This window comes from Pseudomonas sp. BR20 (assembly GCF_050780135.1).
Classification (GTDB): domain Bacteria; phylum Pseudomonadota; class Gammaproteobacteria; order Pseudomonadales; family Pseudomonadaceae; genus Aquipseudomonas.
Genome location: NZ_CP172012.1, coordinates 5,099,638 through 5,155,091, shown reverse-complemented (window position 1 = coordinate 5,155,091; position 55,454 = coordinate 5,099,638). Strand labels below are relative to the sequence as shown.

Below are 55,454 nucleotides of genomic sequence, written 5' to 3'. Positions count from 1 at the left end.
TGCTCTCTTGCCATGGCGTTTCACCATGGAGAGAAGTATGAAAGATATGAAACGCCGACGTATTCGACGTCGCACACCGCAGTACCTCCGGACCGTCCACGTTAGCTCTTACAGCCGTACTCGTTACGGGCAGAGGGAGAGCGTGTGTGAGCATTTCCGCAGTCCACCTTGGACGCAGTTGATGTTCGATTTCTAAACAGCGGCGGGGCGGGAAACTGCCCCGTTCTCTTGTTCCGACGACCTGGTCCTGGTCACGCTCCTGAGCCCGTCGGTCTAGCTTCCTGTACATAACCGTCAGAGCCCGCGTTACCAGCTAGCTCGTCTTTGGGCACCTCGCCGGTCGCTATCGCTGCTCCGCCCATGTCAAAGACGCCGTCCTTGCGGATGCCTGGCCGTTGTTGCTCTGCGGCGTGAATCCATAGCTACACTGAAATATCCAAGCTCAATGGAGGCCACCATGGACGCAATCTACGATGAGGAAAACGCCAACGCCTACCTTGAAGTGATGGAACGTCTGTGTCGTGAATACGGCGAAGCCTTGAGAGCGTATGACAGAGCCAAGGAAGCCGGAGACCCGGACGTAGCCTCCAAGCTGGAGCTGGTCGTGGCTGAAAAGTCCAGCGTCATGCAGGCCTACATGGAGCGCAACCAGAAGGGCACTGAGGCCGCCATGCACTGACGCGCAAGCTAAAAAGACAGGGGGCTGGGCACACGCCCCATTCCCCCGTCGATGATTACATTGCCTCGCTCACCATGGTCAGCTCATAAAGGTACTCGCCGTTGGCTCCACGGCAGGCCAGAGTGTCGGCTTCCTCGTTGCCCAGGTTACCGGTGTGCCCCTCGACCCAAACGAAAGTCACCTCCCGGTGCTCTATGAGCTGGTCGATCTGCTCCCAGAGGTCACGGTGCTCAACAGGCTTCTTCTTGCTGTTCTTCCAGCCCTTGGCCTTCCAGTTCGGCAGCCATTCGTTTGCCCCTTTGACCACTAGCTGGGAGTCGCTGTAGAGCGTGATAGGCATTGGCTTGTTGCACCGCTTCAGCGCCTCCAGGGCAGCCAGCAGTTCGGCCCTGTTGTTGGTCTGGGGCTGGTCACGGGGGACCGGAGCGGCAAGCTTCAGTGTCTTGCCTTCGGGACTGCTGATGTAAGCGCCCCAGCCAGCTTTGGCATTGGGTTTACCGTTGTTCGGGCAGGCGCCGTCGACGTAGGCAATGTACGTGGTCATGGATTGATGTCCTTTTAAAATGAAGTTGGGGATGACCGGGGGGAGGTCTTTTGTTAGTAGTGGGGGTTTTAAGCGGAGGGGATGGCAGCGGACTAAGGTGTGGGGCAGCCGTCTGATGCTTGGGACTGTCGTGCTTGGGCTGTGACGGAAAGCCGCTTGGCTGATTTGACTGCGCTGCGTGCTACCTCATACGGTAGGGCCAGTTGCCTGGCGGCTTTGGCAATCGACATGCCTAGGTTGCACAGTTCAACTACCTGTGTTCGTTGCTCCGGTGTGGCCTTGAAGATGCTGCGCCCCTGCTCTTTACGTAGTTCGTGGGCGTGCCTGACGTTCTCTGAGCGGGTGACCCACTCTAAGTTGCTGGCCGCGTTGTTACTTGGGTTGCCGTCCTTGTGGTTTACCTGGGGCTTTCCTTCTTGGTTGGGAGAGAAGGCGCGAGCCACCAGAATATGTAGTAGCTGTGACTTCTTTAGCGGTGCTCTACCAATATTGACGTAGCAGTAGCAGCCGCTGGCGGAAGACCCGTGCTTCAGTTCCTTGGGCTTCTTGCCCTTGAAGCTAATGACTCTGCCGTCATTTGTGATGGCGTAGCCCGGGAAGTCAGGCAAGGTGCGTGCAAGTACGCCCTGATAGATGAATTCGATGGAGGCTTCAGTTCCGTCGAGGACGAGTGAGTAGCTGATGGTGGTGTCGGTTATTGTTTTGAAACGGGTTGCGATAGAGGTCATTGGTTTGGGTGATTTGATGGCCGAATGGCCTTTGGGTGAATCCAGCGTGCACGCGGATGCAACGCCCAGACATTGCGTCCGTGGGGCGTTAGCGAGCTGCTGGGTTTAGGGTGCCGACCACCAGAGAGGTGCTGGCGTGGTGTTTATTGGGGAAGTGTGCTCAGTGCGGCTAAACCCCGATGGAGGCTTCTACGCAAGGGCGGCCGTGGTAGACGGCAGTAGCGAAGCTGCTGTCGGCTGCCCAACGAGGACGACCAACAAGTAAGCAAGGCTTTGAGGGTGGTGTTCGTAGTCAATCCCATAGAAAGAAAGACTGAGTTTTTACTTTGGTTGGAAACTAACCACCTTGTCCCCTTAGCTGGTCAGGATTGTTGGTCAGGCTCGATGGACCCAAACAGCAGCTGCGCTACTGCCCGGTTCACGCCTGCCCTCAGTTGTCTGCTTATATAATATCTGGCAGGAAATTGAGGTCCCGTAATACGCGGGCTACAGGCCAGTTCGACCGCCAAATTCGGCGGGACTAATGCCAAGCCAATCCGAGTACGCAGCATCACGGCCTTGGAGGTCGCCTCTCCAGGCGTACCAGGGATGAACCGTGATACGTGTTGGCCATTGGCGCCCTTGGGTCTTGCGCTTCACTACGTTCATGTTTTCCAAGTCTTTGAGCGCGCGTTCAACCGACCTCTGTGGTGTGTCCAAGGCCTGGGCCAAATCTTCAATGCGACCGAACCAGTAGTTTCTCCCAGACAAGTTCTGAGCAAGGTGGCTTAGCGTGCAAACGGCGGTTCCCGAAGCACCGGAAGCAAGCAGCTCAATGGCTTTTGTAGCACTGAAGTATTTGTTGTCTAGCCAGGTGTCGAACGTTGCCAATGCTTCACTCAGTTCCTCATTATCCCTCGCTTGGGTTGGGAACTTGGTGTCTAGGCCCACGTAAACATCAATCCGGCGTACAACTCTGTACCTGGGAAGCTTGCGGGTGGCGTGGATGATTTGACCTGTATTCGGGTCGGCAAAGTATGTGTGCTTACCGTCCGTCACCGCGATGGTCGGTCTGCCTGCCGTTGGTTTGAATTGCGACGCATAGTGTTGGTCGTCACTTTGCAGGGCAGCTTCAACATTCATGTTATTTGCGTCCATTCAGCGACTCCGCACAATGGGGTCGAGGGCCTTCCAGTAAGGAGCCTCCCAGTCTGGCTGGAGAAGGTCGAGCATGTCGGTGTCGGTCCACGTAAGGCCGCTGACCAGGGCCAGCTCCAGGGCTTCTGCAAGCCGTGTGTTGCGTCCTTTGCGCCGACTGATGGCGTTGGCAAGGTAGGTAAGGCGGGCAACGTGGTCCGCACGTAGGTGTAGATTGAGGCGCACAAGGCGCATGGGTTGTTTCATGGGATTGAAGTCCAGTGATAGAAAACGCCAAAGCCCCGCCGTGGTTTTCCAGGCAGGGTTGATGGTTCGCAGGAGGTAGGTTTGAAATGCCGCCGGACGGGATGCCGGTCTGGTTATACGAAGACTGGCAGTAATTCCCCTGGTGCTGTCTGAGGGGGATGACGGGTGCCTTTCTCAATGACTGGCACTAATTACCGTCTTTGTGGCTGAAGCCCAGCAGGAGCAAGGGTTTCAGGAGGACAGGAGGGTGTTGAATAAGGCCGGGAATTCCTCCTTGGACACTAGCGTGTTTCGGAGGGGGTTGCGCTGCAACTTGGCCGCGTGGATTGGGGCGCAACATGGCCGGCGGCGTTACAATGTCCGTAGGTTGCAAACACGGATCCCCGTTGTTTCCAGTAGGGCGATTGCTACCTAGCTGTGTCGGTGATTGGATAAGACTGTGACTGGCGGTAGTTGCCTACGTCGCCTTCATGCTTGTTCTGCAAGGTATTTGTAGAGCGTCGACTGACCTATATTGAGGCGGGCCGCTACAGCCGCTTTCGACATCCCCTTCTTGAGCAGGTCGCGGGCTGTTTCTATAACGGCTGGATCCAGTGCCTTGCGCCCTGTGTATTTTCCGTCGACCTTGGCTTTCTCTATTCCAATGCGCTGCCTCTCCAGCATCAACTCCCGTTCCATCTTCGCCATGCCTGCCATTATGGTGAAGACCATCTCCCCAGCTGGAGTTGTGATGTCGATGCCCAAGTTGTCGATTTTCAGCTTGACGTTACGCTTCTTCAATCCCTCAGCCAGAGCCAGCACTTCAGCGCTGTTACGTCCCAAGCGCGACACCTCCCGGACAACCAGTTCATCGCCCGTCTGGAGGTTAGCCAGCAGTTGCTGGAACTTGGGACGGTCGGTGGTCGTGCCAGTGAATCGTTCTTCTACAACTACGCCGTGAGGGTACAGCCCCTTCAGGAATTCGGCCTGGGCATCAGTGTCTTGTTCGTTGGTCGAGACGCGGGCGTAGAGGTAAGTAGTCATGGCTTGATATTCTATATGGGATCTAAGATGTTTTGAGAATATGCGATTCTATTACCGAAAACAACCCCAAATAGAGGGGCGTGCGGTTTCTCGCTGGGGGATGGCCTAAAAAGAGGTGGAGTCAAAACTAAGGCATGGCCCGGTAGCTTCCCTCTTGGTCCATACTACCGAGGCAAATACCATCAGGTTAAGGACGGCGATGAAGTTCGAACCAAGTGGCTCCATCGACGCAATGCACTGCCTTGCGATTAAGCATGAGTACCTCCGCTGCCGGGACATGTTCGAGGTGTTTCGAGATACGGCAACGGGTATCGTTCTGTCTGGGCATAGCCGTGAGGCGGCTTACCGTGCCTACAACGCTTACTCCGGCTTCATCCTGCACCTTTACGAGTTCCTCATCGCACTACACGCCAGAGACTACGGGGACACCGAAGTTGTCAGCTACAAAGCGGCGCGGGCAAGCGGTTATGAACGGGCGGATATTCTGGATGCACTGGTCAATGAGGACGCCGAGAGAGTCGTCCAGAACCGTATAGACCGGATAAACCGTGGTTCTGCCCCCAGTCACGAGAACGCCATCGACTACTACTACCGGCTTCTCCCCCTCCCAACCGACTTCGCCAAGACCTTTCGTAGGATGAGAAACAAAGTAGGTGGCCATGTCACATACGAACGCCTCGAAGAAATTGACCTGACGGCTTTCTACCAAGCCAACCATCCGTACTTGTACCTGCTCTACCGCGACCTGGGTGACTACTGGGGGCGTCACTGTGAGGAGATCCCCGACCTGGCCAACGTGACTGATTTCTTCAAAGCGGTCTTGGACTCAGAAACGCCTGAGGGGGCCAGGGGGGAATAAAACGTAGAGCACTTACAATGAAGTGTCTTCGGATTTTTCCCCTAGAAACAGCCCGGACCTTTGGGATGTTGATCCATAAATGAGTGTGCAACCACGAACCTCTAAGGCCGACTGGTCGTACTTCAACCGGTATAGTGGGTGTCATTGCGTGTAAGAGCGGCGACTGGGACAGGCGCAGAAGTCGAGGGTTGGGTACGGGGGGAAGGGGGTCAAGGCTTATTACTTACAAGGCCCTCGGATTTTTACCTCAAAATATTCCGGGCTTGAGAAGCCAATCGGGGCAGTGCAAGCTTCCAGTAGCCCACCGGTCAAAAACGACAAACTTAGTCCTAGCAACATGGTGGAAAAAGTGCCTTCATCATGCCCGGAAACCTATGAAAACCTTCATCGCTGCCGTTCTTATTGTCGCCTCGGCTACCGTGGGCGCAGCCAGTCTCGAAGACAAAGTCAAAGCGACAAAAACCGTCGAACACAAGTACCAGGAAGCTACCAAGGACATTACTGATAACGTGTTCATCAAGTACCGAGATAACCTCCAGATAGACACGCCTGAACTTGAAGTCGTATCCAGCAGCAGCAAAACGGTCGACATCCGAATTACATATACCTGGCGTGTTCCTGAGTCCGTCCTTGAGGAAATACAGGACACCCTAGGGAAGTACTTCTTGACGACTCTGTACGACTCGAAAATTACTGTTGGCACACACAATTGCAACGGTCACATCGGCAGTGACTATTGCGACATCAAAGACAACCTTCAGCGGTTCATAGAATCGAAGTCAGTAGGAACCGAAGTAACGCTCCTCGGTGTGAGAGACATCCTGACTTACAACGGTACGGGCACCCAATTTCCCCAATCCCGTAAGTACAGCGTGGTCTTCACCGTCGACAAGGCGAAGGTCAAAGGCGATCCGAAGCCGAGGCTTGAAAGCCATGTCTATAACGTAAGTGGGTGCGTCCCTTTCATCCCTGAGTGCAGCATCAAGGGCATCCATCGACAGTAATGAAAGTCACTGTAGGTCGGTCTCTCCTAAGTAACGCGCCGCCTAGTGATTCGTAGAAGACCGTACAACGCCGCCACTAACGCGCACTACAGCCCTTCGAATCAAGGGCTCCGGTATGAACTGGCGTGTTGGCGGTCGGTTCCGGTCAGGCGTTTTGTTCGGATAGCCGCCTCTTAACGTCCTCCACAGTCCCCAGCAGGTTGTTCCCGTCGCCATGCCGTTTCAAACCAAACTTTGCCCCAAACGCTTCTGATTCTTCGTTGGTCGATTCGATCCCTATATTGCTGTACCCAACACTGTCCGCGCACTCCACCAGGAACGCCATGAATCGCCGCCCGTGGCCTTTACGAGAAGGTGTGAAGCCTATCCGGGCTATGACTAAGCAGTTGTGTCCTGTCCATTGCCCCCTCTGCGGGGTAACTCGAAGGTAGAGGTCATATTTGAGCGTCCTTGCGTTTACCGTAGTCCCCAGACCCAGCGTCACATAGTTGCGCTTATAACCGAACTGGGCGGCAAGGTAGGGCGCCAGCAACTCCGCGAAATGCTCGGCTCTTGCACGCGCCTCCTTGTTCTCCCGCTGCTCTGCTTCTAGGTCACGCTCCTCAAGCATTGGGGTATTCATAGCTTGTTCCTCATTGGTCGAAACGGGCTGCACGCCGTTTAGTGGGGCCTGGTAGGCGCCTTCAGGTGGTACAAAAGGGAGGCAAATGGGTGATACAAATGGCTTGCGCGTCATCCCTTCACACGCCGTACAATGACGTCAAATTCTCATCCGCGTGATGGTGAAAGATCGTACAGAGTATGCTTGGAAGCCCCAGGTAGGTGACCCCATCGGTCCCCCCGCAACGATTACCCGTGAACCTGGTCAGAGCCGGAAGGCAGCAGCCACAGCGGGAACATTGTGTGCCGGGGTGTGGCTGGTGGGGTTGCCTCCATAACGCTCTCCCAGCAGTCCCCCTTCGATTCAAATCCAAATTACTTATTTTCAGTCAACTGCCGATGTTTTATTGCGCGGTCGATGACGGCTGTTTCACAACTTTCCAACACCCCTCTGGACAACCCCAAACCGCCTTGTTAGTTTCCGCCGGCCACTTGTTTCAGAATATGACAGTGTGCCGATTTGATATTGAAGTGCTATCACTTCTTTAACTAACAAGGATGTCTGTAATGAAAAGCCTGCAAGGGTTACCTCGTCTTATCAGTGCTTCGGTAGGTGCGCCGGGTAAAGCCCGCAACTTGCCCGCCGATGTGCAGTGCATCCAGTATTTATTCAATTTGATCATTCCCAAGATGGGTTTCCCGTTGGCCGAAAACGGCAAGTGCGATGGCCAGTTGGTGCAGTGCATCAGCCAATACCAATTTCGCCACCTCAAGTATGCCCATCCCGATGGCGTGGTCGACCCCACCGGTCGCACGTTCAACAGCCTGATCGAGGAGGCGGTGAAGGTGCCGGTGAAGGCCTTCCCGACGATGCGCATACCGAGTTTTCTCAATGCATTTGGCAACAACCAGGGCGATGCGGTGCAGGCCACGGTCAATGTGTACCTGGACCGCATGCGCGCGATGATCGAGGCCGAGCGGCGTAACCGGCAATTGATGCTCCAGGCCACGTGCGACGGGGGCATGACCCTCAGCGAAACGGACTTTCAGAACGCCGCCACGCAGTTGGGCAGCGGTATTTCGGTGAATATCATCAAGGCCTTCGCCACTGTGGAATCAGGTGGGCGTTCGGGGTTCGGCCCGGCCAAGTTGCCGGTGATCGCGTTTGAAGGACACTTGTTTCGCAAGTACACCAAGCACATCTACGACCAGGCGCACCCGCTGCTGTCCTACCCCTACAAGAAAAAAGCCGGGCCGCAGTGGCAGGCCAATAACAAGGACCAGGCCAAGGCTTGGGAAACCATGGCCACCGCATTTGCCCTGGACCAGGAAGCGGCACTCATGTCGGCGTCGTGGGGTATGTTCCAGATCATGGGCTTCAACTTTGCATCGTGCGGCTACAAGACGGTGTTTGAGTTTTCGGCAGGATTAAAAGTGAATGCCGGCAACCAACTAAAAGCGTTTCTCGGTTTTTGCAGCAAGAGCCCGGCCTTGATGAAAGCCATGAAAGCCAAGGATTTTACCGGCATGGCGCGTAACTATAACGGCGAGGACTACGGCAACTACGACGTCCTGATGCAAAAAGCCTACGAAAAACTTGAAGGGAAAAAATAGGATGATCCGTTTTCTAGCGATAGGTGTGTTGTCGTTGTGCGCCGTGGGCCCTGCCTTGGCCGGTTCGGTTGCGTTGCATTCGGGCAAGTACGAAGGGCTGATGCTGGCAGTGACGCCCGAACATCAGGTTGAAGGGTTCTATTCTGAAGCCATGGGCGAGGGCGTCACCCGCCGTTGCGCGTTTTACCTTCAAGGCAAACCTGAGGCGCTCACCACCTGGCTCGATGAGGCTCATCCCGGCAGCCTGGCGCCTTCGTCCGATGGCGTGACCCTGACGGTGGAAGAGGGCCGCCAGCACCCTGGGTGCATGAACGTGCTGATGCCGGAGATTGCCACCGGCCTGGACCTGACCCAGACCGCCAGCAAAAAATGGATCGGCCTGGTGACGGTATCCGCCGACAAGGCTTACCTGCTGAAGACCCCAGGCGCCAAGCCCGCCAAGCGTCCGTATATCGTCAAGCGCGATGTGGTCGGTGTGCTGGCCTTCAAGGACGGTTGGGCCCAGGTCGAGTTCATCAATGCCGACGACCGCTCGTTCAGCGGCTGGATCAGTCAGGATCAGTACGCAAGGTTGGCTGCTCCGGAAGGCTGATTGCGCAGTTGCTTGAAAACGAAAGGTGGGAGGGGACAAGCCCGTTCCACCTTTTTGATTTGTGTCAGCTAAAAGTCTCCCGCAACAGCTCCGCAAATGCATCCCTGGCCAGATGTCGCTGGGTGTCCTTGTGCCAGAACAGCAGGTTATCCACGGCCGCCAGTTCTTCAAATCGATAAGACGCCAGTTGGTTGGCCTGCTCATAGCGGGCGAGGATGCCTTCCGGCGCCAGCGCCACGCCAATCCCAGCGCTGACGCAGCCGATGATCGTGCCCCAACTGGCATAGCTGGCGATGGTTGGTTTGAAGTCATGGGGCTTGACCCAGTTTTCCAGTGCCGCGCGATATGGGCAGCCGGGTGGCCAGACCAGCAAGGTGCGCCCGGCGAGGTCCTCGGCGCCACTGATGGGGTCACTGGACGCGCTGGCGATCAGCACCAGGCGCTCGCTGTAGACCACGCTGTGTTCGAGCCTGGTGCGCTTGTTGCCGGCGGCCACCAGCGCCACGTCCAGGCGATGGTGTTGCAGGTCGTCGAGCAGTTGGCCCCAGGCGCCGGTCACCAGTTCCAGGCTGACATCGGGGTAGCGCCGGTGATACTCCGCCAGCAGTGGCGGCAAGCGTCCGCTGGCGCTGGACTCCACCGCGCCGATACGCAAGGTGCCACGGGGAATGGCGTTGGCGTCCACGGCGCGTTTGGACTCATCCACCAGCGCGAGAATGCGTTCGCAGTAATCCAGGAAAATTTCACCGGCAGCACTGATGGCCAGCCCACGCCCGGCGCGGATGAATAGCGGTGTGCCCAGTTCTCCCTCCAGCTGCTTGATGCGCGTGGTGATGTTGGACGGTACGCAGTGCAATTGCGCCGCGGCCTGGGCCACGCTGCCGGTTTGCGCCACGGCTCGCACCATTTTCAGTTGGGCCAGTTCCATTGCTCAGTTCCAGTGATTGCAGAAGTCAGAAACGGTTAATTGTCCTGCGCCTTACCCGGGCCAAGACTGACGGCACACCTTCTCAGTTTCTGGACGCCGTCGATGAATACCCCTTCACCCGTAAAGCTTACGCTAGTCATCGCCAGCGTCATCCTGTGTTGGGCCTATTCTCCGATTGGCGTGCACATGGGGCTGCACAGCTACAGTCCCGGTCAGTTGGCATTGCTACGGTTTTTGATCGCCTCGGTGTTCATGGGCGTCGTGGCGCTGGTGATGGGCATTGGCCGGCCGCGCTTGCGCGATGTGCCCTGGTTACTGGTACTGGGGTTTTTCGGCGTGTTCCTGCATCACACCGCGATCAACTACGGACAGCAATGGGTGACTGCGGCGGCGTCCAGTGTTCTGGCGCAGTCAGCGCCGTTGTTCAGTGTGCTGATCGCGTTTTTCTGCTTGAAGGAACGGGTCAGCGCCTGGCGCTGGGGCTGCGTGTTGCTGGGCCTGCTCGGCGTGCTGGTGGTGATCTGGGGCGATCAGGGCGTGGGTGACATCGACCCGCGTGGCGCGTTGATCCTGCTGGCGGCGGTGTCGTGGAGCGTGTATTTCGCCGTCCAGAAACACTATGCCCACCGTTACAGCCCGCTGACCATGGCGTGCTACATGGTGTGGGCGGGCACGCTGATGTTGTGTGTGAACCTGCCGGGCCTGCCTGCGGCGGTGCTGCAGGCGCCGTTGCCGGAGAACCTGGCGGTGCTGGTGCTTGGCATCTTCCCCAGCGCCCTGGCGTACCTGGCTTGGGGTTATGTGTTGAAGCATGTTGAAGTCAGTCGCGCGTCGGTGGCGATGTACCTGATCCCGCCGGTGGCGATGGTGATGGCCGCGACGTTGCTGGGCGAACACATTGCCTTGCAGGTGATGCTGGGCGCTGTGATCGTGCTGGCCAGCGTGGCGGCCATCAGCCTGGAGGGGCGCTGGCGGTCAGTCGTTCAGGCAAAACGCGCGCAGGCGGTGGCCATCGAGGTCCTGGGCGACGAAGGTGTAGCCGAAATCCAGGCTCGTCGGTGACTGGATAATGACGGCGCCCCGTTCTGCCCATTGGTCGTGCAGCGCGTCCACGGCGGCCGTGTCGGGCAGCGAGAAGCCCACTTCACCGCCCCCGCCTGTGAGCTGGGCTGCCGGCTCGACGGTATGGCGCGACCACAGCCCGAGCTTTACGCCGTTGTCGAGAATGAACAGGGCAAAGGTCGGGTTCAATTCGACCGGTGGCTTGCCCAGCAGGCGGCTATAGAAGTTGGCACTGGTGGCCGGGCTGTCGACGTACAGCAGGAAGTAATGGGCGACGGTGTTCATGTGGACTCCTTGAGAACGGGTGGTTGAGGGCGCCGAGTCTATAAGGCGTCATTGTCAGTTCTTGTCAGGAGTCTCACCGGTGTACAGCTTGATGATTTCATCGACTTCGCCGGACATTTTCATGCGCAGCAAGGTGCGCAGGATCTGCTGCACCGGCACGTTCGGATCATTGCGCACGGCGCAGCCCACGCGTTGTTCATCGATCACGGCGACTTTATGCAGTTTTGTGCCGGTCGGCATTCGCTGGTTGAAACGATCCAGGATCCATTCGTTGCTCACCGCAAACTTGAAGCGTCCGGCCACTAGCTTGTACAGCACCTGCTCTTCGCTGCGTGCATCGTCGCGGGAGAGTTGGCCGCTGGCAAACAGCGGGTCGAGGATGGCGTAGCGATAATTGAGCACCGTGCCGATCGATTGAGGTGCCAGCCTGGTCACTTGCACCGGCTGCGTGGGAATGTGGCTACTTACCAGCACGTTTCGCTGCACCATCAACGGGATGCTCCAGGTGTAGTCGCCGGACAGGTTGTTGAGCCAGGCCTGGGTGACATAACAGCGCACATCAATATCGCCATGCTCCATGGCCGTCGAGATACGTGCCCGGGCCAGTACATGGAACTGTGCCGGACGGCCGACCTGGGTGGCCAGGCTCAACATCACGTCATACAGAATGCCCTGGGTGGGCCGTCCCTCGTCCAGTTGCACCATGGGCATCGCCCAACTGTCGGAAACCGAGAAACGCAGCGGTGCAGGCGCCGCCAGGCAAGCCGTGGTCATCATCCATAAAGCGCCCAGGACTACACGCATACACTCTCCGGGTTAAGGCCTTTTTGGGGCCAATCAGCAGAGCTTAGTCAGATTAGGCGAGCGTGCCGGATGCAATTTCCCCCTTGCTCCGCTAGCATTACCGGCTTCCGCTTCCCAGTTGCGACGGTTTTCGATGAGTTATCAGGTTCTTGCACGTAAATGGCGTCCGCGCTCGTTCCGCGAAATGGTCGGCCAGACCCATGTGCTCAAGGCTCTGATCAATGCCTTGGACAGCCAGCGGCTGCACCACGCCTACCTGTTCACCGGTACTCGGGGGGTGGGCAAGACCACTATTGCGCGCATCATCGCCAAATGCCTGAACTGTGAAACCGGTATCACTTCGACGCCCTGCGGCACCTGCTCGGTGTGCCGCGAGATCGATGAAGGGCGTTTCGTCGACCTGATCGAGATCGACGCCGCGAGCCGCACCAAGGTCGAAGACACCCGCGAGCTGCTCGACAACGTGCAGTACGCGCCCAGCCGTGGCCGCTTCAAGGTCTACCTGATCGACGAAGTGCACATGCTCTCCAGCCATTCCTTCAACGCCTTGTTGAAAACCCTGGAAGAGCCGCCGCCCTACGTTAAATTCATCCTGGCCACCACCGATCCGCAGAAACTTCCTGCAACGATCCTGTCGCGGTGCCTGCAGTTCTCCCTGAAAAACATGACCCCTGAGCGCGTGGTGGAGCATTTGACCCACGTGCTGGGCGTCGAGAACGTACCGTTCGAAGATGACGCATTGTGGCTGCTGGGCCGCGCCGCCGATGGTTCGATGCGCGATGCCATGAGCCTCACCGACCAGGCCATTGCCTTTGGTGAAGGCAAGGTCATGGCCGCCGATGTGCGCGCCATGCTCGGCACCCTGGACCACGGGCAGGTGTTCGACGTGCTGCACGCGCTGATCGAGGGCGATGCCAAGGCGTTGCTCGAGGCCGTGCGCCACCTGTCGGAGCAAGGCCCGGACTGGAACGGCGTGCTTTCGGAAATCCTCAACGTGCTGCACCGCGTCGCCATCGCCCAGGCATTGCCTGAAGGTGTCGACAATGGCCATGGCGACCGCGACCGCGTGTTGGCCCTGGCCCAGGCGTTGCCGGCCGAAGACGTGCAGTTCTACTACCAGATGGGCCTGATCGGTCGTCGCGACTTGCCTTTGGCACCGGACCCGCGCGGAGGCTTCGAGATGGTCCTGCTGCGGATGCTGGCCTTCCGGCCCGCTGACTCGGCAGACGCACCGAGACAGCCGCTAAAGCCAGTGGGGATCAGCCAGGCCACAGTTGATTCCGCCAAACCAGTGGCTGGCGCGGCGGTGGTCGCGCCAGTGGTTGCTGCCCCCGTTGCACCGGCGCCTGAGCCGGCACCGGTGGTGGCGGCAGCAGTGGTCGAGCCGGAACCGGTTGTCGAGCCCGAGCCTGTGGTCGACCTGCCCTGGAATGACCCGGTAGACGCTGAGGTCGAGGTCGAACAGCAGCCCTATGTCGAGCCGGTACTGGAAACCGCCGGTGAGCAGCCTGAGCTGACGCCGATGCCTGCACCGACGCCGGACAGCGTGGTGCCGGCCGCCCCGGAGTGGGTTTCAGCCCCGGTTCCCGAGCCGACCGTCGCCCAGGTCGAAGCAGCAATCCCGGGCATCGACCTCGACGACGAACCGCCGCTGGACGAAGATTACATCGAGCCGGACATGGATTCGGCCTATAGCTACCTGGACGATCTGGCCAGCGAGCACACTGCCGAGCCAGCCCCGGAACCCGAGGCAGAGCCCGCTGCGGCGCCGGCCACCGGCCTGGCCCTGCAATGGCTGGAGCTGTTCCCCAAACTGCCGATTTCCGGCATGACCGGCAGCATCGCCGCCAACTGCACCCTGATCGCCATTGACGGCGACCACTGGCTGTTGCACCTGGACCCGGCCCACAGCGCCCTGTTCAACGCGACCCAGCAACGGCGCCTCAACGATGCCCTGAACCAGTACCATGGGCGCACGCTGACCATCACCATCGAGTTGATCAAGCCCGAGCAGGAAACCCCGGCCCAGGCCGCCACCCGTCGGCGTATCAACCGCCAGCGTGAGGCTGAGGACTCGATCCACGGCGATCCGCTCATCCAGCAGATGATGCAGCAGTTCGGTGCGGTCGTTCGCCAAGATACAATTGAACCTGTCGAAGCCCCGGTGCCCCAGGCGTCCTGACACCGGGCTATTAATTGATCCACGTACTTTTGAGGTGATTCCCATGATGAAAGGTGGCATGGCCGGCCTGATGAAGCAGGCACAGCAGATGCAGGAAAAGATGGCCAAGATGCAGGAAGAACTGGCCAACGCCGAAGTCACCGGTAAAGCCGGTGGCGATATGGTCAGTGTGGTGATGACCGGTCGTCACGACATCAAGCGCGTGAGCATTGACCCAAGCGTACTGCCAGGCGTGGGCGAAGATGACCTGGAAATGCTCGAGGCGCTGTTCGCTGCAGCCGTCAACGACGCCGTGCGCAAGATTGAAGCCAACAGCCAGGACAAAATGTCCGGCGTGACCGCCGGCATGCAACTGCCGCCGGGCATGAAGCTGCCGTTCTAATCGGCGGTCTTTAGCTAGACTCCAATGCCAGGCCTTGTGCCTGGCATTTTTGTTTGTGCCAATCCAATCGAACCCTGGCGCGGCACCTATGGTCTGCACCCTATACCGATAGATTCGATAAAGGAGCCCCTTCATGCCTCACGAACCGACTTTGAACCAGCGCATTGTCCTGGTCTCACGCCCCCAAGGCGCACCCACCCCGGAAAACTTCCGCCTGGAACGGGTGACCTTGCCGGAGTTGGCAGACGGCCAGGTCCTGCTGAAAACCCTGTACCTGTCCCTCGACCCTTATATGCGCGGTCGCATGAGCGACGCACCGTCCTACGCCGCGCCCGTGGAAATCGACGAGGTGATGACCGGCGGGGCTGTCAGCCGTGTCGAGCAATCACGTAATCCGAAATTCGAGGTGGGTGACCTGGTCGTCGGCGCCACCGGTTGGCAAAGCCACAGCATTTCCGACGGCCGCAACCTGATTCCGGTGCCCAATGGCCTGGCCAGCCCGTCCATGGCCTTGGGGGTATTGGGCATGCCTGGCATGACCGCCTACATGGGCCTGATGGATATCGGCCAGCCAAAAGCCGGGGAAACCCTGGTGGTGGCCGCAGCGTCCGGCGCCGTGGGTTCGGTGGTCGGCCAGGTGGCCAAGCTCAAGGGCCTGCGTGTGGTCGGGATTGCGGGCGGTGCCGACAAGTGCCGCTACGTGGTGGAGGAATTGGGCTTTGATGCCTGCATAGACCATAAGAGCGCAACGTTTGCCGAAGACTTGGCTCAGGCCTGCTTCAAGGGCGTGGACATTTACTTCGAAAACGTCGGTGGCAAGGTGTTCGACGCCGTGCTGCCGCTGCTCAATCCCAAGGCGCGCATCCCCCTGTGCGGGCTGATCGCCGGCTATAACGCCCATGAAGCCCCCAGCGGGCCTGACCGCTTGCCGGCGCTGCAACGCACGTTGTTGACCAAGCGTGTACGGATCCAGGGCTTTATCGTGTTTGACGACTACGGTGATCGTCAGCCGGAGTTCCTCAGCGCCATGGCACCGTGGGTGCGCGACGGCAAGATCAAGTTCCGTGAAGACGTGGTCGAGGGCCTGGAGCAGGCGCCCGAAGCCTTTATCGGTTTGCTGGAAGGGCGCAACTTCGGCAAGTTGGTGGTGCGGGTCGCGCAGGATTGAGCATTTGACGCTAATCCGGGGCGCGGGTATAAACCGCGTCTCGTTGTTTTGTCGGACCATTCGCCCATGAGCTTCAGCCCCTTGATTCGCCAACTGATCGACGCCCTGCGCACATTGCCGGGTGTCGGCCAGAAAACCGCCCAACGCATGGCGCTGCAACTGCTGGAGCGTGATCGCAGCGGCGGTACCCGGTTGGCCCAGGCCCTGAGCCAGGCCATGACCGGGGTGGGCCACTGCCGCCAGTGTCGTACCCTCACCGAAGAAGAACTCTGCCCGCAATGCGCCGACCCGCGCCGCGACGACACGCTGCTGTGCGTGGTGGAAGGGCCGATGGATGTGTACGCGGTGGAGCAGACCGGTTATCGCGGGCGCTACTTTGTGCTCAAGGGCCACCTCTCGCCGCTCGATGGCCTGGGGCCGGAGGCCATCGGCATTCCGCAGTTGGTGGCTCGTATTGAAGAACAGGGCACCTTTACCGAGGTGATCCTGGCCACCAACCCGACCGTGGAAGGTGAAGCCACCGCGCATTACATCGCTCAACTGCTGAGCAACAAAGGCCTGGTCACTTCGCGCATCGCCCATGGCGTGCCGCTGGGTGGCGAGTTGGAGTTGGTGGACGGCGGCACGTTGGCGCATTCGTTTGCCGGTCGTAAACCGATCGCGCTCTAACGATCACCGCAGGATCAAATGTGGGAGGGGCGGTGCGGCGATTCCACCTGCCCCTGATAGCGTCAGTCCAGGCAACCGTTATCGCTCGGTGAGGGCAAAGCGGGTCAGGCAAAACGTCGGAATCCCCATATCTTCCAGGCGCTGCGAGCCACCCAGCTCCGGCAGGTCAATGATCGCCGCCGCTTCAAAAACCTTCGCCCCCATGCGCCGCACCAGGTTCGCCGCCGCGATCAGGGTACCGCCCGTGGCGATCAGGTCATCGAACATCAGCACTGAATCACCCTCGCACAGGCTGTCGGCATGCACTTCGAGGAAGGCCTCACCGTATTCGGTCTGGTAACCCTCGGCCAGCACGTCAGCCGGCAGCTTGCCCTGCTTACGGAACAGGATCAGCGGCTTGTTCAGTTGGTAGGCGATGATCGAGCCGATCAGGAAGCCTCGTGCATCCATTGCGCCGATATGGCTGAAATCAGCCTCGACGTAGCGATGGGCAAAGGTGTCAGCCACCAGGCGCAGGGCCTTGGGCGATTGGAACAGCGGTGTGATGTCACGAAAGATCACCCCAGGCTTGGGGAAGTCGATGACGGGGCGGATCAGGGATTTGATGTCGAACGAATCGAAGGTCATCGTCGAAGAGTCCAGGGCGGAAAACGGACTCGAAGTATACCTGCGGCCTCGCCGATTGGCGCGGCCGCAAGTGTCTGCGTCAGCCTTCCAGCGAACCGCCTGCCAGCGCACACAGTTGGATCGGATCGAGGATGTGCACTTCCTTGCCTTCGGCGGCGAGCAGTTCGCTCTGCTGGAAACGGGTAAACACACGGGACACGGTTTCCACCGCCAGGCCCAGGTAATTGCCGATTTCGTTGCGCGACATGCTCAGACGGAACTGGTTGGCCGAGAAACCACGGGCGCGGAAACGCGCCGACAGGTTGACCAGGAAGGTGGCGATGCGCTCGTCGGCGGTTTTCTTCGACAGCAGCAACATCATCTGCTGGTCGTCACGGATCTCGCGGCTCATCACGCGCATCAACTGACGGCGCAGTTGTGGCAATTGCAGGGCCAGTTCGTCCAGGCGCTCGAAGGGGATTTCGCACACCGACGTGGTCTCCAGGGCCTGGGCCGACACCGGGTGAATCTCGGTGTCCATGCCCGACAACCCGACCAGCTCGCTGGGCAGGTGGAAACCGGTGATTTGCTCTTCGCCGCCGTCGCTCAGGCTGAAGGTCTTCAGCGCGCCCGAACGTACTGCATAGACGGAATCGAACTTGTCGCCCTGGCGAAACAGGAACTCGCCTTTCTTGAGCGGGCGACCACGTTTAACGATCTCGTCCAACGCTTCCATGTCTTCCAGATTCAGCGAAAGTGGCAGGCAGAGGGGGGCCAGGCTGCAATCCTTGCAGTGAGCCTGGCTGTTAGCGCGCAGTTTGACTGGCTCGGACATTTCTTAGATCCTTGTGGGAAAACACACATAAGACGTAAGGGTACCGCACTGTGGGGGGTGAGGCCAGCGAGTTAAAAATGGCAGCAAAGGTATAAATATTTTTTAAATGGCGCCGATAACACGGCATCGACTATCAACTTGGAGGTTCAGTAGGTGCTTTCCCTCAATACAAATCTTGCGGCTCGCACCCAGGTCCAGGTGCTGCCCGAGGCAAAAAAAGCCGCAGTCCAGAGTGACGAGGCCAAGGTTTCGGCCCCTGATGAGGCAAAGCCTGGGGTGTCCGTGACCATTTCCGGTGCGGCGATGAAAGCGGCGGCGGCGCAGAAAACGTCTAACAGCGATATAGACGACAGCGGCCTGGCAGAGAACGTCAAGAACCTGCTGAAGATGATTCGTGAAATCAAGAAGCAAATTGCCGAGAAGCAGGCCGAGATGGCGGCGGTGATGGCCGACAAAAACCTCAGTCCTGAACAGGCCCGTGCCCGCCTCTCCGGCCTGCAATCTGCGTTGAGTGGGCTGCAAGCCAGCTTGACCAGCGCTCAAGCGTCCCTCTCCAAGGCGATGAAAGACATGAGCGCCGGTGATGCGATCAAGGCCTCCGGCCTGGCGATGAAGTAATCGCGCTCAGATCACCCGTGAAAATCGTTGCCGGTTCTGGTGCTCCAGGTAGGCATCGAACACCATGCACACCGAACGCACCAGCAGCCGCCCAGCTGGCAGAACCTTGATGCGCTGCGCATCCAGTTCGATCAGGCCGTCTTGCGCCATGGTCTCAAGTTGCGGCCAGACTTCGTCGAAGTACCCACGAAAATCAATATTGAACGCCTGTTCGATCTGCTCGAAGGCCAGGCTGAACGTGCAGATCAACTGCTGGATCACTTCCCGGCGCAAGCGATCGTCGGTGGTGCAGATCAAGCCGCGGCTGGTGGCCAGTTGGGCGCTGGCCAGGGCGTTCTGATAGCCGTTCAGGTCACTGCTGTTCTGGCAATACAGGTCGCCGATCTGGCTGATGGCTGACACGCCGAGCCCGATCAGATCGCAATGGCCGTGGGCGGTGTAGCCCTGGAAGTTACGTTGCAGCGTGCCTTCTTCCTGGGCAATGGCGAGTTCGTCGTCCGGCAGGGCGAAGTGATCCATGCCGATGTAGCGGTAGCCGGCCTGGGTCAGTTGCTCGATGGTGGTTTGCAGCATCAGCAGTTTGGATTCCGGCGACGGCAACTCCTCGCTGTTGATCCGTCGTTGGGGCATGAAGCGTTCCGGCAAATGCGCGTAGTTGAACACCGACAGGCGGTCCGGCTGCAGCTTGATCACTTCCTCCACGGTGCGCGCGAAGTTGATCGGCGTCTGCTTGGGCAGGCCGTAGATCAGGTCGATATTGATCGAGCGAAACTGCAGGGTGCGCGCGGCGTCGATCACCGCGCGGGTTTCTTCCAGGCTTTGCAGGCGGTTGACCGCCCGCTGCACGTCCGGGTCGAGGTCTTGCAGGCCGATGCTCACGCGGTTGAAGCCCAGTTCACGCAGCAGGCCCATGGTCGCCCAGTCGGCTTCGCGGGGGTCGATCTCGATGCTGTAGTCGCCGGAGTCACCGTCGAGCAGATTGAAGTGCTGGCGCAGGCTGCCCATGACCTGGCGCAGTTCGTCGTGGCTGAGAAAGGTCGGGGTGCCGCCGCCGAAGTGCAATTGCTCGACTGATTGTTTCGGGTCGAGGTGGCAGGCCACCAGCTGAATCTCCTGCTCCAGGCGTTGCAGGTAGGCCTGGGCGCGGCCACGGTCCTTGGTGATCACCTTGTTGCACGCGCAGTAGTAGCAAATATTCGCGCAGAACGGCACATGCACATACAGCGATAACGGTCGCGTGGCCTTGCGGCTTTCACGCAGGGCGTGGAGCAGGTCGAAGGTGCCGACCTGGCTGTCGAATTGTACGGCGGTGGGGTAGGACGTGTAGCGCGGTCCCGCCAGGTCGTAGCGTTGAATCAGATGTGGGTCCCAACGAATGGCGTCGAGCATGCGGGCATTCCCCGGATAGGCTAGTGAGCCGAGTCTAGGGGCGTGGCCGATATGGCATCTTGATTTGCGTCAACGGGGAGCGGCGCTATGCCACATGGCCTTTTAGTGGCCCATTAGCCAGTGCTGATGCGGACCTGGTAGGGTCCAGATACCGAAAATAATCACCAGCAGGCCACCGGCCATACGCACGCTGCGCTTGCGCAATAACGCGGTCACGCGTTCGGCCGCCAACCCGGTCGCCAACAGTACCGGCCAGGTGCCTAAGCCAAAAGCCAACATCAGCAACGCACTGTCGAGTGCATTGCCCTGGCTGGCGGCCCACAGCAGGGTGCTGTACACCAACCCGCACGGCAACCAGCCCCACAGCGCGCCCAGCAGCAGCGCGCGGGGCAGGCTGGACACCGGCAGCAAACGGTTGGCGACGGGCTGTATGTAGCGCCACAGGCCGCGCCCGAGGCTTTCGATACGGGTGAGGCCGCTCCACCAACCGGCCAGGTACAGGCCCATGCAGATCAACAGCAACCCGGCGAGCACGCGCATGAACAGGGCCGCCGGGCTGTTGGCCACGGCCCAGCCCGCCAGGCCGATCAATAACCCCGCAGTGGCATAGCTGAGGATGCGCCCCAGGTTGTACGCCAGCAGCAGGCGGAATCGGCGGCTGCGTTGTTCCTTGGGAATCGCCAGGGTCAGCGCGCCCATCAGCCCGCCGCACATGCCCAGGCAATGGCCGCCGCCCAGCAGGCCCAGGATCAGCGCAGAGACCAGCAGCGGCGCCAGCTCAAGCATGGGGTGGGTCTTTGGGCGTGGGCGGTTGCTCGGGGCCGTTGGCTTCGTCGACGGCCGCGAGGTGGTTCGGGTCCTGGTCGTCGAACAGCACGCTGTGGGCCGGGCCGTCGAGGTCGTCGTACTGGCCGCTGTCCACGGCCCAGAAGAAGATGTAGATGGCCACGCCCACTAACAGCAGCGCCGCCGGAATCATCACGTATAAAGCTGGCATCTGCACTCCATGCCCGCGCGGTTCAAGCCGGCAGCGGGCGGGTTACCAAAGGGGCGCTTGTGGCCTGCGCACTCGGCACGCGAGTCAGGCGCAGGGCGTTGAGCACCACGGTCAACGAACTGAGGGACATGCCGATCGCCGCCCAGATCGGGGTGATCCAACCGAGGGCGGCAAACGGCAGCATAAGGCCATTGTACAACCCGGCCCACAGCAGGTTTTCAATGATTACCCGGCGGGTGCGTCGTGCCAGGGTAAAGGCCTGTACCAGCGCGTCGAGGCGGTTGGACAGCAGCACCGCATCGGCGCTGGTCTTGGCCAGGTCGGTGGCCGAGCCCATGGCCACGCTGATGTCGGCGGCTGCCAGTACCGGCACATCGTTGACGCCGTCGCCGAGCATCAGCACCTTGCGGCCTTCCTTGTGCAACTGTTGCAGCACGTGCAGCTTGTCGTCGGGGCGCAGGCCGCCGTGGGCTTCATCGATACCCAGTTCAGAGGCGACGCTGGCGACCATCGGCGAACTGTCCCCCGACAGCAGCAGCGTACGCCAACCGCGCGCCTTGCAGGCGGCCAGCAGGGCCGGGGCATCGCTGCGCAGGCGGTCGTCGAGGACGAACCAGGCAAGGGCGCCATCGCTGTCGCCCAGCAGCAGCCATTGGCCGTCATCCTCCGGAGAGGCGGGAATCGGGCAACCACTGAGTGCGCAGACAAACCCCGGCTGACCGATACGCAACTGGCGTGTGCCGACACGTCCTTCCAGGCCGAGGCCGGGGGAGCTGAGCACCTCGTCAGCGGCCAGCGGCGCACGGCCAAAGGCGCGGGCAATCGGGTGTTCGGAGCGGTTTTCCAGGGCGGCGGCGAGGCCCAGGCATTCGTCGCTGTTCAGGGCGGCCAGCGGCCGGATCGCTTTCAGCGCCAGGCGGCCTTCGGTGAGGGTGCCGGTCTTGTCGAAAATCACCGTGTCGATCTGGTTCAGGCCTTCGAGCACATGGCCACGGGTCAGCAATAGCCCGAGTTTGTGCAGGGTGCCGGTGGCGGCGGTGAGGGCGGTCGGCGTGGCCAGGGACAACGCACACGGGCAGGTCGCGACCAGCATCGCCAGTACAATCCAGAACGCCCGCGATGAATCCAGCTCCCACCACAGCAGGCCGATCACTGCCGCGGCAATCAGCGAACACAACAGGAACCACTGCGCGGCGCGGTCGGCGATCTGCGCCAGACGCGGTTTTTCGGCCTGGGCCCGCTCCAGCAGGCGCACGATGGCGGACAGGCGGGTCTCGTGGCCCAAGGCGCGCACTTCGACGGTCAGCGCGCCTTCGACGTTCAGCGTGCCGGCGGTGACGGCATCACCGGTTTGGCGCGGCAGCGGCAGGTACTCACCGGTGAGCAGCGACTCATCGATGCTGGACCGGCCATCGAGGATCACCCCATCTGCCGGCAGCACCGCGCCCGGATGCACCAGCACGCGGTCGCCCAGTGCCAGTTCGCTCAAAAGAATACGTTCGCTCTGGCCGTCATCCTTGAGGCGCAGGCACGACGCGGGCAGCAGGTTGACCAACTGCGCGGTGGCGGCGGCCGTGCGCTCCCGGGCACGGCGCTCCAGGTAGCGACCGGCCAGCAGGAACAGCGCAAACATGCCCACCGCATCGAAATACAACTCGCCCACGCCGGTGATCGCGGTCCAGATCCCGGCCAGATAAGCCCCGCCGATGGCCAGGGACACCGATACGTCCATGGTCAGGTGACGCGTTCGCACGTCGCGCATGGCACCCTTGAAGAACGGCGCACAGCTGTAGAACACGATGGGCGTTGTCAGAAACATCGCCACCCAGCGCAGGATCACATGCAGTTCGGGGCTCAGGTCGATATTGAATTCCGGCCAGGTGGCCATGGTCGCCATCATCGCCTGGAACCACAGCAGCCCGGCGACCCCCAGTTGGCGCAGGGCCAGGCGGTTTTCGCTGGCCAGTTGTTCGGCCGCACGGTCGGCTTGATAAGGGTGCGCGGCGTAGCCGATATGGCGCAGTTCACTGAGCACCTGGCTCAACGGCAATTGCCCGTCGGCCCAGCGCACCTGCAGGCGATGGTTGGACAGGTTCAGCCGCGCCTCGGCCACGGCGGGCAGGCTGCGCAGGTGTTTTTCGATCAGCCAGCCACAGGCGGCGCAACTGATGCCTTCCATCAACAGGGTGGTTTCGGCGAGGTCGCCTTCGTGGTGCACGAAGGGTTTTTGCACGTCGGCGCGGTCATACAGCGCCAGTTCGTCCACCAGTTGCACCGGCAGCGTCTCGGGGTTGGCCGAGGCTTCGCTGCGGTGCTGGTAATAGCTTTCCAGCCCACCGGCCACAATCGCTTCGGCCACGGCCTGGCAGCCGGGGCAGCACAGCTCGCGGCGCTCGCCGAGGATCACGGCGGTGAACCGACTGCCGGACGGGACGGGCAGGGCGCAGTGGTAGCAGGGGGTTGGGCTGGTCATGAGCGCTGCTATTTTTTCAGGTCTTCAGCACCCTGCAACGGTTCATCACCCAGCAGCAAGTCCTTGTCGTGGCTGACTTCTTCTTCCTCGAACAGGCGCCAGGTCTTGTCGCCTTCCACGCCCAGCAATTCCACGAAGCGACGGCCTTCGACCTTGTCGGTGACCTGGCCGATGTAGCGGCCCGGTTCGCTGTCGCTGCGGGTCAGGTTGATCTTGCGATCCTTCTCTGGCTGGGTCGGGGAAATCAGGTTCAGTTCCAGGGTGTTCGGGTTGCTGTAGCCGGTGAGTTGCAACTCGACTTCACCGGTCAGCTCATCCAGGTGCAGCTTGGCGCGCAGTTGCAGGGTCTGGGCCAGCCGTTCGCGGTCCAGGGAGCGGTTGATGCCTTTGCCGGCCTCGTAGTAGTTGTCGTTGACCAGGTTGTCCGGATTGTTCACCGCGATGGTCACCATGGACAAGGTCAAGGTCACCGAGCAGGCCAGAATCCCAATGATGATCCAGGGCCAGAGGTGCTTGTACCAAGGGCTTGCGGCAGTGGCTTGGGGCATTGTTCTGCTCTCTATTAACGAAGCTTTCTATTTATTAACGAACCTGGGGGCCGATGAATCGGCTCTTGGCTTCAATATGGATGCTGGTGTCATCGGCATCCTTGAGGATGAACGTCACCTCGTTGGTACTCGACGGCAGTTGCTCGGGCGAACTCGACAGTTCCACCGGCATGCTGACGATGTCACCGGCCGCCACTTTGATTTCACGTCGGCCTTGCAGCTTGAGGTCCGGCAGGCCGGCGGCGTCGAGCACGTAGGTGTGGTCGCGCTGGTCTTTGTTCATGATCTTCAGGCTGTAGACGTTTTCGATGCGCCCTTCGGCGTTTTCGCGGTACAGCACGCGGTCCTTGCTCACGTCGAAGCCCACCAGCGAACGCATGAAGAACGCCCCGGCCAACAGGCTCATCATCGCCAGCAACACCAAGGCATAACCGATCAGGCGTGGGCGCAACTTGTGGGTTTTCTGCCCTGACAGGTTGTGCTCGGTGGTGTAGCTGATCAGGCCGCGCGGGTACTCCATCTTGTCCATGATGTTATCGCAGGCGTCGATACAGGCGGCGCAACCGATGCACTCGATTTGCAGGCCGTCGCGGATGTCGATACCGGTGGGGCATACCTGTACGCACATCGTACAGTCGATGCAGTCGCCCAGGCCCTGGGCCTTGTAATCGGCACCTTTTTTACGCGGGCCACGCACTTCGCCACGGCGTGGATCGTAGGAGACGATCAGGGTGTCCTTGTCGAACATCACGCTTTGGAAGCGTGCGTACGGGCACATGTAGATGCACACCTGTTCGCGCAGCCAGCCGGCGTTGCCATAGGTGGCGAGGGTGAAGAAGCCGACCCAGAAATACGACCAGCCATCGGCCTGGCCGGTGAAGAAGTCGAACACCAACTCGCGGATCGGCGAGAAGTAGCCGACGAAGGTCATGCCGGTGGCAAAGCCGATCAGCAGCCACAGCGTGTGCTTGCTGAATTTGCGCAGGAACTTGTTGGCTCCCATCGGCGCCTTGTCCAGCTTGATGCGCTGGTTGCGATCACCTTCGGTGACCTTCTCGCACCACATGAAGATCCACGTCCACACGCTTTGTGGGCAGGTATAACCGCACCACACGCGGCCGGCGTACACGGTGATAAAGAACAGGCCAAACGCCGAGACGATCAGGATGCCCGAGAGCAGGATGAAATCCTGGGGCCAGAAGGTCGCGCCAAAAATAAAGAATTTACGTTCCGGCAGGTTCCACCATACCGCCTGGTGGCCACCCCAGTTCAGCCACACCGTGCCGAAGTAGAGCAGGAACAGGCCGGCGCCGCCGAGCATGCGCAGGTTGCGGAACAGGCCGGTGAAGGCACGGGTGTAGATTTTCTCTCGCGACGCGTAGAGGTCGACGCTCTTACCTTCAGGGCTATTCGAGATTTTGGCAGGCGGGGTAACGTCATGTACCGGTATCTGGTTGGTCATCATTGCATCCCACGGCGGTGGAGATTTGCCTCGGCCAGTACGTGCCAACCGGGGTCAAATTAAGGGTGTTGCAGTGGCGTAATGATACGCCCCCGCTGGCGCTCAAAGGGTGCGACCTTTGGTCGCATTGGGGGAAATCAATTGATGGTGTACGTGATCTGGATCAATTGACTTGTGAAGTATGGACGGTTTTCGTGGGGGAGGCGGTCATTCGTCCCAAGGATTGATCAGTGGAACACCGCTGGATTTGAAGTCGCTGACGTTGCGCGTGACAACCGTGAGCCCATGCACCAGCGCGGTCGCGGCAATTAATGCATCACTTTCATTGGCTCGGTCCGGCACATGCAAGTGTGCGCAACGCAACGCGACTGCAGCATCGACGGGTAGGATTCTGGCATCAAAGGCCGGCATCACATGACGCTTGAGCCAGGTTCGCAACACCTTCCCCTGAGCCGGGTCTCGCCGCTCAATGCGCAAGACCCCGGTTTCCAATTCTTTAAGGGTGATTGCCGAGATAAACATACGCGGTGCAATGACACTTTTGGCCCAGGCGACCACGTTCGCATCAGCCTGGGGTTTACGCAGTTCAGAGATTACGTTGGTGTCGAGTAGATACATCAAGAAAGGTCCACGGGGCGATGAGTGATCACGGCACGTTCGGTTTCAAAGTCGATATCGGCCGCTTCCGGCATCACCAGCAGGTCAACGATGTTGGCATTGAGACCTGTCAGCTTTTGGTAGTCCTCAATGCTTAGCAGTACATGGGCAGGCTTGCCGCGATCGGTGATAAAAACCGGGCCTTGGCGAGCGGCTTTTTTGGCACCGCTTGTGTCTTGATTGAATTCGCGGCTGGAAATGGTGGTGAAAGTCATGGTGCGCCTCCCCTGGAGTGGGCTGAATGTAGTTACGTTACTACTTCACCTTTGCTAGCCACAAGCTTAAAGCTACAAGCGGTCAACGTGCTTTTCCCATGCGAGCTGTCGCTTCATTGGAAACGAAAAAGCCCCGCCAGCTTTCGCTGGGCGGGGCTCTTTTGTTTCCGAGAGCCTTACTGCTCGTCAGCCTTCTTATCCCCATGGGACAAGCTGTAAACATACGCCGCGAGCAAGTGCACCTTGTCGTTGCCTTGCAGTTGTTCCTGCGCAGGCATCTGGCCCTGGCGACCCCAGCGGATGGTCTGTTGCAGTTGGGCGAAGCTCGAACCGTAGATGAATGCACCCGGGTGGGTCAGGTCTGGCGCGCCCATGGCGGGAGTGCCTTTGCCGGCCGGGCCGTGGCAAGCCACGCAGTTGGCGGCGAAGAGTTTTTCGCCATTGGCTACATCAGCCTTGACGCCTTCCGGCAGCTTGCGGCCGTCGAGGTTGGTGACGACGAACGCGGCAACGTCGCTGACGCCTTGCTCCTTGAGGATGTCCAGCCAGGCCGGCATGACAGCATGGCGACCTTTCATGATGGTTTCCTTGATGGTGGCAGGCTCGCCACCCCAGCGCCAATCGGCGTCGGTCAAGTTGGGGAAACCGTAGGCGCCCTTGGCGTCGGAGCCGTGGCACACCGAGCAGTTGGAGGCGAACAGGCGGCCGCCCATCTTCAAGGCTTGCGGGTCCTTGGCGACGTCTTCAATCGGCATCGACGCAAATTTGGCGAAGATCGGCCCGAACTTGGCGTCCGACCTGGCCATTTCCTTTTCCCATTCGTGCACGCCGGTCCAGCCGGTCTGGCCGTTGGCGAACGGGGTTTGCTTGTCGTTGTCGAGGTAGTTGTAGCCCGGCAGCAGTCCCTTCCAATTGCCCAGGCCGGGGTACAGCACCAGGTAGCCAAGGGCAAAGATGATGGTGCCGACGAACAGCATGAACCACCATTTGGGCAGCGGGTTGTCGTACTCCTCGATGCCGTCGAACGAGTGGCCGACGGTCTCGTCGGTCTGCTCGGCGCGCTGGCCCTTGCGGGTCGACAGCAGCAGCCAGGTCAAGGCGAAGATGGTACCCAGGCTCAGGACTGTGACGTACAGACTCCAGAACGTAGTCATTCTTTGTTACTCCTAGAAGCTTGCTCCACGTGCTTGATGGCTTCGGGATCATCCGCAAAGGGCAACATGGTCGCGTCGTCAAACTCCGACTTGCGCCGGGGACTGAACACCCACAGCGCCAGGCCAATAAAGGCCACCATCACCACAACGGTGCCCAGGCCTCGAATCATCCCGATATCCATGAAGAATCACCGTTTGCTTTTGATGATGGTGCCCAGGCCTTGCAGGTAGGCCACCAATGCGTCCATTTCGGTCTTGCCCTTCACGGCTGCGGCTGCACCGGCGATGTCTTCGTCGGTGTAGGGCACGCCCAGGGTGCGCAAGACTTCCATCTTCTTCGCGGTGTCCTTGCCGTCGAGCTTGTTTTCCACGAGGAACGGGTACGCCGGCATTTTCGACTCAGGCACCACGTTGCGCGGGTTGTACAGGTGCGCACGCTGCCAGTCATCGGAGTAACGCCCGCCAACACGCGCCAGGTCCGGGCCGGTGCGCTTGGAACCCCACAGGAACGGGTGGTCCCACACGCTTTCACCGGCGACCGAGTAGTGGCCGTAGCGTTCGGTTTCGGCGCGGAACGGGCGGATCATCTGCGAGTGGCAGCCGACACAACCGTTGGCGATGTAGACGTCGCGGCCTTCCAGTTCAAGGGCAGTGCGCGGCTTCATGCCTTCGACCGGCTTGTTGGTCACGTCCTGGAAAAACAGCGGAACGATCTGGGTCAGGCCGCCGATGCTCACGGCGATGACCATGAAGAAGGCCAGCAGGCCGATATTCTTCTCGACTACTTCATGCTTCATCAGTGGGCTCCCACAACGGCGATCTTGGCGGCGGCTTCGGCTTCTGCCGGGTCCGAGGCACGCACGGTGCGCCAGACGTTGTAGGCCATTAACAGCATGCCGCTGGCAAAGAACGCACCACCAATGGCGCGGACGATGAAGCCTGGGTGGCTGGCTTGCAGCGCTTCGACAAAGGAGTAGGTGAGGGTGCCGTCATCGTTGATTGCACGCCACATCAGGCCCTGGGTGATGCCGTTGACCCACATCGAGGCGATGTAGAGCACGGTACCGATAGTGGCCAGCCAGAAGTGCGCGTTGATCAGCCCGACGCTGTGCATCTGCACGCGGCCGAACAGTTTGGGGATCATGTGGTACAGCGCGCCGATGGAGATCATCGCTACCCAGCCGAGGGCGCCGGCGTGTACGTGGCCGATGGTCCAGTCGGTGTAGTGGGACAGCGAGTTGACGGTCTTGATTGCCATCATCGGCCCTTCGAAGGTCGACATGCCGTAGAACGCCAGGGACACCACGAGGAAGCGCAGGATCGGATCGGTGCGCAGCTTATGCCAGGCGCCCGACAGGGTCATCATGCCGTTGATCATGCCGCCCCAGCTCGGGGCCAGCAGGATGATCGACATCGCCATGCCCAGGGACTGCGCCCAGTCCGGCAGCGCGGTGTAGTGCAGGTGGTGAGGACCGGCCCAGATGTAGAGGGTGATCAGCGCCCAGAAGTGCACGATGGACAGGCGGTAGGAGTAAATAGGACGTTCGGCCTGTTTCGGCACGAAGTAGTACATCATCCCCAGGAAACCGGTGGTGAGGAAGAAACCCACCGCGTTGTGGCCGTACCACCACTGGATCATCGCGTCCGTTGCCCCGGCGTAGGCCGAGTAGGACTTGAACAGGCTGACCGGCAACGAGGCATGGTTGACGATGTGCAGCATCGCCGTCACCAGGATGAAGGCACCGTAGAACCAGTTACCCACGTAGATGTGCTTGGTATTGCGCTTGACGATGGTGCCGAAGAACACCACCGCGTAGGTCACCCAGACGATGGCGAGCAAAATCGCGATCGGCCATTCCAGCTCGGCGTATTCCTTGGTGGTGGTGTAGCCCAGCGGCAAGGTGACGATGGCGCCGACGATGACCGCTTGCCAACCCCAGAAGGTGAAGGCTGCAAGGCTGTCGGAGATGAGTCGCGTCTGGCAGGTTCGCTGCACGACATAGTAGGAGGTGGCAAACAATGCACATCCGCCGAAGGCGAAAATCACCAGGTTGGTGTGCAGCGGGCGCAGGCGGCCGAAGGTTGTCCATGGCAAGCCGAAATTCAATTCCGGCCAAACCAGTTGCGAGGCGATGAACACCCCGAGCCCCATGCCAAGGATCCCCCAGACCACCGTCATGATGGCGAACTGGCGGACTACCTTATAGTTATAAGCAGTCGGACTGATTGCTGTGCTCATTCTAAGGTTCCACGGTTTAGGTTTTTTTATAGGTAAAATTCGGCCGCAAGTATGTAGAAAGCAAGGGGCCATTGCAACGCAAGGCTGACCTGTGTCAATGCGTTCCACGCCAGATTCTGCGCCCTTTCCATGTTTGGCGTAAGGATAAAATCCGAAATCGAAAACTGATCAAGTGGACAGGAAATTTTGGGGTTCGCAACGACTGTCGTCGCGTACGCCAGGATCGGTCCGCTGTGCAAGCAAGCGTAGACCCGAATGGCAGGAGGGGAAAGGTGTGCTTTGGAAGGGTGCGACACTTGGTCGCGTAGCGCGGTAGAGCTGCCGCCCCAAATTGGGGCGGCAGTCAGGTGTTACTGAGCGGGGCTTTCTGGCGTTGCACCATCAGCGTTATGGGACAGGCTGTAAACGTAGGCGGCGAGCAGGTGCACTTTGTCATTGCCCTGCAGCACTTCCTGCGCTGGCATCTGGCCTTGGCGGCCGTGGCGAATGGTCTGCTGCAACTGCGCGAGGCTGGTGCCGTAGATGTAACCGGCAGGCAGGGTCAGGTTCGGCGCGCCCATGGCTTCCATGCCTTGGCCTTGCGGACCGTGGCAGGCCACGCAGGTGGTGTTGAACGTGGCTTGGCCGGCAGCCAGGTCGGCAGTGCTGTCGGCCGGCAATGGCAACTTGGCGATATCGTGACGCACATAGGCCGCGACGTTTTTCACGCCCTCGTCGCCCAGCATCTCACCCCAGGCCGGCATCGCCGCGTGGCGACCGTTCATGATGGTGGTCTTGATCGCTTCGGCCGAACCGCCCCAACGCCAGATGTTGTCAGCCAGGTTTGGAAAGCCGAATGCGCCCTTGGCATCCGAGCCATGGCACACCGCGCAGTTGGAGGCGAACAGGCGGCCGCCCATTTTCAGCGCTTGCGGGTCTTTGGCGACTTCTGCCACGGGCATGGCTGAGAATTTGGCGAAGATCGGTCCGAACTTGGTGTCGGCCTTGGCCATCTCCTTGTCCCACTCCTTGGCCGATGTCCAGCCGTCTTCATAGCCCGGCAACACGCCTTTCCAGTTGCCCAGGCCCGGGTAGAGGATCAGGTAGCCGACGGCAAACACCAGGGTGCCGGCGAACAACATGAACCACCACTGGGGCAGGGGGTTGTCGTATTCCTCGATACCGTCGAAGGCGTGGCCCATGGTCTGGTCGACACTGCCCTTGGTCTCGCCCTTGCGGGTGGCGAACAACAGCCAGGTCAGGCCGATCAGGCTGCCGATGGTCAGTACGCAGATCCATGTACTCCAGAAGGTAGTCATGGCCGGTTGCTCCTTGTTGCAGGCTCTTGGTGAGCGTCGGATGGCGAAGGTTCATCGGCGAAGGGCAGCAGGCGCGCTTCCTCGAATTCCGCGTTGCGCCGGTTGTTGAATACCCACAGCGACAGGCCGATAAAGGCGATGGCGACCACCAGCGTGCCGAGGCCGCGGATGGTGCCCGCATCGAATTCAAATCCCATGGCTCACCTCTTGCTCTTGATGGCTGTGCCGAGTACTTGCAGGTACGAAACCAGCGCGTCCATTTCGGTCTTGCCCTTGAGGCTGGCCACGGCGGCACTGATGTCGTCGTCGGTGTACGGCACGCCGAGGGTGCGCATCACTTTCAACTTGGTCTCGGTGTGGCTGTTGTCGACCGCAGCCGTGACCAACCATGGGTAGGCCGGCATTTTCGACTCAGGCACTACGTTGCGCGGGTTGTACAAGTGCGCGCGGTGCCAGTCGTCCGAGTAGCGTGCGCCGACGCGTGCCAGGTCTGGCCCGGTACGCTTGGAGCCCCACAGGAACGGGTGGTCCCACACGCTTTCACCGGCGACCGAGTAGTGGCCGTAGCGCTCGGTCTCGGCGCGGAACGGACGGATCATCTGCGAGTGGCACTGTACGCAACCTTCACGGATGTAGATGTCGCGGCCTTCCAGTTGCAGCGCGGTGTAGGGCTTCATGCCTTCGACCGGCTTGTTGGTCACGTCCTGGAAGAACAGCGGGACGATCTGGGTCAGGCCGCCGATGCTCACGGCGAGCACCATGAGCAGCATCAGCAGGCCGACGTTTTTTTCAATCGTTTCGTGTTTCATCACTGACTCCTCAGGCCATCTGCGCGACAGGGGCGGCTTCGACAGGTTGTGCCGAGCGCACGGTGCGCCATGTGTTGTAAGCCATCAGCAACATGCCGCTGAGGAACACCGCACCACCCACCAACCGCACGATGAAGCCTGGGTGGCTGGCCACCAGGGTTTCGACGAAGGAGTAGGTCAAGGTGCCGTCGTCATTGATCGCACGCCACATCAGGCCCTGGGCGATGCCGTTGACCCACATCGAAGCGATGTAGAGCACGGTGCCGATGGTCGCCAGCCAGAAGTGCGCGTTGATCAGGCCGAGGCTGTACATCTGCTCACGACCGAAGACTTTCGGGATCATGTGGTACAGCGCGCCGATGGAGATCATCGCTACCCAGCCGAGGGCGCCGGCGTGTACGTGGCCGATGGTCCAGTCGGTGTAGTGGGACAGCGAGTTGACGGTCTTGATCGCCATCATCGGCCCTTCGAAGGTCGACATGCCGTAGAACGCCAGGGACACCACCAAAAAGCGCAGGATCGGGTCGCTGCGCAACTTATGCCAGGCGCCCGACAGGGTCATCATGCCGTTGATCATGCCGCCCCAGCTCGGAGCCAGCAGTACCAGCGACATCACCATGCCCAGCGACTGTGCCCAGTCCGGCAGCGCGGTGTAGTGCAGGTGGTGAGGACCGGCCCAGATGTACAGGGTGATCAACGCCCAGAAGTGCACGATGGACAGGCGATAGGAATACACCGGACGCTCGGCCTGTTTCGGCACGAAGTAGTACATCATCCCGAGGAAACCGGCGGTGAGGAAAAAGCCTACCGCGTTATGTCCATACCACCACTGCACCATGGCATCCGTCGCACCGCCATACAGCGAGTAGGACTTGGTCAGGCTGACCGGGATTTCCAGGTTGTTGACGATATGCAGGATCGCCACGGTGATGATGAACGCACCGAAGAACCAGTTACCGACGTAGATATGCTTGGTGGTGCGCTTGGCCACGGTGCCAAAGAACACAATGGCGTAGGCCACCCAGACGATGGTGATCAGGATATCGATCGGCCATTCCAGCTCGGCGTATTCCTTGGAGCTGGTGTAACCCAGCGGCAAGGTGATTGCGGCCAAAAGAATGACCAACTGCCAGCCCCAGAAGCAGAACGCGGCGATTTTCGGCGCGAACAGCTGGGTTTGGCAGGTACGCTGCACCGAGTAGAAGGAGCTGGCGAACAGCGCACAGCCACCAAACGCGAAGATCACCGCGTTGGTGTGCAGTGGGCGCAGGCGGCCGAAGCTGGTCCAGGGCAAGTCGAAGTTGAGCGCGGGCCAAACCAATTGGGCGGCGAGAAAAACCCCGAGCCCCATGCCGACGATGCCCCACACCACCGTCATAATGGCGAATTGGCGGACCACCTTGTAGTTATAGGCGGTACTTAAAGTAGTGTTCATGGTTCCCCATCCACGGTTCAACCCAAGCAGATGCGGCACTTGGGCTGGAGTTATAGGCAGACTGAATAGCGAGGCAAGCATGGGCAAAGAGCACAAGGCCAGTATTGACGGGGATCAATGGGCGCAGTGTGTACGGGAACATGGCTGGCTTTGGGATGTCGCGTCGGGCACTGCTTCGGGTGATTGCGTGACGCTGATCCTGGCCCACGGCGCGGGTGCACCGATGGACTCATCCTTTATGAACGACATGGCTGCACGCCTTGCCGGGCATGGCGTCAACGTGTTGCGCTTCGAGTTTCCCTACATGGCTCAACGTCGATTGGACGGCGGTAAACGCCCACCCAACCCGGCGCCGAAACTGTTGGAGGCGTGGCGCGGGGTGTATGCCGAGGTGCGACGTCATGTCGCTGGGAAACTGGCCATTGGCGGCAAGTCCATGGGTGGGCGCATGGCGAGTCTGTTGGCGGATGAATTGGCGGCCGATGGGCTGGTGTGCCTGGGGTATCCGTTCTATGCAGTGGGGAAACCGGAGAAACCCAGGGTCGAGCACCTGGCCGGGCTGAACACGCCGACGCTGATTGTGCAGGGCGAGCGCGATGCCTTGGGTAATCGGGTGGCGGTGGAGGGCTATGATTTGTCGCCGAGCATCGAGGTAATGTGGCTGGTGGCGGGGGATCATGACTTGAAGCCGTTGAAGGCTTCAGGGTTCAGCCATGAGCAGCATTTGGAGGCTGCGGCCGTGCAAGTGGCTGAGTTTCTCAGCGCCTGTTAGGGCCAATCGGGAGCAAGCCCCCTCCCACATTCGACCGCATTCCAAGGGATGTAAGCGGTTAACTGTGGGAGGGGGCTTGCTCCCGATAGCGGTCTACCTGTTGAAACGCTCGACCAACGAATACTGGGTATTCGCCGTATGCGTCAGCTCTTCACTCAACTGCGCCGAGTTCATCGCCTGCTCCGAAGTCTGATCCGCCAACAGCGCAATGGTGCTGATATTACGGCTGATCTCTTCGGCCACCGAGCTTTGCTCTTCGGTGGCGGCTGCAATCTGGGTGGTCATGTCGGTGATATGTGCCACCGCTTCACTGATGCCCACCAACGCCTGATCCGCCTCCATCACCCGCGCCACACCTTCTTCGGCCTGGCGATGCCCGGCATCCATGGTTTGCACGGCGGCGGCAGCGGTTTGCTGCAGCTTGGCGATCAGGGCATGGATCTGCCCGGTCGACTCCGTGGTGCGCTGCGCCAGTTGGCGGACTTCATCGGCGACCACCGCAAAACCACGGCCCATCTCTCCGGCACGCGCCGCTTCAATGGCGGCGTTGAGCGCCAGCAGGTTGGTTTGGTCGGCAATGCCTTTGATCACGTCGACTACGCCGCCGATCTCATCACTGTCCTTGGCCAGTTGGGTGACGGTCACGCCGGTCTCGCCCACGGCCACCGACAGACGCTGAATCGCCTCGCGGGTTTCCCCGGCAATAGAGCGACCGCGACCGGTCAGGCGATTGGCTTCCTGGGTAGCATCGGCGGTGCGCTGCACATGGCTGGCCACTTCCTGGGTGGTCGCCGCCATCTGGTTGACCGCAGTGGCCACCTGCTCGGTTTCCACGCGCTGGCGTTCCAGGCCGCTGGAGCTGTTATGCGCCAGGGTGTTGGACTGCGCCGCTTGATCGTTGAGGTGCTCGGCAGTGTCCTGCAAACGCGTCAGGCAGGTCTTCAGACGCGCCTCCTGGCTGAGGATCGACATCTCCAGGCGTGCCTGGGCGCCACGGCTGTCGGTGTACATCTGTGCGATCAAGGGGTCGGACGTGGTCTGCTCGGCCAGACGCAGCAAGCGCTTGAGACCGCGCTGTTGCCAGCTCAGGCCCAGCAGCCCCAATGGCACCGACAAACCCGCCGCCAGGGCAAAGCCCCAGTGGGAATTCAGCGACGCACCGATCATGAAGCTCAACTGGCTGATCAGGATAAACGGCAGCCAGTCCTGCAGCACCGGCAACCACTTGTCCCGCTGGGGAACGGCCGACTTGCCCTGGTTGATGCGTTGGTAGAGCGCCTCGGCACGGCGGATCTGCTCGGCAGTGGGCTTGATGCGCACCGATTCGTAGCCGACCACCTGATTGCCTTCGAAGACCGGCGTCACATAGGCGTTAACCCAGTAGTGATCGCCCGTCTTGCAACGGTTCTTAACGATGCCCATCCATGGCAAGCCTTGTTTGAGCGTGGTCCACATATGCCCGAACACGGCCGCTGGCACGTCCGGGTGACGGACCAGATTGTGCGGCGCACGCACCAGTTCGTCGCGAGAGAACCCACTGATTTCAACGAAAGCGTCGTTGCAGTAGGTGATCACGCCTTTGGCATCTGTCGTGGAGATCAACCGTTGCTGAGCGGGGAAGGTACGTTCGCGCTGGGTAACGGGTTGGTTATTACGCATGATTGTTCAATCCGCAAGGCTTTCAATGGGTATCGGCGGTAACGGGGGTTTATTTAACTTATTTTTGCAACAATCGGCGGATTGCTCGTTTCTGGAGGTGGTGTCAACCCGCTAGCATCGGATAGGTAAACAACCCGAAGTGAAGCAGATTCAAGCCAAAGTGCGTGGCAATCGCCGCACCCAGCCCGCCAAACCGATAAGCCAGGCCATAACCGACCCCGGCGATGCTCGCCAGCAGTACCCAATGCCACCCCGCGCCCACGTGCACCAGCCCGAACAGCAGCGACGCCAGCAGCAGCGCGAGGTTTTCGCCGTAGGGCAACTGTTTGAAGCGCCGGCTCAAGCCGCCTTGAATGTAGCCACGGAACAGCGCTTCTTCCACCAGGGTCACCAGCAGCAGGTTATTGAGCACCCACAGCCAGGCCTGGTCCGGCCATTTCGGTGCCCAACTGATCACGCCCAGCAAGGCTGCGCCACCCAGAGCGATGATGGCGGTCAGCGCCAGCGCCAACGCGGTGACGCAGATCGACAAGCGCAACGTACGCCGCGCCACAATCCACGGGCAGGCCAGCAACAACCAAAAGCCAATCAACGGCTTGTCCTGGTTCAGGTACATCGAGAACGGCACGGCATCAGGCGTGAGGCGCTGCGGGTCAATGCCGCGTCCGTTGTAGAACCCCGGCAACCAGTGCATTGCCAGGCTCAGGGCCAGTACGATAAACAGCCCGTGGCCGAGGTTGCGTGCCCACGGCGTGCGTTGCTGGCGTACGGCATAGCCGGCGATCAACAGCAGGGCGATGGACACCAGCGCCAGCACGCCCAGTTGCCCGTAGGCCAAGGCCAGCACATAGCCGATGGAAAGCAGCGTCAGGTACAGCCAGGGCAATGCGAGCATGGGGATTCCTTGGGAAAAACCGGTCGGCATTATAGCGACGGCCCGCGCGCCGGAACGTGAAAACGCCTCCACGCAACAGGGTTTGGGCAAGTGATTGCAAAACATGTCATCGCCTGGTTATAGTCCTCACGTCGTTATCCCTTCAAAAAGATCAGCACATGCCAGCTTCCCTGCGCATAGCGGTAGTCGATTCAGCGGTCAACGCTGTGGTGGCGCCGTGCGCGAACAAGCAGCCTGTGCAGATCAGTCACTACCCCCCACCTGTCAGTAGCACCCCGGTGTACGCAGTCGTATCACCGCCGGGTGTTGGCATTCCGGGCTGATCAGCGCGTTGCTGTTCCTGCTGTGCCTGCCTGAAAAAAACTACTGAATTTCAGCATCTGCTGCTGAATCGGCTTTTTTTGCCTGATTACAGGTGGTATCCATGTCCGTTCTTTCGAAACACTCCGTGGCCGCGGCGGCCTCGACGAGCCTGTTTGTCCTGCTGTGGAGCAGCGGGGCGATCTTCTCCAAACTGGGCCTGGCCCATGCGTCACCCTTCGCGTTTCTGTTGATCCGCTTTGCCGTCGCCCTTGCAGGCTTGGTGGTGCTGGTGCCGATCCTCAAGCTGAAACTGCCGCGTCCCGGCAAGCCCATGCTGTACGCGGCGGCAACCGGATTGGTGTTGTTGGGGGCCTATCAGATTTTCTATCTGCTGGCCCTGGACCTCAACGTCACCCCCGGCGTCATGGCGACCATCATGGGGGTGCAGCCGATCCTCACCGTGGTGCTGATGGAGCGCCAGCGTTCCTGGCGTCGGATGTTCGGCCTGAGTCTGGGCTTGGCCGGGCTGATCATGGTGGTCTACCAAGGCATTGGGCTGTCGGGCATGTCCCTGGCCGGGATGCTGTTCGGGCTGTTGGCCCTGGCAAGCATGACCTTCGGCTCGATCATGCAAAAGCGCATCACCGACAACCCCCTCGGCACCCTGCCGGTGCAGTACCTGGCGGGGCTGTCGTTGTGTTCGGTGTTTGTGCCGTTCCAGCCGTTCCATGTTGAACACAACGCCGGCTTTTACCTGCCGGTGCTGTGGATGGGCTTGGTGGTGTCGGTACTGGCAACGCTGTTGCTGTACCGTCTGATCGCCCGGGGCAACCTGGTGAATGTCACCAGCCTGTTCTACCTGGTGCCGGCGGTGACGGCGGTGATGGATTACCTGATCTTCGGCAACCGGCTGGCGGTGCTGAGCCTGTTGGGGATGGGCTTGATCATCATTGGGCTGGTCTTCGTGTTCCGCAAAAACTGACCCCCCCGTAGGTGCCGGCCAGCCGGTGCCTACGGTTTTCGAGGCCGCAATACCAGCCACAACGCCCCGGCAATCAACATGCCGCCATATAAATGCGCCATTGATAACGGTTCGTCGAGCAACAGCGCCCCCCACAACACCCCAAACGGCGGGATCAGGAAGGTGGTGGTCATCGATCTCACCGGTCCGATAGCGGTGAGCAGCCGGAAGTACAAAACATAAGCAAACGCCGTACACACCAATCCCAACCCCAGCAACGACAGCCACACCTGCCACCCACCCCAGCTCGGGGGCGGATGGCTGATCGCGCTGTAGGCAAACAACGGCAGCAGAAACAGCGTCGCGCCCAGCATGCTGCCCAGGGCCGCGAGACGACTGTCCAATCCGCCACGCTGATCCAGCCAGCGCCTGGCGAGGAACCCGGCAAAGCCATAACAGGTGGTAGCCAGCAGGCAGGCCAGTGCGCCCATCAATAATTCCAGGTCAAACGCCACCGGCCCCGCGCGAGTCAGCACGCCCACGCCGAACAGGCCCAGGCACACCCCGGCGATTTTCGACGCGGTGAGGCGCTCACTGAAAAACAGCCCGCCAATCAACACGCCCATCAACGGCGTGGTGGCATTGAAGATCGCCGAGTAACCCGCCGGCAGCACCTGGGCGGCCACCGAATACATGGTCGCCGGGATCCCCGAGTTGATCACCCCCAGCAACAGGACCGTCTTGAACTTGCCCTGGAAATCCCAGCGCACCCGCATCACCGCCAGCATCACCAGCAAGCCTGCGGCGGCAATCGATACGCGGAAAAATGCGGTCGGCACCGTGCCGATTTCCGGCGCGATGATGCGCATGAACAGAAAGCTCGCGCCCCAGATGGCGGCGAGCCCCAGCAGGTAAAGGGTGTCAACAGGCCTCACGGAACACTCCTACATCAATAAGGCGGCGAGTGTTGCACGCCGCTTTCACTGGTTACAGAACAAACCGCGTTACCAGCCCATTGAGGTCCACCGCCAGCCGCGACAGTTCCTGGCTGGCGGCCGAGGTCTGGGTGGCGCCGGCGGCGGTCTGGGTGGAGAGGTCGCGGATGTTCACCAGGCTGCGGTCCACATCACGCGCTACCAGTGCCTGTTGCTCGGCGGCGCTGGCTATCACCAGGTTGCGCTGGCTGATCTGCGAGATGGCGGCGGTGATTTTCTCCAGGGCGCTGCCGGCGCCGTTGGCCCGTTGCAGGGTCTGGCCGGCGTGTTCGGCACTGCTCTTCAACGCTGTGACCGTATCCTGGGTGCCTTGCTGGATACCGGTGATCATCTGCTCGATTTCTTCGGTGGAGTCCTGGGTGCGCTGTGCCAGCGAACGCACCTCGTCGGCGACTACCGCGAACCCACGCCCGGCTTCACCGGCACGTGCCGCTTCAATCGCTGCGTTGAGCGCCAGCAGGTTGGTTTGCCCGGCAATGCCGCGAATCACTTCCAGCACCTTGCTGATGTCCTGGGCCTGAACCGCCAGGCCTTCGGCCTTGTTGGACGCGCCGAGCACTTCGTCTACCAGGTTCTGGATCGAGTTGATAGTTTCGCTGATCTGGTAGTGGCCGTGCTTGCTGTCTTCATCGGAGGCCTGGGACGCCTCGGCGCTGGACACCGCATTGCCCGCGACCTCGTCCACCGCCGTGCTCATCTCGGTCACGGCGGTGGCAGCCTGCTCGATTTCATCGTTCTGCGCCTGCAGGCCGCGCGTGCTTTGTTCCATCACCGAGCTCATTTCTTCGGCGGCGGAAGCCAGTTGCTGCGCCGATTCGCTGATGCCACGGATGGTGGTCTGCAGCTGCACTTGCATGGTCGCCAAGGCGGTCAGCAATTGCGCGGGTTCGTCATGGCCGCGCACCACAATCGGCTGGCTCAAGTCGCCGGCGGCGATGGTGCGAGCCACCTTCAGGGCCTGGCCGATCGGCGCGGTGATGCTGCGGGTCAGCAGCCAGGCCAGCAGTAAGGTGGTGATCAGGGCGACGGCGATAATCAGGCCGACAATCCACTGTGCGCTCGAATACATCCGTGCGGCCGAATCAGCCGCTGCTTCGACGCCGTTCTGGTTAAAGACGATCAGTTTTTCCAGGCTCTGGCTCAAGATCGTGCCCTGAGGGGCGAGGCGGCTGACGAGCAGGTCGAGGGCGTCTTGCTGTTGATCCTTGTCCACCAGCGCGACCATCTGCCCGACGATGGCCAGGTACGTTGCGACATTGCTCTTGAGGGTTTTCAGCAGATCGCGCTCTTCGTCATTGCTCAGCAAGGTTTCATGGCGATCGAGCAGGGCTTGCAGTTCGTTGCTGGTACGGCTGATCAGGCCTCTGCTGGTGTCACGCACGCGAGATTCGTCGGTGCTCACCAGGCGCAGGGATTCCAGGCGGATGGTGGCCACCAAGGCTGCGCTGTCGTGGATATTCTCGATGCTCGGCATCCACGACTGTTCAATGACCAGCGCGCTTTCGCGCAGCTTGGTCATCTGGCCCAGGCCAAACATTCCCACAATCACCAGCAAGCTGGCCAAAACCCCAAAACTCAGGCCGGCACGCAGACCGATCCTCATATTCCTCAATGACATCTCAATGCTCCTTGGGCGATTAGAACCTGCTCCCGGATCGGTCTTCGGACCTTGTTAGGGTGGGAGAGGGCGCGCTGTATATCAAAGTGCCATTAAGGTGGTAATCGGGGTTTCCCTTAGTTGGATCCAAAGCCCTGCGGAGGGTGCGCGCCCGTGCTGGCTGGCGGTTTCCCGCCTCTACCGGCCAGGCCACGATGGTAAAGGCGTGTGGATAAAACACGCTGGGACTGTAAGGGGCGTTTATTGACCAGATGGTCGAATTAAAAAATTGAAAATAAATGTACGAAATGAACAGAGCCGTACAAGTCAGTGCAAAAAATGACCCTTCTCCTGCCTTCGTACACTGGCTAAGCTCAGGGCTTCCAGATACCCGTAGAGGTTTCCCGCATGTCGACATCCACGCCCGCCCTCGCTATCGCCCGCACGATCCTCGAAGGCTTCGACGATTACCGCGAGCACTTTCGCCAGATCACCGATGGCGCCCGCGAGCGTTTCGAAAAGGCCCAGTGGCAGCAGGGGCAAGCGGCCTCGGCGGCGCGGATCAACCTGTATGAAGACAAGGTCGGTGAAGTGACCACGCGCCTGCGTGGGAATTTCGAGGGCGGCACATTGTTCGACATTGATCTATGGCCGCTGGTGAAAAGCGCCTACATCGGCCTGATCGACCTGCGTTTTGACGATGAGCTGTCCGAGACCTGGTACAACTCGATCTTCTGCGGCCTGTTCAGCCATGACCTGATCAGCGACGGCTGCATGTTCATCCACACCACTCGGCCGAGCCTGCGCCGGGCACGGGCGGCACAAACCCGGATCTACGCGCCTGCCGGCCAGATTCCCGAAATGCTCGCGCAGATTTTTGCGGACTATCGTTTCAGCGAGCCCTACGCCGATCTGGCGGCCGACCTGGGGCGCCTCGAAATCCAACTGCGGGAAAACCTGCCGGACTGGGTGTGCAAGGATCCGGACCTCAAGGTCGAGCTGTTTTCCTCGGTGCTCTACCGCAACAAAGGCGCCTACCTCGTAGGGCGCATCTACACCCGCGACGAGCAATGGCCCCTGGTGATTCCGCTGCTGCACCGCGAAGGGCAGGGCATCCAGATCGATGCGTTGATCACCGACGAGGCGGAGGTGTCGATCATCTTTTCGTTCACCCGTTCCTACTTCATGGTCGACGTGCCGGTACCGGCGGAATTCGTCGGCTTTCTCAAACGCATCCTGCCGGGCAAGCACATCGCCGAGTTGTACACCTCGATTGGTTTCTACAAGCACGGCAAATCGGAGTTTTACCGCGCGCTTATCAACCACCTGGCCACCACCGACGATCAATTCATCATGGCCCCCGGCGTACGTGGCATGGTCATGAGTGTGTTCACCCTGCCGGGCTTCAACACCGTGTTCAAGATCATCAAGGACCGATTTTCACCGTCGAAAAACGTCAACCGCGCCACGGTGATCGAGAAGTACCGCCTGGTCAAAAGCGTCGATCGCGTCGGGCGCATGGCCGATACCCAGGAGTTTGCCGACTTCCGCTTTCCCCTGAGCAAGTTCGAGCCCGAGTGCCTGGCTGAATTGTTGGACGTCGCTGCCGGCACCGTCGAAGTGGAAGGCGACACCGTGCTGATTCGCCACTGCTGGACCGAACGGCGCATGACCCCGCTGAACCTCTACCTGGAAAACGCCAACCCCGCCCAGGTGCGTGAAGCCCTGGAAGACTACGGCCTGGCGATCAAGCAACTGGCGGCGGCGAATATCTTCCCCGGCGACATGCTGCTGAAGAACTTCGGCGTTACCCGCCATGGGCGCGTAGTGTTTTATGACTATGACGAAATCTGCTTTCTCACCGAGGCCAACTTTCGCCACATCCCCGCGCCGCGTACCCCCGAGGACGAAATGGCGTCCGAGCCCTGGTACTCAATCGGCCCGCTGGATGTATTCCCGGAAGAATTCCCGCCGTTTCTGTTCGCCGATGCCGGCCAGCGCAAGTTGTTCGATCAACTGCACGGCGAGCTGTACAACGCCGATTACTGGAAAGGCCTGCAGGATACGATTCGGGCGGGCAAGGTGATTGATGTGTTTCCGTATCGGCGCAGGTGGGGAGAAGTGTCTTGAACCGCTCAGTCACTGTGGTTTAGCACACCCTGGAGTGTGCCTACTGAAAAAAAACTACTGGCAATTATAAAAGTGCCAGTAGTTCAAGGTGATGCAGGTTATAAGTCGATATGTCTAATGGTTCGGTTGAGTTTACTTCAGGAATGGCATGTCTTTGTTAGTTTCCAGTATCTTGTCACTCCAGTTAGTCAAACGATTCCTGCCTGTTTCGTTGGGCGAACTCATCTGGCCATAAGCCGTTGCCTGGTAGAGGTCATTCATCGAATCTTTATACGTTTTGTCGATATTCTTGGTTGAATGTCCTTTGTCCTGCAATTCAATTTTTCTCTGTAGCAAACCTATAGGCTTGTCAACGTGACTTTGGCCGAATTTGGACGTAGGGAAGTCGGTGGGGAGACTTTTTAAAGTTTCAATGGTTTTCCACGAGCTGGAGGAAGATGCCGATGCACCTTGTGGCATGCTGTCGGGCGTACGTTGGTGCTTTTCCGCAAATGAATGTCCATAGCCTCCGACACGAGAGGGAGACATGCGATCTATAGGCATAAAAACTCCGATGAACACTGTTGTTGATGATTGAGAAACAGCGCGCCGAATATAATTTCGACATTACATCGGCGCATCAGCGATTTCTCACAAAAGTGCGAGATGCTTCTTTATTCCTCTGGTGAAATAGTTTTCTATGTTTTTCAATGGCGTATTCAAGTATCGAATAGAAAAAGACGCGTCTTCTTGGCTTTTCTTTCGTTAAAGGTTACTCATGAAGCGCATTCCTCGATTGGCCTGGCTTGTAGTGTGGTAGTTCGCGATTCGATTGGCTGTCAGGTTGGTGGCTGGCGCGGATGGAGTACGGCTATTACTCGTCGAACGCTGCGTACCTGTTGCTTGCGCATAGCTGGGAGGGTGTTCATAGGGCGGCGGGTTTCGAGGATTCGTTGCTTCGGCGTAGGAGGGCGGGTTGTCTAGGCGCATAGTGGACGGACTGATCTCCATGGAAACTCCTGTTCACGTTAAGAAATGAAGGTTGGCCAGATGTGTCTGGAAGTTTTATTGAACCGTTCACACGCCATCCATTCCATCGGACTTATGCTGTTAAAAAGACAGAATGATCCACTCGGTGTCGTAGTAAATATCCTTGTAGGCGGTAGGTCAGCGCAGTCATGATTGGCTGACCGTCTCCAGACTTGCCGAAATCTTCGACAATTCCTTCCTCTTTGATGACTTACGCTGTGCAGGCCTCACCAACCTTACTTAAAAAACCGTTACCGCCCTGATGACTGACCAAGCGCCCGCTATCGACCAACTGCTGAAAAACCTCGACCACGCCATGCTCGTCGACCGCCAGCGCTTGCGGCGCCAGCCCGTCGGTGATTCGCTATGACGACAGCCTGCCGATTGCGGCCAAGCGAGCACGTTGAATAGTGGGTTCTTGCGCTTTGCACTATTGGCACCCAGGCATTGGGGGCCAATAGTTCGAGGCAGTGCGAAATCCCAGGATTGCCTATTTACGACGTGGGCCTGAACGGTGAGCTGTCACTTTAAAAGCGAGACAATATGTGCATCCCGAGCCTTGCCAGTCCGCTTGTAACGCTGTTTGCGATTCGATTCTCCCTCAGGTTGGTGGCCGGCTCGGATGGAGCACGGCTATTACTGGTCGAAGGCTGCGTACCTGTTGCTTGCGCGTAGCTCGGAGGGTGTTCATAAGGCGGCGGGTTCCGAGGATTCGTTGCTTCATCGTAGGAGGGCGGGTTGTGCGATAGCGTAGTGGACGGCCTGATATCCATGGAAGCTCCGTTTCACGTTAGGTTGGTGTCTGGAAGTCTTATTGAACCGTTCACATGCCATCCATCCCATCGGACTGCTGCTATTGAAACTACCGAATGGTCCACTCCGTGTCGTAGTAAATATCGTCGTCAGTGGTAAGTCAGCGCAGTCATGATTGACTGACCGTCTCCATACTTGTCGAAATCTGCGACAATCCCCGTCCTCTCTGACGACTTACGCTGCGCAGGCCTCACCTGCCTCACCCAAAAGACCCTTGCCGCCCTGATGACTGACCAAGCGCCCGCTATCGACCAACTGCTGAAAAACCTCGACCACGCCATGCTCGCCGACCGACACCGCTTGCGGCGCCAGTTGCTCGAGCTGCGCAGGAAGCCTGACGAGGAGAAGCTGGCGCAGTGGGTGGCGCGCATGCAGGCGTCCTGCGCCCAGGTCACGGCGCGGCGTGCCAGCCTGCCGGTGATTCGTTACGACGACAGCCTGCCGATTGCCGCCAAGCGCGATGAGATCAAGGACGCGCTGCTCAAGCATCAGGTGCTGATCATTGCCGGCGAAACCGGCTCGGGTAAGACCACCCAGTTGCCGAAAATCTGCCTGGAAATCGGCCGCGGCCAATACGGCCTGATCGGCCATACCCAGCCACGCCGGATCGCCGCGCGCAGCGTTGCCAGCCGCGTCGCCGAAGAGTTGGCCACGCCGCTGGGCGCGTTGGTCGGCTATCAGGTGCGCTTCGAAGACCAGAGCGACGCCAACACCCTGATCAAGCTGATGACCGACGGCATCCTGCTGGCGGAGACCCAGAACGACCGTTACCTGGAACGCTACGACACGATCATCGTCGACGAAGCCCACGAGCGCAGCCTGAACATCGACTTCCTGCTGGGTTACCTGAAAACCCTGCTGCCGCGTCGTCCGGACCTGAAAGTCATCATCACGTCGGCGACCATCGACCTGGAACGTTTTTCCAAGCACTTCGACGACGCACCGATTGTCGAGGTGTCGGGTCGTACCTTCCCGGTCGACACCTGGTATCGCCCGCTGACCCTGGAACAGGACGAGGAAGGTAACCGTGTCGAAGACGACCTGACCGTCGACCAGGCGATCCTTGCCACCCTTGATGAGATCGCCGCCTATGAGCGCAGCGAACGGCGCAGTCCCGGCGACGTGTTGGTGTTTTTGCCCGGCGAGCGCGAGATTCGCGACGCGGCCGACATGCTGCGCAAGGCCCAGCTCAAGCACACCGAGATCCTGCCGTTGTACGCGCGCCTGTCGCCGGCCGAACAACAGCGCATTTTCCAGTCCCACCCAGGGCGCCGCGTGGTACTGGCGACCAACGTCGCGGAAACCTCGCTGACGGTGCCGGGCATTCGTTATGTGATCGACAGCGGCACCGCTCGCATCAGCCGCTACAGCTACCGCGCCAAGGTGCAGCGCTTGCCGATCGAGGCGATTTCCCAGGCCAGTGCCAACCAGCGTAAAGGTCGTTGCGGCCGGGTGGAGCCGGGGATCTGCATTCGGTTGTACAGCGAAGAGGATTTTATCGGGCGTCCGGAATTTACCGACCCGGAAATCCTGCGCACCAACCTCGCGGCGGTGATCCTGCAGATGCTGCACCTGCGCCTGGGCGAAATCACCGACTTCCCGTTTATCGAACCGCCGGACGGCAAGGCCATCAGCGACGGCTTCAACCTGTTGCAGGAACTCTCGGCGGTCGACCGCAACAGCCAGCTGACCCCCCTGGGCCGCCAGTTGGCGCGCCTGCCGGTGGACCCGCGCATGGGCCGCATGCTGCTCGAAGCCGCCAAGCTTGGCAGTTTGCAGGAAGTGTTGATCGTGGCCAGTGCCATGTCGATCCAGGACCCGCGCGAGCGCCCACCGGAGCGCCAGCAGGCCGCCGACCAGGCCCATGCACAATGGAAGGACCCGGATTCGGACTTCGCCGGGCTGGTCAATTTGTGGCGTGGCTTTGAAGAGCAGCGCCAGGAGCTGACCGCCAGCCCGCTGCGCAATTGGTGCCGCAAGAACTTCCTCAATTACCTGCGCCTGCGCGAGTGGCGTGACTCCCATCGCCAGTTGAGCCTGATCTGTCGCGACATGCAGTTGACCGTCAACAAAGAGCCGGCAGACTTCCCCAAGCTGCACAAGGCGGTGCTGTCCGGTCTGCTCAGCCAGATCGGCCAGAAGACCGAAGACGGCGATTACCTTGGCGCGCGTCAGCGACGTTTCTGGATTCACCCGTCCTCGGGGATCGGCAAAAAACGCCCGCAATGGCTGATGACCGCCGAACTGGTGGAGACCACCAAGCTGTATGCACGCATGGTGGCGAAGATCGATGCCGACTGGATCGAACCGCTGGCCGGGCACTTGATCAAGAAAAACCACTTCGAACCCCACTGGGAGAAGAAGCGTGGCCAGGTGGTGGCGTTCGAGCAGATCACCCTGTTCGGACTGATCGTGGTCGGGCGTCGGCCGGTGCATTACGGGCCGATTGACCCGGTGGTGTCGCGCGAGCTGTTTATTCGCGAAGGTCTGGTACGCGGTGAGATCCAGTCCCGCGCCAAGTGCCTCACGGCCAACCAGCAACTGCTGGAGCAACTCGACGAACTGGAAGCCAAGGCGCGCCGCCGCGATATCCTGGCCGATGAAGAAACCCTGTACGCCTTCTACGATGCACGGCTGCCGGCGGAGATCCACCAGACCGCCACCTTTGACAGCTGGTACAAGGTCAACAGCCAGAAAGATCCGCAGTTGCTGATCATGCGCGAAGAAGACGTGCTGGCCCGCGAGGCCAGTGAAGTCACTGCCGCGCATTACCCGGACACCCTGCACCTGGGCGATCTGGAACTGGCCCTGAGTTACCACTTCGAACCCAACCACCCCCGCGACGGCGTGACCCTGCGCGTACCGGCACCGCTGCTGCCGGCCTTGCCGCCGGAGCGTCTGGAGTGGCTGGTGCCTGGGGTGATCGAAGCCAAGTGCATCGCCCTGGTGCGCAATCTGCCCAAGGCCCTGCGCAAGAACTTCGTGCCGGTGCCGGATTTCGTCAAGGCGGCGTTGCAGCGCATCGAGTTTGGCCAGGGCTCGCTGCCCCAGGCATTGGGGCGCGAGTTGCTGCGCATGACCGGGGCGCGGGTCAGCGATGAGGCCTGGGCCGAAGCGGCGCAGCAGGTGGAAAACCATCTGAAGATGAACCTGGAAGTGGTCGACGGCCAAGGCAAGTTCCTTGGCGAGGGCCGCGACCTGGCCGAGCTGACCGCGCGTTTTGTCGAAGCCAGCCAGGCCGCGCTGGCCGTGCCGCACACCGCGAAAAGCCAGCAGCCGGTGGAGGCCAAGGTGTTCGCGGCGGTGGCCGAGAAAACCCAGCAGAAGATCGCAGGGCTGTCGATGACGGTCTACCCGGCGCTGGTGGAAGACAACGGCACCGTGAAAGAAGGACGTTTCTCCACCGCCGCCGAGGCTGAGTTCCAGCACCGCCGTGCGTTGCAGCGCCTGCTGATGCAGCAATTGGCGGAACCGGCGAAATTCCTGCGCGGCAAATTGCCCGGCCTGACCGAACTGGGCCTGATGTACCGCGAACTGGGGCGTATCGATGCCCTGGTGGAAGACATCCTGCTGGCCAGCCTCGACACCTGCGTGCTGGACGGCGAAGCCAGTTTGCCGCGTGACGGTGCCGGTTTGGCGGCGCTGGCTGAACGCAAGCGTGGCAGTTGGACCGAACACGCCGAACGCCTGGCGCGCCTGACCCTGGAAGTGCTGAAGCTCTGGCATGGCCTGCAAAAGCGCTTCAAGGGCAAGATCGACCTGGCCCAGGCCGTGGCCCTGAACGACATCAAGCAGCAATTGAGCAACTTGGTGTATCCCGGCTTTGTGCGCGAAACCCCGGCGCAGTGGTTCAAGGAATTGCCGCGTTTTCTCAAGGCCATTGAATTGCGCCTGGAGAAACTGCCGAGCCAGGTGCAAAAGGACCGCGTGTGGAGCAGCGAGCTGGGCGGCCTGTGGGCGCAGTACCAGAACCGCTTGAACAAGCACACCCAGGAAGGCAAGCGCGACCCGCAACTGGAGCTGTATCGCTGGTGGTTGGAGGAATATCGGGTGTCGTTGTTTGCCCAGCAGCTGGGTACCAAGGTGCCGATTTCCGACAAGCGCTTGAGCAAGCAGTGGAGCCAAGTAGAGCCCTGAAGCTCTCCCTGTCTCCAAGACTGAGCAGGTCCAAATGTGGGAGGGGGCTTGCCCCCGATAGCGGTATATCAGTCACAGAATCTTTGTCTGACACACCGCTATCGGGGGCAAGCCCCCTCCCACATTGAAACTTGATGGCGTTTTGATCAGGGTGTTTGTCCGGCATATGGCGCCAAACCCCAGGGTTTGTGGCAAACTTCGGGGTTATAAATGCCGGGATCGTCGTGATGGGCTGGTGTGTAGCCACGGCGCGATGGAATAAAGCGATGCCAGTTTGATGTCCGCTGGGCGGAATAGAACTACTTACGGTTTGGTACGTCGGTACCAATATCATCTGCCTGACAGATTTAGAGGAACGATCGTGCATAACGTCGTCATCAGCGGCACTGGCCTTTACACCCCTGCCAACAGCATCAGCAACGAAGAACTGGTGCAGTCTTTCAATGCTTACGTGCACCAGTTCAATTCGGACAACGCCGCCGCCATCGAGCGCGGTGAAGTCCAGGCGCTGACGGAGTCGAGCGCTGCGTTCATCGAAAAAGCCTCGGGCATCAAGAGCCGCTTTGTGATGGACAAGGACGGCATCCTCGACCCGCAGCGCATGGCGCCGCGCCTGCCTGAGCGCAGCAATGACGAGTGGTCGGTGCTTTGCCAGATGGCCATCGGTGCCGCCGAACAGGCCCTGCAGCGCGCCGGCAAGACCGCTGCCGACATCGACGGCGTGATCGTCGCCTGTTCCAACCTGCAACGTGCTTACCCGGCCATCGCCATCGAAGTCCAGGAAGCCCTGGGCATCGCAGGCTTCGGTTTCGACATGAACGTGGCGTGTTCCTCGGCGACCTTCGGCATCCAGAACGCCGCCAACAGCATCCAGCTGGGCCAGGCCCGGGCGATCCTGATGGTCAACCCTGAAGTCTGCACCGGCCACTTGAACTTCCGCGACCGCGACAGTCACTTTATCTTCGGCGACGCCGCCACGGCCGTGGTCCTCGAGCGCGCCGACCTGGCGACCTCCGAGCATCAGTTCGACGTGGTGAGCACCAAGCTGCTGACCAAGTTCTCCAATAACATCCGCAACAACTTCGGCTTCCTCAACCGCGCGGCGGAAGAGGGCATCGGTGCGCCCGACAAACTGTTCGTGCAGGAAGGCCGCAAAGTCTTCCGCGACGTGTGTCCGATGGTCGCCGAGCTGATCGGCGTGCACCTGGAAGAGAACCAGTTGAACGTGGCCGATGTGAAGCGCTTTTGGCTGCACCAGGCCAACCTGAGCATGAACCACCTGATTGTGAAGAAACTGCTGGGCCGCGAAGCCACGGTGGAAGAAGCCCCGGTGATCCTCGATACTTACGCCAATACCAGCTCGGCGGGTTCGGTGATTGCGTTTCACACCTACCAGGACGATCTGCCCAAGGGCGCCGTCGCGGTACTCAGTTCGTTTGGCGCAGGCTATTCGATCGGTAGCGTGATCCTGCGTAAGCGTTAAGACAATCGAGGTCTTGAATGGCAGCAGCGGACGACGCGCACCTGCTTGAACGACTGCTCAAGGGCGAGCAACGGGCCTACAAGGAATTGGTCACCACGTACCAAAGCGCAATGCGGGCGGTGGCGTATGCCATCGCCGGCCAGCGCCATGCCGACGAAGTGGTGCAGGACGCCTGGCTGTCGGTGGTGCGCAACCTGGCCAAGTTCGAAGGGCGTTCCAGCCTCAAGACCTGGCTGCTGACCATCACCGCCAATGCTGCCAAGGGGCGCTATAAGCAGAATCGCCGGGAAGTGCTGCTCGACGATTTGCCCTCGCCCCACGGCACCATCGGCGATGAGCGTTTCACCCCCGATGATGGCCATTGGGCCGTCGCTCCGTATGCCTGGCACCAGGACACCCCGGAAGCCTTGCTGACCGAGGATGAACTGCGCAAGTGCCTGGAGCACACGTTACTGAGTTTGTCCGAACTGCAAAGCAGCGTGCTGGTGCTGCGTGAACGCCAGGGTCTGGAGCTGGAGGAGATCTGTAATCTTCTGACGCTCTCTCTCTCCAATGTCCGAGTGCTGTTGCATCGAGCACGGCTTAAAGTCTTCGCCACGGTGGAGCATTTTGAGGAAACGGGCGAATGTTGACCTGTAAAGAACAAGTGGCACGTTCCAGTGACTATCTCGATGGGCAATTGACCTTTCGCGAGCGTCTGCTGGTGCGTCATCACTTGATGTTCTGCCCGAACTGCCGACGGTTTATCCGCCAGATGCGCCTGATGCAGGCGACGTTGCGGATTTTGCCGCAGGAACCGGTGAAGGATGCGGATGCCTTGGCGCAGCGGCTGGCTGCCGAGCGGCTCAAGGATCAGAAAGGCGGGGAATAAGCAGGCTCGCGTGGATGGATCGGACGGATGATGGGGATCGATCCACCCATGCGAGACTGTTGCAGCCACCTCGGGCGTCCTTGCCCGGGGTTTTGAACACTTCTCTTTAGAACTTGGCTTCTGCATCCAGCTGGAAGGTGTTGGCTTTGGCGCTACCGTCCAGGAGCGTACGGCTGTAGGTGTCGGTCTTGGTCAGGAAGTAGGTCGCGCCGACGGCGAAGTTCTTGTCGATGTCATAGCCGACTTTGAACTTGTGACCACGGGAACCGGTGAAGCCGCCGCCGAAGTCCGAATCGGTGAAGGCACCCACCACGGCGTTTTTCTGCACGTCGCGGTAGTTGTAGTCCAGGTTGAAACCGAACACCTTGGACTTGGCACCCAGCAACCAGGCAGTGTCCGCATCGTCGACAGCGTCGTTGTTTTTCACATACTGGCCGTAGAACGACAGGGGAACCGCCAGGCCGCCGATATCGACTTGACCGAAGCCTTCATACAGGCGGAACTCGCCGTTGGGGGTGTTACCGTTGGTTGCCAGCACGTTCGGGGTACTGCTGCCGGAGGCACGGCTGTCTTCATCGTTCTGGTAGGCGTAGACGCTGCCGCCCAGGGTCATTTTCAGGTTGTCGGTCACCGAGAAACGAGTCCCCAACTGGCCGGTGGTCAGGCGCAGGTCATGGCGGTACTGCACGCCGTCACCGTCCACGTTGTCCTTGAGGTTGTAGTTGCCCAGGCTACCGAACAGCTCGGCGCTGCCGCCCAGCGGATACTTGTAGGTGACTGCCAGGCCTTCCGGGTTGATGTCGCTATCCCAGATCACATCGCCCATGTTGACCCAGGGCTGCAGCATTTTGCCGCCAATGATGTGCAGGTTTTTGATCTGGTCGGGGTGGTAGTCGATGTAGCCGAGGTCCAGCCAGATCGATTTTTTATCGAAGTAGCCGTCCAGGTCCTGGTTGGTGGAGCGCGCATCGCTGCCGCCGCCGGTGGCGATACGAATACCGGTGTCCACCTGTGGGTTGATTTCGGTGTAGGCGCCGAGGCGCGCGCGGATCCGTTCGCGGTCCTTGTCACGGCCGGTGACGCCAGCGCGGGTGACGCCATTTTCGCCTTCGACCTTGATGGTCTCGTGACGCATGCGCACATCACCCTTGAACTGAGTCTTGGCGGCCCAGGCCAGCTTCTGGTCGAAGCTGCTCAGCTCGTTGGTTTTCTTCGCGGTGGCCGCGATCTGTTCGTTGGTCTCTTGTTGAGCTTGCCGTGCGATCTGCTGTTCTTTCTGGTCTTTGGCCAACTCGTTTTGCAGTTCGGTGTACTGCGAAGCGGTGATCTGGCCGTTGGCCTTGAGCATGTCGAGCAATTTAGCGTCGACTGCAGCGCTGGCCGGAACGCTCAGGGCCAGTAACAGGCCACCGCACAGGACCGCCGCAGTTTTAGTGGAAGCAAGACGCATATCAATCTCCGAAAGTGAGGAGGGATGGCAAACCATCCAGGACACAACCGACCGATGACGGACGGAAAAATAACCACCTGCTAGAACCAGGCGCTCTAAAAACAGGCGTCAGTATCACGATCGTTTATGACGGCGCAGTGGCTAAGTGATGTCATGTAGATGACAAATTATTTAAGAATGGAACTATTGATTTAGAGCCTTGTCGCGCGATTTGGGGGTGTGCCCGGACCGGCGATAAGCGATACTCGCGAGGCTTTCACGCCCTGAAGTAGTGAGGATGCCGATGCCGCTGCAACGCCTGCTGAGCCTGTCCGAAATAGCCCCGGATACCTGGGATGCCCTGGTGCCGCAGGCCCAACCGTTCGTGAGGCATGCCTTCCTGAGCGCGCTGGAAGACAGCGGGAGCGTCGGACCGCATTCGGGCTGGCAACCTGAGCATTTGTTGCACTGGGAGGGTGATCGACTGTTGGCGGCATTGCCCTGTTATCGCAAGTGGCATTCCTATGGTGAGTATGTGTTCGACCATGGCTGGGCGGATGCCTGTGAGCGCGCCGGCATCGACTATTACCCCAAGCTGCTGACGGCCGTGCCGTTCAGCCCGGTCAGCGGTCCTCGCCTGTTGGCTGCCAGCGCCGACGATGGTTTCGAACTGCTGAAGAGCTTGCCGGGCTACCTGGAGATCGAAGGGCTCTCCAGCGCCCATATCAACTTCACCGACGGCTTGGCCGATGACGCGTTAGCCCAGCAGCCGGGCTGGTTGCAGCGCCTGGGTTGCCAGTTTCATTGGCAGAACCGCGGTTACCGTGACTTCCAGGACTTCCTCGACGCCCTCAGTTCCCGCAAGCGCAAACAGATGCGCAAGGAACGTGAACAGGTGGCGGGGCAGGGCATCGACTTCGAATGGTTGCAGGGCCACGAGCTGAGCGAGGCGCAGTGGGATTTTGTCTACGCCTGCTACGCCAATACCTACGCAGTACGTCGCCAGTCACCGTACCTGACCCGCGAATTTTTCAGCCTGCTGGCCGAACGTATGCCCGAGGCGATCCGTGTGGTGCTGGCCAAGCAAGGCACACGCCCGGTGGCCATGGCCTTCAGCCTGATCGGTGGCGACAGCTTCTATGGCCGTTACTGGGGCTGCCTGGCGGAGTTCGACCGGCTGCATTTCGAAACCTGCTTCTACCAGGGCATGGATTATGCCATCGCCCACGGCCTGCAACGCTTCGACGCCGGCGCCCAGGGTGAGCACAAATTGATTCGCGGGTTTGAACCGGTGATCACCCGGTCATGGCACTACCTGCGCCATCCCGGGTTGAAGAATGCCGTGGAGGATTTCCTCGAGCGCGAGCGGGTGGGGATTGCGGCGTATGCCGAAGAGGCGAGGGCGGCACTGCCTTATCGACACGTATAAGCCGCCCTCCGTAGATACCGTCTTATCCAACACCGCACAAATCCGTAGGGGGTTGCGTTTCAGGCCGGCTCCTCCTTGCCGAGCCATCGATAGACAACACCGCCCACCACCGCACCTAGGATCGGCGCGAGCCAGAACATCCACAACTGCTGGATCGCCCACCCGCCCACGATCAATGCCGGGCCGGTACTGCGGGCCGGGTTGACCGAGGTGTTGGTCACGGGGATGGAGATCAGGTGGATCAAGGTGAGGGCCAGGCCAATGGCGATGGGCGCGAGGCCCTTCGGGGCACGGTGGTCGGTGGCGCCCAGGATGATCAGCACGAACATCGCTGTCATCACCAGCTCACAGACCAACCCCGCTGCCATTGAATAGCCGCCCGGCGAATGCTCGCCATAGCCATTGGAGGCCAGCCCACCGGCCAGTTCAAAACCTGGCCTGCCGCTGGCGATGAAGTACAACAATGCGGCGGCGACTACCCCGCCGATGACTTGGGCCACGATGTACGCCGGTAACTCCCTGGCCGGAAACCTCCCGCCCACCACCAGCCCCACCGATACCGCCGGGTTGAGGTGACAACCGCTGATGTGCCCGATAGCCACCGCCATGGTCAGCACCGTGAGCCCGAACGCCAGGGCCACGCCCAACAATCCGATCCCGACGGCGGGAAACGCGGCGGCCAACACCGCACTCCCACAACCGCCCAACACCAGCCAAAACGTACCTAACCCCTCTGTGACTGAACGCTTGAACAAAGACATGCAACACGTCCTTGATAGATCGCTCTACCCAATCAGTAAATCAGTGATGCTCCCTGCAGATTTACTTCAGCGCCCGTCTGGGCACTGCACTGAGTACAGCACGGTTTTTACACAAATCCAGGCCACCAATGTGGGAGGGGGCTTGCCCCCGATGGCGGAGTGTCAGTCGCAAAATTGGGTGACTGACCCACCGATATCGGGAGCAAGCCCCCTCCCACATTTGCTTCAGTCGATGCCGACAAACCCCCCGGTCTGGTGCTGCCACAACCGCGCATACAACCCGCCATGGGCCAACAGTTCGGCATGGCTGCCCGTCTCGGCGATCTGGCCTTTCTCCAGCACCACCAGGCGGTCCATCCGCGCGATGGTCGACAACCGGTGCGCAATCGCAATCACCGTCTTGCCTTGCATCAGGGTTTCCAGGCTTTCCTGGATCGCCGCTTCCACTTCCGAGTCCAGCGCCGAAGTGGCTTCGTCCATGATCAGGATCGGCGCATCCTTGAGCAGTACACGGGCGATAGCGATACGTTGACGCTGCCCACCGGAGAGTTTCACCCCGCGTTCGCCCACGTGGGCGTCCAGCCCGGTGCGGCCTTCCGAGTCCGACAGCAGCGGGATGAACTCGTCGGCACGTGCCTTGTGCACGGCCGCCCAGAGTTGTTCATCGGTGGCGTCCGGCTTGCCGTACAGCAGGTTGTCGCGGATCGAGCGGTGCAGCAGCGAGGTGTCCTGGGTGATCATGCCGATCTGTTCACGCAGGGTTTCCTGGGCCACCTCGGCGATGTTCTGGCCGTCGATCAGGATACGTCCGCCTTGCAGGTCGTAGAGGCGCAGCAGCAGGTTGACCAGGGTCGACTTGCCCGCGCCGGACGGGCCGATCAGGCCGATCTTTTCACCGGCCCGAATGTTCAGGTTCAGGCCGCCAATGATCCCGCTCTTCTTGCCGTAGTGGAAATCCACCTGCTCGAAG

At 60.1% G+C, this 55,454-nt stretch carries 54 protein-coding genes and 1 other RNA gene (1 of these 55 running past the window's edge); 20 read left to right on the top strand and 35 right to left on the bottom strand.

Annotated features, from left to right (window positions below; all coding sequences use genetic code 11):
• The first annotated feature begins 457 nt into the window (after positions 1-457).
• Positions 458-679: a hypothetical protein gene (locus ACHPFG_RS23715; RefSeq protein ID WP_431700583.1), complete on the top strand. Its 222-nt coding sequence runs from the start codon at positions 458-460 to the stop codon at positions 677-679.
• Between the two features lie 55 nt (positions 680-734).
• Here ACHPFG_RS23715 and ACHPFG_RS23710 read toward each other — a convergent pair whose 3' ends face one another.
• From ACHPFG_RS23710 to ACHPFG_RS23690, 5 genes are all read right to left on the bottom strand, one after another.
• A complete protein-coding gene (locus ACHPFG_RS23710) occupies positions 735-1,223 on the bottom strand; it encodes a ribonuclease H family protein (RefSeq protein ID WP_431700582.1) in 489 nt (162 codons plus the stop codon).
• 92 nt (positions 1,224-1,315) lie between these two features.
• Entirely contained in the window at positions 1,316-1,951 is a 636-nt protein-coding gene (locus ACHPFG_RS23705) for an HNH endonuclease signature motif containing protein (RefSeq protein WP_431700581.1), read from the bottom strand.
• 486 nt (positions 1,952-2,437) lie between these two features.
• Positions 2,438-3,088 carry a hypothetical protein gene (locus ACHPFG_RS23700; RefSeq protein WP_431700580.1) on the bottom strand — a complete coding sequence of 217 codons (651 nt, stop codon included), beginning with the start codon at positions 3,086-3,088 and terminating at the stop codon, positions 2,438-2,440.
• Positions 3,089-3,334: a hypothetical protein gene (locus tag ACHPFG_RS23695; RefSeq protein ID WP_431700579.1), complete on the bottom strand. Its 246-nt coding sequence runs from the start codon at positions 3,332-3,334 to the stop codon at positions 3,089-3,091.
• A 468-nt stretch (positions 3,335-3,802) separates the two neighbouring features.
• Positions 3,803-4,357 (bottom strand): recombinase family protein, encoded by a 555-nt coding sequence (locus tag ACHPFG_RS23690; RefSeq protein WP_431700578.1) that lies wholly within the window; start codon positions 4,355-4,357, stop codon positions 3,803-3,805.
• A gap of 199 nt (positions 4,358-4,556) precedes the next feature.
• Between ACHPFG_RS23690 and ACHPFG_RS23685 the strand changes: the two genes are divergently transcribed.
• Together ACHPFG_RS23685 and ACHPFG_RS23680 are read left to right on the top strand one after the other, a co-directional pair.
• Entirely contained in the window at positions 4,557-5,216 is a 660-nt protein-coding gene (locus ACHPFG_RS23685) for a hypothetical protein (protein ID WP_431700577.1), read from the top strand.
• A 374-nt stretch (positions 5,217-5,590) separates the two neighbouring features.
• Positions 5,591-6,220, top strand: coding sequence for a hypothetical protein (locus tag ACHPFG_RS23680; protein WP_431700576.1), 630 nt, complete (start codon positions 5,591-5,593; stop codon positions 6,218-6,220).
• A gap of 145 nt (positions 6,221-6,365) precedes the next feature.
• Here the strand turns inward: ACHPFG_RS23680 and ACHPFG_RS23675 are convergent, their stop codons facing one another.
• Entirely contained in the window at positions 6,366-6,842 is a 477-nt protein-coding gene (locus ACHPFG_RS23675; RefSeq protein ID WP_431700575.1) for a hypothetical protein, read from the bottom strand.
• Between the two features lie 207 nt (positions 6,843-7,049).
• Here ACHPFG_RS23675 and ffs point away from each other — a divergent pair.
• The 3 genes from ffs to ACHPFG_RS23660 all read left to right on the top strand — a co-directional run bounded on the left by ffs (position 7,050) and on the right by ACHPFG_RS23660 (position 9,026).
• Positions 7,050-7,146, top strand: an RNA gene (gene ffs / locus ACHPFG_RS23670) — signal recognition particle sRNA small type.
• A gap of 241 nt (positions 7,147-7,387) precedes the next feature.
• Positions 7,388-8,434 (top strand): N-acetylmuramidase family protein, encoded by a 1,047-nt coding sequence (locus tag ACHPFG_RS23665; protein ID WP_431700574.1) that lies wholly within the window; start codon positions 7,388-7,390, stop codon positions 8,432-8,434.
• Position 8,435: 1 nt separating this feature from the next.
• Positions 8,436-9,026 (top strand): hypothetical protein, encoded by a 591-nt coding sequence (locus ACHPFG_RS23660; protein ID WP_431700573.1) that lies wholly within the window; start codon positions 8,436-8,438, stop codon positions 9,024-9,026.
• A gap of 64 nt (positions 9,027-9,090) precedes the next feature.
• On the opposite strand, the gene ACHPFG_RS23655 is transcribed toward ACHPFG_RS23660, so the two are convergent.
• Positions 9,091-9,954, bottom strand: coding sequence for a LysR family transcriptional regulator (locus tag ACHPFG_RS23655; protein WP_431700572.1), 864 nt, complete (start codon positions 9,952-9,954; stop codon positions 9,091-9,093).
• Between the two features lie 102 nt (positions 9,955-10,056).
• On the opposite strand from ACHPFG_RS23655, the gene ACHPFG_RS23650 reads away from it, so the two are divergent.
• On the top strand, positions 10,057-11,016 hold the full coding sequence (locus ACHPFG_RS23650; protein ID WP_431700571.1) for a DMT family transporter: 960 nt from the start codon (positions 10,057-10,059) through the stop codon (positions 11,014-11,016).
• Here ACHPFG_RS23650 and ACHPFG_RS23645 read toward each other — a convergent pair.
• Both ACHPFG_RS23645 and ACHPFG_RS23640 read right to left on the bottom strand, forming a co-directional pair.
• Positions 10,930-11,301 (bottom strand): VOC family protein, encoded by a 372-nt coding sequence (locus ACHPFG_RS23645; protein ID WP_131699663.1) that lies wholly within the window; start codon positions 11,299-11,301, stop codon positions 10,930-10,932. The two genes, ACHPFG_RS23650 and ACHPFG_RS23645, sit on opposite strands and share 87 nt — an antisense overlap.
• Before the next feature lie 54 nt (positions 11,302-11,355).
• Positions 11,356-12,105 (bottom strand): substrate-binding periplasmic protein, encoded by a 750-nt coding sequence (locus tag ACHPFG_RS23640; protein ID WP_431700570.1) that lies wholly within the window; start codon positions 12,103-12,105, stop codon positions 11,356-11,358.
• A 133-nt stretch (positions 12,106-12,238) separates the two neighbouring features.
• Here ACHPFG_RS23640 and dnaX point away from each other — a divergent pair, with 133 nt between their 5' ends.
• The 4 genes from dnaX to recR all read left to right on the top strand — a co-directional run bounded on the left by dnaX (position 12,239) and on the right by recR (position 16,506).
• On the top strand, positions 12,239-14,287 hold the full coding sequence (gene dnaX, locus ACHPFG_RS23635; protein WP_131699661.1) for a DNA polymerase III subunit gamma/tau: 2,049 nt from the start codon (positions 12,239-12,241) through the stop codon (positions 14,285-14,287).
• A 43-nt stretch (positions 14,288-14,330) separates the two neighbouring features.
• Positions 14,331-14,669: a YbaB/EbfC family nucleoid-associated protein gene (locus ACHPFG_RS23630; RefSeq protein WP_003193199.1), complete on the top strand. Its 339-nt coding sequence runs from the start codon at positions 14,331-14,333 to the stop codon at positions 14,667-14,669.
• A 133-nt stretch (positions 14,670-14,802) separates the two neighbouring features.
• Positions 14,803-15,837 carry an NADP-dependent oxidoreductase gene (locus ACHPFG_RS23625; RefSeq protein ID WP_131699660.1) on the top strand — a complete coding sequence of 345 codons (1,035 nt, stop codon included), beginning with the start codon at positions 14,803-14,805 and terminating at the stop codon, positions 15,835-15,837.
• Between the two features lie 66 nt (positions 15,838-15,903).
• Complete coding sequence (gene recR, locus ACHPFG_RS23620) at positions 15,904-16,506, top strand: recombination mediator RecR (protein ID WP_027603720.1); 603 nt, start codon at positions 15,904-15,906, stop codon at positions 16,504-16,506.
• Positions 16,507-16,584: 78 nt separating this feature from the next.
• Here the strand turns inward: recR and ACHPFG_RS23615 are convergent, their stop codons facing one another.
• Together ACHPFG_RS23615 and fnr are read right to left on the bottom strand one after the other, a co-directional pair.
• Positions 16,585-17,133 (bottom strand): adenine phosphoribosyltransferase, encoded by a 549-nt coding sequence (locus ACHPFG_RS23615; protein WP_131699659.1) that lies wholly within the window; start codon positions 17,131-17,133, stop codon positions 16,585-16,587.
• Positions 17,134-17,212: 79 nt separating this feature from the next.
• Positions 17,213-17,947: a fumarate/nitrate reduction transcriptional regulator Fnr gene (fnr, locus tag ACHPFG_RS23610; RefSeq protein ID WP_131699658.1), complete on the bottom strand. Its 735-nt coding sequence runs from the start codon at positions 17,945-17,947 to the stop codon at positions 17,213-17,215.
• Between the two features lie 153 nt (positions 17,948-18,100).
• On the opposite strand from fnr, the gene ACHPFG_RS23605 reads away from it, so the two are divergent.
• A complete protein-coding gene (locus ACHPFG_RS23605; RefSeq protein WP_431700568.1) occupies positions 18,101-18,565 on the top strand; it encodes a hypothetical protein in 465 nt (154 codons plus the stop codon).
• A 6-nt stretch (positions 18,566-18,571) separates the two neighbouring features.
• On the opposite strand, the gene hemN is transcribed toward ACHPFG_RS23605, so the two are convergent.
• From hemN to ccoN (ACHPFG_RS23525), 16 genes are all read right to left on the bottom strand, one after another.
• Positions 18,572-19,954: an oxygen-independent coproporphyrinogen III oxidase gene (hemN, locus tag ACHPFG_RS23600; RefSeq protein WP_431700567.1), complete on the bottom strand. Its 1,383-nt coding sequence runs from the start codon at positions 19,952-19,954 to the stop codon at positions 18,572-18,574.
• Between the two features lie 102 nt (positions 19,955-20,056).
• Positions 20,057-20,740, bottom strand: coding sequence for a sulfite exporter TauE/SafE family protein (locus tag ACHPFG_RS23595; protein ID WP_131699655.1), 684 nt, complete (start codon positions 20,738-20,740; stop codon positions 20,057-20,059).
• Entirely contained in the window at positions 20,733-20,951 is a 219-nt protein-coding gene (ccoS, locus tag ACHPFG_RS23590; RefSeq protein ID WP_053132914.1) for a cbb3-type cytochrome oxidase assembly protein CcoS, read from the bottom strand. Before ccoS ends, ACHPFG_RS23595 begins: the two co-directional genes overlap by 8 nt.
• A gap of 22 nt (positions 20,952-20,973) precedes the next feature.
• A complete protein-coding gene (locus ACHPFG_RS23585; protein WP_431700566.1) occupies positions 20,974-23,424 on the bottom strand; it encodes a heavy metal translocating P-type ATPase in 2,451 nt (816 codons plus the stop codon).
• 8 nt (positions 23,425-23,432) lie between these two features.
• A complete protein-coding gene (locus tag ACHPFG_RS23580; protein ID WP_131699653.1) occupies positions 23,433-23,972 on the bottom strand; it encodes a FixH family protein in 540 nt (179 codons plus the stop codon).
• Between the two features lie 34 nt (positions 23,973-24,006).
• Positions 24,007-25,434: a cytochrome c oxidase accessory protein CcoG gene (gene ccoG / locus ACHPFG_RS23575; protein WP_431700565.1), complete on the bottom strand. Its 1,428-nt coding sequence runs from the start codon at positions 25,432-25,434 to the stop codon at positions 24,007-24,009.
• 207 nt (positions 25,435-25,641) lie between these two features.
• Positions 25,642-26,052, bottom strand: coding sequence for a type II toxin-antitoxin system VapC family toxin (locus tag ACHPFG_RS23570; RefSeq protein WP_053132925.1), 411 nt, complete (start codon positions 26,050-26,052; stop codon positions 25,642-25,644).
• The gene (locus ACHPFG_RS23565) at positions 26,052-26,306 is read right to left on the bottom strand and encodes a type II toxin-antitoxin system Phd/YefM family antitoxin (RefSeq protein WP_027603731.1); all 255 of its coding nucleotides are present in this window, start codon (positions 26,304-26,306) and stop codon (positions 26,052-26,054) included. Before ACHPFG_RS23565 ends, ACHPFG_RS23570 begins: the two co-directional genes overlap by 1 nt.
• A 176-nt stretch (positions 26,307-26,482) precedes the next feature.
• Complete coding sequence (ccoP, locus tag ACHPFG_RS23560; protein WP_065946875.1) at positions 26,483-27,460, bottom strand: cytochrome-c oxidase, cbb3-type subunit III; 978 nt, start codon at positions 27,458-27,460, stop codon at positions 26,483-26,485.
• Positions 27,457-27,642: a CcoQ/FixQ family Cbb3-type cytochrome c oxidase assembly chaperone gene (locus ACHPFG_RS23555; RefSeq protein WP_003193169.1), complete on the bottom strand. Its 186-nt coding sequence runs from the start codon at positions 27,640-27,642 to the stop codon at positions 27,457-27,459. Before ACHPFG_RS23555 ends, ccoP (ACHPFG_RS23560) begins: the two co-directional genes overlap by 4 nt.
• 6 nt (positions 27,643-27,648) lie before the next feature.
• A complete protein-coding gene (gene ccoO, locus ACHPFG_RS23550; RefSeq protein WP_003193167.1) occupies positions 27,649-28,257 on the bottom strand; it encodes a cytochrome-c oxidase, cbb3-type subunit II in 609 nt (202 codons plus the stop codon).
• Complete coding sequence (ccoN, locus tag ACHPFG_RS23545) at positions 28,257-29,699, bottom strand: cytochrome-c oxidase, cbb3-type subunit I (protein ID WP_131699650.1); 1,443 nt, start codon at positions 29,697-29,699, stop codon at positions 28,257-28,259. The genes ccoO (ACHPFG_RS23550) and ccoN (ACHPFG_RS23545) overlap by 1 nt, the downstream gene beginning before the upstream one ends.
• A 350-nt stretch (positions 29,700-30,049) precedes the next feature.
• A complete protein-coding gene (ccoP, locus tag ACHPFG_RS23540) occupies positions 30,050-30,997 on the bottom strand; it encodes a cytochrome-c oxidase, cbb3-type subunit III (RefSeq protein WP_431700564.1) in 948 nt (315 codons plus the stop codon).
• On the bottom strand, positions 30,994-31,194 hold the full coding sequence (locus ACHPFG_RS23535; protein ID WP_145337008.1) for a cbb3-type cytochrome oxidase subunit 3: 201 nt from the start codon (positions 31,192-31,194) through the stop codon (positions 30,994-30,996). The genes ccoP (ACHPFG_RS23540) and ACHPFG_RS23535 overlap by 4 nt, the downstream gene beginning before the upstream one ends.
• Positions 31,195-31,197: 3 nt before the next feature.
• The gene (gene ccoO, locus ACHPFG_RS23530; protein ID WP_090400253.1) at positions 31,198-31,806 is read right to left on the bottom strand and encodes a cytochrome-c oxidase, cbb3-type subunit II; all 609 of its coding nucleotides are present in this window, start codon (positions 31,804-31,806) and stop codon (positions 31,198-31,200) included.
• Between the two features lie 10 nt (positions 31,807-31,816).
• The gene (ccoN, locus tag ACHPFG_RS23525) at positions 31,817-33,241 is read right to left on the bottom strand and encodes a cytochrome-c oxidase, cbb3-type subunit I (protein ID WP_131699647.1); all 1,425 of its coding nucleotides are present in this window, start codon (positions 33,239-33,241) and stop codon (positions 31,817-31,819) included.
• A gap of 79 nt (positions 33,242-33,320) precedes the next feature.
• On the opposite strand from ccoN (ACHPFG_RS23525), the gene ACHPFG_RS23520 reads away from it, so the two are divergent.
• Positions 33,321-34,013, top strand: coding sequence for an alpha/beta family hydrolase (locus ACHPFG_RS23520; protein ID WP_431700563.1), 693 nt, complete (start codon positions 33,321-33,323; stop codon positions 34,011-34,013).
• Positions 34,014-34,106: 93 nt separating this feature from the next.
• Here the strand turns inward: ACHPFG_RS23520 and ACHPFG_RS23515 are convergent, their stop codons facing one another.
• Together ACHPFG_RS23515 and ACHPFG_RS23510 are read right to left on the bottom strand one after the other, a co-directional pair.
• Positions 34,107-35,672, bottom strand: coding sequence for a methyl-accepting chemotaxis protein (locus tag ACHPFG_RS23515; RefSeq protein WP_431700562.1), 1,566 nt, complete (start codon positions 35,670-35,672; stop codon positions 34,107-34,109).
• 103 nt (positions 35,673-35,775) lie between these two features.
• Positions 35,776-36,567, bottom strand: a complete 792-nt coding sequence (locus ACHPFG_RS23510) for a CPBP family intramembrane glutamic endopeptidase (RefSeq protein WP_431700561.1) — start codon at positions 36,565-36,567, stop codon at positions 35,776-35,778.
• Positions 36,568-36,991: 424 nt separating this feature from the next.
• Here ACHPFG_RS23510 and ACHPFG_RS23505 point away from each other — a divergent pair, with 424 nt between their 5' ends.
• Entirely contained in the window at positions 36,992-37,852 is an 861-nt protein-coding gene (locus ACHPFG_RS23505; protein WP_431700560.1) for a DMT family transporter, read from the top strand.
• A 29-nt stretch (positions 37,853-37,881) separates the two neighbouring features.
• Here the strand turns inward: ACHPFG_RS23505 and ACHPFG_RS23500 are convergent, their stop codons facing one another.
• Entirely contained in the window at positions 37,882-38,766 is an 885-nt protein-coding gene (locus ACHPFG_RS23500; protein WP_431700559.1) for a DMT family transporter, read from the bottom strand.
• Positions 38,767-38,818: 52 nt separating this feature from the next.
• Positions 38,819-40,429 (bottom strand): methyl-accepting chemotaxis protein, encoded by a 1,611-nt coding sequence (locus ACHPFG_RS23495; protein ID WP_431703513.1) that lies wholly within the window; start codon positions 40,427-40,429, stop codon positions 38,819-38,821.
• A gap of 402 nt (positions 40,430-40,831) precedes the next feature.
• On the opposite strand from ACHPFG_RS23495, the gene aceK reads away from it, so the two are divergent.
• A complete protein-coding gene (aceK, locus tag ACHPFG_RS23490) occupies positions 40,832-42,553 on the top strand; it encodes a bifunctional isocitrate dehydrogenase kinase/phosphatase (RefSeq protein WP_145337004.1) in 1,722 nt (573 codons plus the stop codon).
• Between the two features lie 132 nt (positions 42,554-42,685).
• Here aceK and ACHPFG_RS23485 read toward each other — a convergent pair whose 3' ends face one another.
• Positions 42,686-43,096: a hypothetical protein gene (locus tag ACHPFG_RS23485; protein ID WP_431700558.1), complete on the bottom strand. Its 411-nt coding sequence runs from the start codon at positions 43,094-43,096 to the stop codon at positions 42,686-42,688.
• Positions 43,097-44,599: 1,503 nt separating this feature from the next.
• On the opposite strand from ACHPFG_RS23485, the gene hrpA reads away from it, so the two are divergent.
• The 4 genes from hrpA to ACHPFG_RS23465 all read left to right on the top strand — a co-directional run bounded on the left by hrpA (position 44,600) and on the right by ACHPFG_RS23465 (position 50,865).
• Positions 44,600-48,511, top strand: a complete 3,912-nt coding sequence (gene hrpA / locus ACHPFG_RS23480) for an ATP-dependent RNA helicase HrpA (protein ID WP_431700557.1) — start codon at positions 44,600-44,602, stop codon at positions 48,509-48,511.
• Positions 48,512-48,872: 361 nt separating this feature from the next.
• Positions 48,873-49,994 carry a beta-ketoacyl-ACP synthase III gene (locus ACHPFG_RS23475; RefSeq protein ID WP_131698652.1) on the top strand — a complete coding sequence of 374 codons (1,122 nt, stop codon included), beginning with the start codon at positions 48,873-48,875 and terminating at the stop codon, positions 49,992-49,994.
• Between the two features lie 17 nt (positions 49,995-50,011).
• A complete protein-coding gene (locus ACHPFG_RS23470; RefSeq protein WP_431700556.1) occupies positions 50,012-50,626 on the top strand; it encodes an RNA polymerase sigma factor in 615 nt (204 codons plus the stop codon).
• Positions 50,620-50,865, top strand: a complete 246-nt coding sequence (locus ACHPFG_RS23465) for an anti-sigma factor family protein (protein ID WP_431700555.1) — start codon at positions 50,620-50,622, stop codon at positions 50,863-50,865. The genes ACHPFG_RS23470 and ACHPFG_RS23465 overlap by 7 nt, the downstream gene beginning before the upstream one ends.
• Positions 50,866-50,971: 106 nt before the next feature.
• On the opposite strand, the gene ACHPFG_RS23460 is transcribed toward ACHPFG_RS23465, so the two are convergent.
• Positions 50,972-52,315: a putative porin gene (locus tag ACHPFG_RS23460; RefSeq protein ID WP_431700554.1), complete on the bottom strand. Its 1,344-nt coding sequence runs from the start codon at positions 52,313-52,315 to the stop codon at positions 50,972-50,974.
• 283 nt (positions 52,316-52,598) lie between these two features.
• On the opposite strand from ACHPFG_RS23460, the gene ACHPFG_RS23455 reads away from it, so the two are divergent.
• On the top strand, positions 52,599-53,723 hold the full coding sequence (locus ACHPFG_RS23455; RefSeq protein WP_431700553.1) for a GNAT family N-acetyltransferase: 1,125 nt from the start codon (positions 52,599-52,601) through the stop codon (positions 53,721-53,723).
• A 59-nt stretch (positions 53,724-53,782) separates the two neighbouring features.
• Here ACHPFG_RS23455 and aqpZ read toward each other — a convergent pair whose 3' ends face one another.
• Both aqpZ and ACHPFG_RS23445 read right to left on the bottom strand, forming a co-directional pair.
• Positions 53,783-54,484 (bottom strand): aquaporin Z, encoded by a 702-nt coding sequence (gene aqpZ / locus ACHPFG_RS23450; RefSeq protein ID WP_145337000.1) that lies wholly within the window; start codon positions 54,482-54,484, stop codon positions 53,783-53,785.
• A gap of 225 nt (positions 54,485-54,709) precedes the next feature.
• Positions 54,710-55,454 carry the end of an ABC transporter ATP-binding protein gene (locus ACHPFG_RS23445; protein ID WP_431700552.1) on the bottom strand. The gene runs 1,088 nt beyond the window's last position, so only the last 745 of its 1,833 coding nucleotides appear in the window; its start codon lies beyond the right edge, outside the window — the gene reads right to left on this strand; it ends in the stop codon at positions 54,710-54,712.

Excerpts from the sequence above, each read along its gene's own strand:
- ACHPFG_RS23715 (WP_431700583.1), top strand. The coding sequence starts at position 458 with ATGGACGCAATCTACGATGAGGAAAACGCCAACGCCTACCTTGAAGTG.
- ACHPFG_RS23710 (WP_431700582.1), bottom strand. The coding sequence starts at position 1,223 with ATGACCACGTACATTGCCTACGTCGACGGCGCCTGCCCGAACAACGGT.
- ACHPFG_RS23705 (WP_431700581.1), bottom strand. The coding sequence starts at position 1,951 with ATGACCTCTATCGCAACCCGTTTCAAAACAATAACCGACACCACCATC.
- ACHPFG_RS23700 (WP_431700580.1), bottom strand. The coding sequence starts at position 3,088 with ATGGACGCAAATAACATGAATGTTGAAGCTGCCCTGCAAAGTGACGAC.
- ACHPFG_RS23695 (WP_431700579.1), bottom strand. The coding sequence starts at position 3,334 with ATGAAACAACCCATGCGCCTTGTGCGCCTCAATCTACACCTACGTGCG.
- ACHPFG_RS23690 (WP_431700578.1), bottom strand. The coding sequence starts at position 4,357 with ATGACTACTTACCTCTACGCCCGCGTCTCGACCAACGAACAAGACACT.
- ACHPFG_RS23685 (WP_431700577.1), top strand. The coding sequence starts at position 4,557 with ATGAAGTTCGAACCAAGTGGCTCCATCGACGCAATGCACTGCCTTGCG.
- ACHPFG_RS23680 (WP_431700576.1), top strand. The coding sequence starts at position 5,591 with ATGAAAACCTTCATCGCTGCCGTTCTTATTGTCGCCTCGGCTACCGTG.
- ACHPFG_RS23675 (WP_431700575.1), bottom strand. The coding sequence starts at position 6,842 with ATGAATACCCCAATGCTTGAGGAGCGTGACCTAGAAGCAGAGCAGCGG.
- ACHPFG_RS23665 (WP_431700574.1), top strand. The coding sequence starts at position 7,388 with ATGAAAAGCCTGCAAGGGTTACCTCGTCTTATCAGTGCTTCGGTAGGT.
- ACHPFG_RS23660 (WP_431700573.1), top strand. The coding sequence starts at position 8,436 with ATGATCCGTTTTCTAGCGATAGGTGTGTTGTCGTTGTGCGCCGTGGGC.
- ACHPFG_RS23655 (WP_431700572.1), bottom strand. The coding sequence starts at position 9,954 with ATGGAACTGGCCCAACTGAAAATGGTGCGAGCCGTGGCGCAAACCGGC.
- ACHPFG_RS23650 (WP_431700571.1), top strand. The coding sequence starts at position 10,057 with ATGAATACCCCTTCACCCGTAAAGCTTACGCTAGTCATCGCCAGCGTC.
- ACHPFG_RS23645 (WP_131699663.1), bottom strand. The coding sequence starts at position 11,301 with ATGAACACCGTCGCCCATTACTTCCTGCTGTACGTCGACAGCCCGGCC.
- ACHPFG_RS23640 (WP_431700570.1), bottom strand. The coding sequence starts at position 12,105 with ATGCGTGTAGTCCTGGGCGCTTTATGGATGATGACCACGGCTTGCCTG.
- dnaX (WP_131699661.1), top strand. The coding sequence starts at position 12,239 with ATGAGTTATCAGGTTCTTGCACGTAAATGGCGTCCGCGCTCGTTCCGC.
- ACHPFG_RS23630 (WP_003193199.1), top strand. The coding sequence starts at position 14,331 with ATGATGAAAGGTGGCATGGCCGGCCTGATGAAGCAGGCACAGCAGATG.
- ACHPFG_RS23625 (WP_131699660.1), top strand. The coding sequence starts at position 14,803 with ATGCCTCACGAACCGACTTTGAACCAGCGCATTGTCCTGGTCTCACGC.
- recR (WP_027603720.1), top strand. The coding sequence starts at position 15,904 with ATGAGCTTCAGCCCCTTGATTCGCCAACTGATCGACGCCCTGCGCACA.
- ACHPFG_RS23615 (WP_131699659.1), bottom strand. The coding sequence starts at position 17,133 with ATGACCTTCGATTCGTTCGACATCAAATCCCTGATCCGCCCCGTCATC.
- fnr (WP_131699658.1), bottom strand. The coding sequence starts at position 17,947 with ATGTCCGAGCCAGTCAAACTGCGCGCTAACAGCCAGGCTCACTGCAAG.
- hemN (WP_431700567.1), bottom strand. The coding sequence starts at position 19,954 with ATGCTCGACGCCATTCGTTGGGACCCACATCTGATTCAACGCTACGAC.
- ACHPFG_RS23595 (WP_131699655.1), bottom strand. The coding sequence starts at position 20,740 with ATGCTTGAGCTGGCGCCGCTGCTGGTCTCTGCGCTGATCCTGGGCCTG.
- ccoS (WP_053132914.1), bottom strand. The coding sequence starts at position 20,951 with ATGCCAGCTTTATACGTGATGATTCCGGCGGCGCTGCTGTTAGTGGGC.
- ACHPFG_RS23585 (WP_431700566.1), bottom strand. The coding sequence starts at position 23,424 with ATGACCAGCCCAACCCCCTGCTACCACTGCGCCCTGCCCGTCCCGTCC.
- ACHPFG_RS23580 (WP_131699653.1), bottom strand. The coding sequence starts at position 23,972 with ATGCCCCAAGCCACTGCCGCAAGCCCTTGGTACAAGCACCTCTGGCCC.
- ccoG (WP_431700565.1), bottom strand. The coding sequence starts at position 25,434 with ATGACCAACCAGATACCGGTACATGACGTTACCCCGCCTGCCAAAATC.
- ACHPFG_RS23570 (WP_053132925.1), bottom strand. The coding sequence starts at position 26,052 with ATGTATCTACTCGACACCAACGTAATCTCTGAACTGCGTAAACCCCAG.
- ACHPFG_RS23565 (WP_027603731.1), bottom strand. The coding sequence starts at position 26,306 with ATGACTTTCACCACCATTTCCAGCCGCGAATTCAATCAAGACACAAGC.
- ccoP (WP_065946875.1), bottom strand. The coding sequence starts at position 27,460 with ATGACTACGTTCTGGAGTCTGTACGTCACAGTCCTGAGCCTGGGTACC.
- ACHPFG_RS23555 (WP_003193169.1), bottom strand. The coding sequence starts at position 27,642 with ATGGATATCGGGATGATTCGAGGCCTGGGCACCGTTGTGGTGATGGTG.
- ccoO (WP_003193167.1), bottom strand. The coding sequence starts at position 28,257 with ATGAAGCATGAAGTAGTCGAGAAGAATATCGGCCTGCTGGCCTTCTTC.
- ccoN (WP_131699650.1), bottom strand. The coding sequence starts at position 29,699 with ATGAGCACAGCAATCAGTCCGACTGCTTATAACTATAAGGTAGTCCGC.
- ccoP (WP_431700564.1), bottom strand. The coding sequence starts at position 30,997 with ATGACTACCTTCTGGAGTACATGGATCTGCGTACTGACCATCGGCAGC.
- ACHPFG_RS23535 (WP_145337008.1), bottom strand. The coding sequence starts at position 31,194 with ATGGGATTTGAATTCGATGCGGGCACCATCCGCGGCCTCGGCACGCTG.
- ccoO (WP_090400253.1), bottom strand. The coding sequence starts at position 31,806 with ATGAAACACGAAACGATTGAAAAAAACGTCGGCCTGCTGATGCTGCTC.
- ccoN (WP_131699647.1), bottom strand. The coding sequence starts at position 33,241 with ATGAACACTACTTTAAGTACCGCCTATAACTACAAGGTGGTCCGCCAA.
- ACHPFG_RS23520 (WP_431700563.1), top strand. The coding sequence starts at position 33,321 with ATGGGCAAAGAGCACAAGGCCAGTATTGACGGGGATCAATGGGCGCAG.
- ACHPFG_RS23515 (WP_431700562.1), bottom strand. The coding sequence starts at position 35,672 with ATGCGTAATAACCAACCCGTTACCCAGCGCGAACGTACCTTCCCCGCT.
- ACHPFG_RS23510 (WP_431700561.1), bottom strand. The coding sequence starts at position 36,567 with ATGCTCGCATTGCCCTGGCTGTACCTGACGCTGCTTTCCATCGGCTAT.
- ACHPFG_RS23505 (WP_431700560.1), top strand. The coding sequence starts at position 36,992 with ATGTCCGTTCTTTCGAAACACTCCGTGGCCGCGGCGGCCTCGACGAGC.
- ACHPFG_RS23495 (WP_431703513.1), bottom strand. The coding sequence starts at position 40,429 with ATGAGGATCGGTCTGCGTGCCGGCCTGAGTTTTGGGGTTTTGGCCAGC.
- aceK (WP_145337004.1), top strand. The coding sequence starts at position 40,832 with ATGTCGACATCCACGCCCGCCCTCGCTATCGCCCGCACGATCCTCGAA.
- ACHPFG_RS23485 (WP_431700558.1), bottom strand. The coding sequence starts at position 43,096 with ATGCCTATAGATCGCATGTCTCCCTCTCGTGTCGGAGGCTATGGACAT.
- hrpA (WP_431700557.1), top strand. The coding sequence starts at position 44,600 with ATGACTGACCAAGCGCCCGCTATCGACCAACTGCTGAAAAACCTCGAC.
- ACHPFG_RS23470 (WP_431700556.1), top strand. The coding sequence starts at position 50,012 with ATGGCAGCAGCGGACGACGCGCACCTGCTTGAACGACTGCTCAAGGGC.
- ACHPFG_RS23465 (WP_431700555.1), top strand. The coding sequence starts at position 50,620 with ATGTTGACCTGTAAAGAACAAGTGGCACGTTCCAGTGACTATCTCGAT.
- ACHPFG_RS23460 (WP_431700554.1), bottom strand. The coding sequence starts at position 52,315 with ATGCGTCTTGCTTCCACTAAAACTGCGGCGGTCCTGTGCGGTGGCCTG.
- ACHPFG_RS23455 (WP_431700553.1), top strand. The coding sequence starts at position 52,599 with ATGCCGCTGCAACGCCTGCTGAGCCTGTCCGAAATAGCCCCGGATACC.
- aqpZ (WP_145337000.1), bottom strand. The coding sequence starts at position 54,484 with ATGTCTTTGTTCAAGCGTTCAGTCACAGAGGGGTTAGGTACGTTTTGG.